Origin of the sequence: Chelativorans sp. ZYF759 (genome assembly GCF_012911015.1) — a bacterium.
Classification (GTDB): Bacteria; Pseudomonadota; Alphaproteobacteria; order Rhizobiales; family Rhizobiaceae; genus ZYF759.
On the sequence record NZ_WVVV01000006.1, the window covers coordinates 1 to 54,338 of the forward strand.

Genomic DNA, 54,338 nt, shown 5'->3' on the forward strand with positions numbered 1-54,338 from the left:
TCGATGGGGTAGCCATGGCGAGTTCCTCTCGTTGAAGGGAACTCCATGGTCGGGTCGCCCGCCGCCACCTGCTCAAAGACTACGAATACTACGCCATCTCAGGCCAAGGCGCCCCTCCCGCGAAGCGGGTTCGTGCATGAGGTCGAAAGCGGAAAGCCCGCCCCTACTCCGCAGCCGCCTTGCCCGCCGTCTCGAAGACGCGGATGCGGCGCTTGTCGAATTTGAGGCCGAGTTCGCCGCGCACGAGGCGGAGCGCCTGTTCGCCGAAAACCTCGCGGCGCCAGCCCGACAAAGCGGCGACGTCGGCTTCCTCGCCATGGGCGGCGATGCGGTCGAGATCGTCGCCCGAGGCGAGCATCTTGGCGGCCACGCCCTCCTTGTCGGCGACGAGCTTGAGCAGCACCTTGAGCAGTTCGGTGGCCGCGCCCGTGCCTTCGGGCAGTTGCACCTGGCGCGGCATCTCGGGCATGTCCTCGCGCGGGAGGTCCAGCGCCTCGTTGACGATCTCGAGGATGGAGGCGGCGGTCGCGGAGCGCTCCCAGCCCTTCGGGATGGTGCGCAGGCGCGACAGCGCCTCGGCGTCGCGCGGGGCCTGCTGGGCGATCTCGTAGACGGCGTCGTCCTTGAGCACGCGCTGGCGCGGCACGTCGCGGGCGCGCGCCTCGACCTCGCGCCAGGCGGCCAGCACCTGCAGCACGGCCAGCTCGCGCGGCTTGCGGACCCTGAGCTTCAACCGCTTCCAGGCGTCGCCGGGATCGGGCGCGTAGGTGGCGGGGGTGGTCAGGACGGACATCTCCTCCTTCAGCCAGTGGGCGCGATTCTCGCGTTCCAACTCGCCGACCAAATGTCGGTAGATGTCGATCAGATGGGTGACGTCGGCCAGCGCGTATTCGAGCTGCTTTTCGGTCAGCGGCCGGCGGCGCCAGTCGGTGAAGCGCGACGACTTGTCGATGCGCCCCCCGGTCACCTTCTGGACCAGCTGCTCGTAGGAAACGGAATCCCCAAAACCGCAGACCATGGCCGCGACCTGCGTATCGAACAGCGGCTGCGGGATCAGCCCGCCCTGGTGGTGGATGATCTCGACATCCTGGCGGGCGGCGTGGAAGACCTTGACGACGCGCTCATTGCCCATCAGCCGGTAGAAGGGGGCGAGGTCGATACCCTTGGCCAGCGGATCGACCAGCGCGGTGATGCCAGGGGCGGCCATCTGGATCAGGCACAGGATCGGCCAGAATGTCGTCTCGCGGATGAATTCGGTGTCGACGGTGACGAATTCCTGTTCCTCGAACCGTGCGACCACGGCCTCCAGTTCGTCCTGTCTGGTGATAAGATGCATCGATTTCCGAGCGTTTCGCTATCTTGAACCCTCAATTCAAGCAACGACGGGGTCGCGTCAACCGGATTCTTCCCTGTCCACCGTTGGCTTGGCGCGCTGGTCGCCGCGATACGCGAGCTTCACGAAGAAGGGAGAAGTGCGCAGAAGCGAGGCGAAGCGCCCGCGCTGGGCGTGCGGCAAGGCGGAGCGCGCCGCCATGCGCCAGACGGTTCCCGCCACGAACAGCGCATAGACGGCTGCCGAATAGACAAACAGCGCGCTCAGCCCGAAACGCTCCATCAGGAAGGAGGAGACAAGCGGCCCGACGATGGCGCCGATCGAGTAGAAGAACATCAGGGCCGCGGCCACCTTCACATAGCCGCCCTTGCCGGCGTAGTCGTTCGCATGGGCGGCGGCCAGCGAATAGATCGGCATGGCGAAGGCCGCGAAGAGGAAGATCAGGACGAAATTTGCCATGCGGTCCTGTCCGGCCAGGAATGCCAAAGCGAGCGCCAGCACCATGGAGGCCGCCGAGGTGATCAAGAGCACCCAGCGCCGGTCCCAGCGGTCCGACAGCGAGCCCAGCGGATATTGCAGCACCACGCCGCCAATGACGCCGAGGCTGATGAAGATCGCGATCTCGGTGATGGAAAGCCCGATGCCTTCCGCATAGACCGGGCCGACGAGGCGAAAGGCGCTGTTGGACAGGCCTGCCACTATGCAGCCCATGCAGGCCAAGGGCGAGAGCGCCCAGACACCCTTGAGATCGAGCGACATCTCGGCCGGCGGCGTCGGGTTGGAGCGGTCGGCCAGCGACACCGGGACCAGAGACAGGGTGATCATGATGGCCATCACGCCGAAGATGATGAACCCGCCCGGTCCGAAAAGCGGGATCATGAACTGCGAGACAGTGACCGAGACCAGATCGATGATGCGGTAGAAGGCCAGCGCCCTCGCCCGGTTTTCATTGGCGACGCCGGAATTGATCCAGCTCTCGATGGTGGTGAAGAGGCCGGCGAAGCAGAAGCCGACCAGAAAACGCATGACGATCCAGACGACCGGATCGATGAACATGACCAGCGCCAGCGTGCCGCTGGCGGCAAGGGCCGCCAGGGCTGCAAAGCAGCGTATGTGGCCCACCTCGCGCAGCATGCGGGTGATGAACAGGCACCCCAGGAAGAAGCCGGCGAAATAGGCCGTACCCATGAAGCCGATGAGGCCGGCCGAAAACCCCTCCTGCGCGCCGCGCAACGCGATCAGCGTGCCCTGCAGGCCGTTGCCGGCCAGCAGGATGCCGGCGGTGATGAGAAGCGGAAAGAGCGGGCGCAGGCTGTGCATGGGGCGGGACCGGAGAAACGACGCGACCATAGGGGCGAAAGACGTCAAACGCGATGCCGCAGCGCCCCGACGCTCTTGTGCCAGGGCAACCGGTCCACCGGCGTTGCATCGCGGCGGCGCATCGCCTATCAGACGCGCGTTTTGTCCAGGAGTTTCATGCGCGGAAGCCTCATCATCTGAAGATCGAGATCACCGAAGCCCGGCCATGTCCGGTGTTTCGCCGTTTCCGCGCGCCCGTCGCGGCGCCTGACTGAAAGTCAATCACCTTGAACAATGAACCCATCACCATCCGGGCCTATGAAGCGGCCGACAAACCGCGCCTGCTGGACATCTGGCTACGCGCTTCGCTCAAGGCGCATGATTTCCTGCCGCCTGAACTGGTGGCCGAACAAAAACGGCTGGTCGGCGAGGTCTATCTGACGAAGGCCGAGACCTTCGTGGCGACACGCGCAGGCTTGCCCGTCGGCTTCATCGGGCTGCTGGACAAGCATATTGGCGGGCTGTTCGTCGATCCCGACCGCCAAGGCGGCGGCATCGGCCAGCTGCTTGTAGCACATGCCATGAGCCTGAAAGGGGCGCTCGACCTCGAGGTCTATGCCCGCAATCAGGCCGCGCTCGGCTTCTATCGCCGCCTCGGCTTCGTGGAGACCGGGCGCCGACCGACCGACGATAACGGCCTGCCCTTCGAGCTGATCGCGCTTAGACTGGGATAAAGACGCGCCAGCAGGCGGGGGCGCTCCACCGCCCTCGCCTCAGCCGTGCGGCTGCGGCGCCCCTCTATCGATCTCTAGGCCCTGCTTCGATCCGCCGCCTCATAATGCGCGATCTGCTCGGCATGTGCCTTGAGGAATGCGGGGCGGGAAATTGCCCGACCGACATAGGCGCGACAGGCCGGATAGGCAGCAAGCCCGTCGAACCGGTCGACGAGGCGCAGGACGTCCGCCATCAGGATATCGGCCACGCAGAACGGACCCGCCAGCCATTGGCCGGTTGCCAGCACGGTTTCCAGTCGCTGGAGACGTGACTGCAGGAAGGCATCGGTGCGCGTCCACGCCGCCGATTCGCCTACGTCGCCGGAAAAATGAAACAGCGACCATGGCACGCTCGCCATCTCGACGGAGTTGAGGGCCGCGATGACCCATGCGATCGCCGCATTTCGACCTTGCGGATCATCGGGCAGCAGATTGTCGCTTCGGTGGCCCAGATGCAGAAGGATCGCGCCGCTTTCGAAGATCGACATGTCGCCATCGGTCAGCCATGGCACCTGCGCGAAAGGCTGATGTGCGAGATGATCGGCCTCGCGCGTGGCGAAAGGCGTGGTTTCCACGCGATATGGCAGGCCAGCCTCCTTAAGCGCCCAGCAGATGCGCAGATCCCGGACATAGCCACGCGGTACCTTGGGTACCCAGTCGTAAGTCGTGACAATGAGGTCGGTCATCGGGCGTCTCCATTTCTCGGATCGGCGACATAGGACGGCGGACAAACCGGCCATCCGACACCATGAGGGAAATTCTCCATCTGGCCGAGCCGTCGGCAACCCCTTAACGCACCATCGGTCGGCTGCACACCGTTTCACGCCAGACCGGTCACAATCCCTCCCAGCCTTGACAAAAACGCCCTCCCATGCGCTTTTCGCGCCCGAATCCGGGCCCGCCGCATCGCGGCGCCTGCCGCCCTTCACACCAGACACCGGACGATCATCCATGCACCGCTATCGCAGCCACAATTGCGCTCAATTGAGGAAGACGGAGGTCGGCCAGACTGTGCGGCTTTCGGGCTGGGTGCACCGCGTGCGCGACCATGGCGGGCTGCTCTTCATCGATCTGCGCGACCATTACGGCCTCACCCAGGTGGTGGCCGATCCCGACTCGCCCTGTTTCAAGATAGCCGAGACGGTGCGTGGCGAATGGGTGATCCGCGTCGACGGCGAGGTCAAGGCACGCACTCAGGAGACCGTGAACGCCAATCTGCCGACCGGCGAGATCGAGATCTTCGCGCGCGACATGGAAGTGCTGTCGGCCTCGAAGGAACTGCCGCTGCCGGTTTTCGGCGAGCCCGACTATCCCGAGGACATCAGGCTGAAATACCGCTTCCTCGACCTGCGCCGCGAGAGCCTGCACAAAAACATCGTGCAGCGCACGAAGATCATCGCCGAGATGCGCCGGCTCATGGGCGAGACCGGCTTCACCGAGTTCTCGACGCCGATCCTGACCGCCTCGTCGCCTGAAGGCGCGCGCGACTTCCTGGTGCCGTCACGGCTGCACGAGGGCAAGTTCTACGCCCTGCCCCAGGCGCCGCAGATCTACAAGCAGCTGATCATGGTGTCGGGCTTCGACCGCTATTTCCAGATCGCGCCCTGTTTCCGCGACGAGGACCCGCGCGCCGACCGGCTGCCCGGCGAATTCTACCAGCTCGATCTCGAGATGAGCTTCGTCGAGCAGGAAGACGTGCTGTCGACCATGGAGCCGGTGATGCGCGGCGTGTTCGAGGCATTCGCCGAGGGCAAGCCGGTTTCCCCGAGCTTCCGGCGCATCGCTTATGACGACGCGATCCGTCTTTACGGCTCCGACAAGCCGGATCTGCGCAACCCGATCGAGATGGCCGACGTGTCGGAGCATTTCCGCGGATCAGGATTCAAGGTCTTCGCCAACATCCTCGCCAACGATCCCGAGGCGCAGGTCTGGGCCATTCCGGCCAAGACCGGCGGCTCCCGCGCCTTCTGCGACCGCATGAACTCATGGGCGCAGGGCGAAGGCCAGCCGGGGCTGGGCTACATCTTCTGGCGAGAAATGGAGTCAGGGCCGTCATTCTCGGACGCCCACGACTCTGATCAAGGAAATCCAGACAGGATTGACGACATGATCAACGCAGTCGCGCGGGAAAATGTCGGTGGAAACGAGGGCGCAGGACCCATCGCCAAGAATATTGGTGTAGAACGCACTGAAGCCATTCGGCAGCAACTCGGTCTCGAAGCTGGCGACGCCTGCTTCTTCGCCGCCGGCAACCCGAAGAAATTCGCTTCCTTTGCCGGCGCTGCCCGTACGCGCGCGGGCGAGGAACTGAACCTCGTCGACCGCGAGCGCTTCGAGCTCTGCTGGATCGTCGACTTCCCCTTCTACGAATGGGACGAGGACGAAAAGAAGATCGAGTTCGCCCACAACCCCTTCTCCATGCCGCAGGGCGGGATGGACGGGCTGCAAGGCGACGACCCGCTGGCGCTCAAGGCGTACCAGTATGACCTCGTCTGCAATGGCTTCGAGATCGCGTCAGGCGGCATCCGCAACCATCTGCCGGACGTGATGGTCAAGGCCTTCGAGAAGGTGGGCTTCGATGCGGCGACCGTCGAGGAGCGTTTCGGCGGGCTCTACCGCGCCTTCCAGTATGGCGCGCCGCCGCATGGCGGCATGGCGGCCGGCATCGACCGCATCGTAATGCTGCTGGTCGGCGCCAAGAATTTGCGCGAGGTGACCATGTTCCCGATGAATCAGCAGGCGCAGGACCTCCTGATGAGCGCGCCGGCCGAGGCCTCGCCCCAGCAGCTGCGCGAACTGCACCTGCGCGTCGCGCCGAGCGCGAAGAAGGACTGATAACGGCTTTCGGCCGCAGTCCGATCGACGACGCCCCGCGCCGGCCAAGCCGTGCGGGGCTTCTTCTTTCAGGAAGCGCCTTCGCCCAGATCGTTCGCCAGCCGGATCGACCACAGCAGGCTTTGCGGCAGCGGGTTCCACCAGCCGGTGCGGATGCCACCGGCGCGAAGCACGCGGCTGGTCCATTCATTGCAGCCATAAAGCGCGTTGAAGCGGCCTTCGGCCTCGTAGAAGAGGTCGAACTCGCCATAGGCGGCGTGCGGGATGAGTATCGGCCGCCCCTCCCCGTCGTGCTCGAAGGTGGCGAGGGCCTCGTCGAGCATGGCGAACATGGACGCCTCGCTGACGGCGATCGGCATCACGCCCTCCATGGCAGGATCGATGTCGCCGGCCAGTTCCACGTGCATGGCCGATTCATCGATGGTGAAGGCGCGCAGCAGCGAGCCGGGGCGAAGATCCGCCCAGCTCGGCGTCTCGATGTAGAAGCTGCGGCTGCCCCAGCCCATGTGGATCCAGTGGAGCCCGGGATGGTCGGTCTCCAGACCGTCATCGGCCACGAAGCCCAGCCTTTCCATGACATCCGGATCGGCGGGAAAGGCGATGTCGGTGTGGATCGGGTTGGCCAGCACCAGGATCTCGCGCATCGGCTGGCCTTGTGGCGGGCCAGGCTCCGAGAGAAGCGGGCGCGGCACGAGTATGCCCAACGCCACCATGGCCGCCACGGTGAACAGGAAGCCGGCCAGGGCAACCGCCAAACGTCTCAACAAGCTTCCGCGCTGGCGTGCCATCGGGTTCATATAGGCAGCGCGCCGCGCCACTGAAGCCCTCTGCGTGGCGAATTGCGCCGGCTGCTCAGTGCAGGATCTGCGACAGGAAGAGTTTTGTGCGCTCGTGCTGCGGATTGTCGAAGAATTTCTCCGGCACGTTCTGCTCGACGATCTGGCCCTGGTCCATGAAGATGACGCGGTTGGCGACCTGGCGGGCAAAACCCATCTCGTGGGTGACCACGATCATGGTCATGCCTTCCTCGGCAAGGCCTACCATCGTCTCCAGCACTTCCTTGATCATCTCGGGATCAAGCGCGGAAGTCGGCTCGTCGAAGAGCATGATGCGCGGGTTCATGCAGAGCGATCGGGCAATCGCCACGCGCTGCTGCTGGCCGCCGGACAGCTGGCCCGGATATTTGAGCGCCTGCTCGGGGATCTTGACGCGCTCCAGGAAGTGCATGGCCGTCTCCTCGGCCTCCTTCTTGGGCACCTTGCGCACCCAGATCGGGGCCAGCGTGCAGTTTTCCAGGATGGTCAGATGCGGGAAGAGGTTGAAGTGCTGGAACACCATGCCGACCTCGCGCCTGACCTCGTCGATCTTCTTGAGATCGTTGGTGAGTTCGATGCCGTCAACGACGATGCGCCCCTCCTGGTGTTCTTCCAGCCGGTTGACGCAGCGGATCATGGTGGACTTGCCGGAGCCCGACGGCCCGCAGACCACGATGCGCTCGCCGCGCATGACCTTCAGATTGATGTCCTTCAGCACATGGAAATCGCCGTACCATTTGTGCATGTCGACGATCTCGATGGCGACGTCGGTGGTCGAGACCTGCATCTTGGCGCGGTTGACGGCAAGTTCTTCCGCGCTGATCTTGTTTTCGCTCATTTCGTTCCCCTTTGGCGGTTCCGCCTTGTCTTGTTCCCGGCTTCGCCCGCCCGGCCGATGGTACGGCCGGGCTAGCTTTTGTGGCCGGTATCCAGTCTTCGTTCCATGTAGATGGAATAGCGCGACATGCCGAAGCAGAAGATCCAGAACACGAAGCCCGCGAAGATCAGCCCCGACATCGGCGTCTGCGGCGAGACCCAGTTCGCGTCGGCGAAGTTCTGGCGCACGATGCCGAGCAAGTCGAACATGCCGATGATGTAGACAAGGCTCGTGTCCTTGAAGAGGCCGATGAAGGTGTTCACGATGCCCGGGATGACCAGCTTGATCGCCTGGGGCATCACGATGAGCCCCATCGACTGCCAGTAGCCGAGACCGAGCGACGAGGCGCCCTCATACTGCCCCTTCGGGATGGCCTGCAGGCCGCCGCGTATGACCTCGGCCATGTAGGCGGAGGCAAACAGTGCGACACCCACAAGCGCGCGGAGGAAGCGGTCGAAGGTGACGCCGGTCGGCATGAAGAGCGGCAGCATGACGCTCGCCATGAACAGAACCGTCACCAGCGGCACGCCGCGCACGGTCTCGATGAAGATGACGCAGATCATCTTGACGACCGGCATCTTCGATCGTCGCCCGAGCGCCAGCAGAATGCCCATCGGCAGCGAGACGGTGATGCCCACGAAGGACAGGACCATCGTGACGAGAAGGCCGCCCCACAGCGTGGTGGACACATAGGGCAGCCCGAACGCGCCGCCGACCAGAAGGAAGTAGGCGACGAGCGGGAGAACAACGAAGAAGGCGAGCGCGTTCCACAGCTTGTAGGGTACGCGCGGAACAAGCAGCGGCACCAGGAGCGCCACGAACATCACCGCCGTCAGATCGACACGCCAGCGCTCGAAGACCGGATAACGGCCATACATGAACTGCGAGAACTTGGCGTTGACGAAAGCCCAGCAGGCGCCCGACCAGCCATCGGGCTGGATGCCCCCCTGCGCCACGGTGGCGCAGACGGAGCGGTCGGGACCGGACCACACCGCGTCGATCAAGGCCCAGCGTATCACCGGCGGCAGGAAGTAGGCCACGAACAGCAGGCCCAGCAGCGTCATCACCGTGTCGAGCGGCGTGGCGAAGAGATTGACCCGGAACCAGCGCACGAAGCCGCGTTCGCGCAAGGGCGCCTCGCGCGCATTGATCATTTCCATCCGGACATAGGAAAGGTCGTGTTCCTGCATGGCCCTACCTCTCCACCAGCGCCATACGGGCGTTGTACCAGTTCATGAAGGCCGACGTCGCGAGACTGAGGCCCAGATAGATGATCATCCAGATCGCCACCACCTCGATCGCCTGCCCGGTCTGATTCATCACCGTCTGGCCGATCTGCACGAGATCGGCGTAGCCGATGAAGACGGCGAGCGAGGAGTTCTTGGTCAAGTTGAGATACTGGCTGGTCAGCGGCGGAATGATGATGCGCAGCGCCTGTGGCACCACGACGAGACGCAGCGTGAGCCCGGGCTGGAGGCCGAGCGAATAGGAGGCCTCCGTCTGCCCCTTGTTGACGCCCAATATGCCGGCTCGCACGATCTCGGCGATGAAGGAGGCGGTGTAGAAGGACAGCGCCAGATAGAGCGACAGGAATTCGGGCGCGACCTGCACGCCGCCCTGCAGATTGAAGGCGCCCAGCACCGGCACGTCGAAGGTGAGCGGCCTGCCGGCCAGGAAATAGGCCAGAAGCGGCAGGCCGACGATCAGCGCCAGCGCGGTGCGCAGCACCGGGAAGCGCTGTCCGGTCGCCATCTGGCGCCGATAGGCCTTGCGTGCCACGAACCAGCTGAGCGCGATGGCGACGACGAATGCCAGGGGGATGAGCCACGACCCCTCGCCCCAGACGGGCTTGGGCATGAAGAAGCCGCGATTGTTGAGGAAGGTTTCGAACGGCAGGTCGAGACTGTCACGCGGTCCCGGAAGCACGGACAGCACGCCGAGATACCAGAAGAAGATCACGAGCAGCGGCGGCAGGTTGCGGAAGATTTCCACATAGACCGTGCAGATCTTGGCGATCAGCCAGTTGCGCGACAGACGTCCGACGCCGATCAGAAAGCCCAGGAACGTTGCCGTGACGATGCCGATGACGGCCACCAGCAGCGTGTTGAACAGCCCCACCATAAGGGCGCGGCCGAAGGTCGAATCCGCCGAATAGTCGATCAGCGACTGGCTGACATCAAAGCCAGCGCGGCCGCCGAGGAAGCCGAAGCCTGACGAGATGTTGGCGCGGCGCAGGTTTTCGGACGTGTTGCCGACGATCCAGTAGACGAAGGCGATCAGAGCGACCGCGACCAGGACCTGGTAGATGATGCCGCGTATCCAGGGGTCGTTGATCCAGGATGCGCGCGCGGCCTTCTTGGCACGCGGCGGTTCATTACCGCGCAGGCTCGTGTCGGTCGCCATGACCACTCCTTGCCTTGGACAAGAGAGATATGTGGGAGGCGGACGAGGCCCGCCCCCCGATCACCGTCGCGCGATCAGCGCAGCGGCATGGCGTACATCAGGCCGCCATCGGTCCACAGGGCGTTGAGGCCGCGCGGCACGCCGATCGGCGCCAGATGACGGTCGAAGACCTCACCGTAATTGCCGACTTCGCGCACGATGTTGACGACCCACTCATTGTCGAGGCCAAGGCCCGCGCCGATGGAGGAATCAGCCTCCTGGCCGAGAATGCGGCGGATCTCCGGATTGTCGGAAGCCATCATCTCTTCCAGATTGTCCTGCGTGATGCCGGATTCCTCGGCCTGGACCATCGCCATCAGCGTCCAACGCACGACGTTGAACCACTCGTCGTCACCCTGGCGCACGGCGGGGCCAAGCGGCTCCTTGGAGATGATCTCGGGCAGGACGACATGGTCGTCGGGGTTGGCGAGCGTCAGGCGCAGCGCGATCAGGCCCGACTGGTCGGTCGTGTAGGCGTCGCAACGGCCCGCCTCATAGGCGGCGTTGGTCTCGTCGAAACCCTGGAAGACGACCGGGTTGTATTCCATGTTGTTGGCACGGAAATAGTCGGCCAGGTTCAGCTCGGTCGTGGTGCCGGTCTGGACGCAGATCGCGGCGCCGGACAGCTGCAGGGCGGAATTGATACCCTCCAGATTGGCCGAATTGATCATGAAGCCCTGGCCGTCATAGTAGTTCACGCCGGCGAAGTTGAAGCCGAGCGAGGTGTCGCGGCTCAGCGTCCAGGTCGTGTTGCGCGACAGCATGTCGATCTCGCCCGACTGCAGCGCGGTGAAACGCTCGGTGGCGTTGGTCGGGGTGTACTGCACCGCATCGCCATCGCCGAAGATCGCGGCAGCGACCGCGCGGCATACGTCGACGTCGAAGCCTTCGAACTCGCCATCGTCATTCGGTGCGGCAAAACCGATCAGGCCGGTATGCACGCCGCACTGGACATAACCCTTGGAGCGCACTTCCTCGAGCGTGGAGGCCGAAGCTCCCGTCGCGACGACTGCCAATGCGGCCGAGCCCAGAATTCCCTTGATGACTGTTTTCATTTCCCACTTACCCTTCTCTGGAGGCACGCAACGCACATGCGAGCCTTCTCTTTTCGTTGTTTTCAGCCGCCAACCCTCTCCCTTTCGGCGCACAGCGGGCCGGGCCGGCGAACACCCCGCAGCGCAACAAGCATCGAATTCGATAATGTAACGATGGTCAAGCAAGAAACCTGATTGACGCCTGATATGTCTATATTTGACGTTTCAGCTTTGTCGCGGCGTGAGATACCAGGCGCGTGCATGGCGCAACGCCGGCAACATTCTGCCGGGTCGCGGCGTGAAGCCGGCCTTGCGCACCGCCAGCCAGCGGGCAAGCCAGAGCGTGTAGAGAAGACCCAGCCCGAAGCCGGCCACGACATCACTCGGATAATGGGCCCCCGCCGGCACACGCGACATGGCGATGGCCAGGAACCAGGCGCTCCAGGCCGGCCACCAGCGCGGAAACCAGAGGATGAGGATCATGGCCAGCGCGCCGCAGGTGGTGGAATGGCCCGAGGGAAAACTCAGATTCGCGTATTGCGTCGAAAAGGGCTGGAACTGGAAGATGCCGCCCTCGTCGAACAGGATCGGCCGGCCGCGCCCGATGAAAAGCTTGAAGATGTTGGCCACGATGCCGGTGATCGCCACGGCCGCGAAGACGAATCCGGCCTGGGCGAAGACGAAGGCCAGCTGCGCGCGGATGCGGGGCTCGCGGAGCTTCCAGTTAAGCGCGGCCAGGACGAGCACGACCACGAGGCTCGGCACCAGATACCATTCCGATTTGCCCAGATCGGTGATGGCGTGCATCACGACATGCAGCATGCCGCGCGTCTGGCGCACGTGATTGATGGCGTAGGCATCGAGAAGGGTCAGCACCGCGGCGACGGCCAGAAAGGCCACCGCCAGGCGCGTCATGTCGCGGGTCCAGGTGGCCTCCCACGGAAAGAGGCGTGGTCCCCACGGCGCCATTACATAGGCGCGCATGGCGAGCGCGAAACGCAGCGGTGCTCTCCGCCAGGCGTGGGGCCTCTCCAACTTTCCGTCCGACCAGTCGACCATTGCCGCCCTTCGCCTGCAAGCTTGCCTCTTCATGCCGCGCTGACTAAGGCTGGCTCAGCAACGGAGCACGGACGGGCCGCTTATGAATAGAGACAGCAGGAAACACAAGGGAATCAACACGCGGTTGGCGCATTCGGGCCACGACCCGCATGGCTATTTCGGCTTCGTGAACCCGCCCGTGGTGCATGCCTCCACCGTGCTGTTTCCGAACGCGGCGACCATGGAAAGTCGCAACCAGAAATATGTGTACGGCACACGCGGCACGCCGACGAGCGACGCGCTGGCCGAGGCCATCGACGAGCTGGAAGGCTCGGCCGGCACCATCATCGTGCCGTCGGGGCTGGCGGCCGTGACCATTCCGCTGCTGGCCTTCCTGTCGGCCCGCGACCACATTCTCATCGTCGATTCGGTCTACCATCCGACGCGCCATTTCGCCGACACCATGCTGAAGCGGCTTGGGGTCGAGGTGGAGTATTACGACCCGCATGCGGGCGCAGAGATCGCGGCGCTGATAAAGGAGAACACCCGCGTCGTCTTCACCGAATCGCCCGGCTCCAACACTTTCGAGATGCAGGACATTCCGGCAATAGCCAGGGCGGCGAAGGCGCGGGGCGCCGTCGTGATGATGGACAATACCTGGGCGACGCCCATCCATTTCCGCCCACTCGAACATGGCGTCGACATCTCTATCCATGCCGCGACCAAGTATCCCGCCGGCCATTCGGACGTGCTGCTGGGCACCGTTTCGGCCAACGAGGCCGCCTGGGGGCAGCTGCACGAGACCCACATCGCCATGGGCTGCTGCGCGGCACCCGACGATGTCTACCAGGTGCTGCGCGGCCTGCGCACGATGGGGGTGCGGCTCGACCGCCACGAGGCGAACGCCCTGGAGCTGGCGCGCTGGCTGGAGGGGCAGCCGGGCGTGGCACGGGTGCTCCACCCTGCCCTGCCGGGCTTTCCGGGCCACAATCTGTGGAAGCGCGATTTTTCCGGCGCCAGCGGCATCTTCTCCATCGTGCTCGACGGCGGCGGCAGAGAGGCCGCACACGCCTTCCTCGACGCGCTGGAGATTTTCGGTCTCGGCTATTCGTGGGGCGGTTACGAGAGCCTGGCCGTGCACGTCTTTCTCGGCGACCGCACCATCGCGCCGGTGCCGCAGGAGGGCCCGGTCATGCGCCTCCAGATCGGACTGGAGGACGTGGCCGACCTCAAGGCCGACCTCGACGAGGCCCTCAAGGCGGCGCGCGCGGCAAGCTCATGACGGCTTGTGGGCAGTTTCGGCTTGCGGTCGGGCGCCGGACATTCTAGAGCCTGCCCTGGCGTCGGAGCGTAGCGCAGCCTGGTAGCGCATCTGGTTTGGGACCGGTTTGTCCTGCAACAGAATGTGGCGTCATATCAGTCGCTTGGCGGGGTATCCTGCCGCAGCCGTGGCAAATCCTGTGGGACTTTCCGCATGAGGCCTTCACCAGAAGAATCCCTTGACGAACTCGCGCGCGCGCTGGCCGCCGAGGGGCCGCTCGACGTACCCGCCTGCCGACGCTTGGCGCTGCGCGCCACGTGGGCGATCGATAGCCCCGGCGACGCCGCCTATCTGAATGAGAGCCTTTGTGCGGCCATCGACAGGCACGCCGAGGATCCTGCCGAGGCCCGCGAGCGTCTTGAGCTGCTGCGCCCGGCCATCGAGATCATGTCCGGTCGGACGTGACGATCCGCAGGTCCTTCGGTTTCGCGAAATCCCACGCCTCTTCGACGTGGCGCGCCGCTTCCCGCGGCGTCGCCACATAACCGTGGGTGATTCGGCCCTGGCGATCCATGTCGGGGCCGTGCGCATACATTGACCAGCGCCAGCCGTCCTCGCTCATCTCGTTGGCCAGATAGATGCGCCCCACATTCCGCTCGCCAACCCAGCAGCAGAAATCCTGCTCGTTGGCGAAGCCTGTGTGGCGCCAGCGATATTTCGGCTGATACTCGCTCATGGCCACGATGTAGAGCAGCACCCCAAACGAAAAAAGCACCGCCAGCCGGGCGGCTGGCGGGGCGTGTCATTCTCCGGGTTTTTTCCGCGCCCGGGTGGATTGCGGCTGCTTGAGGTGCTCGACGATCTCCTCGAGCGTCCCCTGCATGTCCGCCTGGCGCTTGTCGGACATCGCCTCGAGCGCCTTGGCGATGCGCGAGAGATAGCTGAGCCCGCGCTCCATCTGGTCGCGATCGAGCGCCAGCCCCATGGCGGTGATGTGGGCCTGGCTGTTGGCACCCGGCCGTGTGGAAAGGTAGCGGCCGACCGCCGCCAGCAGAAGCACGCCGCCATAAAGCGCGGCAATCCAGATCTCAGCCCCCAGGTTCATGTCTCTTCGCCCGCTTTCCCGCCGCATCGGAAATGGCCGCTTCCCCCATCGCGCGGATCACATTGTAGGAATCGAGCAAGAGCAGGACGGGATAGACCGCAAGGCCTGTGCTCCACGTCCCCGCCTGGAGGAAGCCGATTGATATCTGGAACCAGAAGAAACACGTCACGAAAGCACCGGCCGCCCGCATGTGAGGCGAGCGCCGCCAGGCGCCGTTGATGGCCAGCACCAGAAGCCGGCCCCCGCCGGCAACCATGCAGAAGATCGACCAGTTCTCCGGATAGGCAAGGCCCGCCAGCGGCCGATAGGAGGGTGAGGAGAAGAGCAGCGGGTTGAGGAGCAGGATGATCCCCCAGTTGAGCAGGATCAGCGAGAGCGCCCACTCCGAGGCGCGGCCGGGAAAGGTCTCCCGCAGGGATTTGGTGATGTGGGCAAAGATCATGGGCACAACTCCATACAGGCCAGGATCGGCGCCGGCCGCGCCTCGCCAGTTGCGAGCATCATCGCCAGGGCGACCAGCCCGACGCCGGCCAGGGCCGCCGCCATGATGCGCCAGGGGCTATCGTTCATGGCAATAGGCGCGCCGCGCCGCGTTGCTCGCGACGATCTCGACGCGCGTCTGCTCGGTGTCGTTGACGCTCGAGGAAATGGGCTGCCAGACCGCGCAGGCGCCGCTAGTCGTCGCGGGTCCACTCGTCTGACAGTTCGCCAGCACGAGCGCGCCGCTCAGCATCGCTGCGAGCATCGGCAGCCTTGCGGGTGCGGGAAAGTTCGCGTTCATGGGCTTCGGCCTCCTTTGCCTTGGCTGTGTCGAGGCCGGCACGCCGGCCCCGGAGAAATGCGGCGACGATTCCGGCAAGCCAGGTGGCGACCAGGGCCAGGCCTGCCGTGACGCCGCCACCGGGGATGAGGTTCAGAAGATCCATGACACGCCGGCCACGATCAGGGTCAGCAGCGCGACAATGGCGAGCCCGCACAGGATCCAGTGCCACCATCGCCAGAGCGAATCGCCCTCCGCGTTCGGCTGCGCGACCATGAACACGGCCGGAATGCCGACCTGCATCAGGAAGTCGACGATCGCCTCCTGCAGATCGCCCAGAGGCAGGCCATAGAAGGCCAGATCGGACGGGGTCAGGCCGACTCTCGACAGGATCAGCATGATGATGCCGGTCACCAGCATGGTGATCAGCTTGCGGTAGTGCGCGAGTTGCATGTGTCTTCTCCCCTTCAGGTCCGCACGCGGCGGCCGATGACGATGCCCCGGTCCTCGAACCAGTCCTTCACGCCTTCGGGCGCCCACGCGAAGAGCGGCCCACGGAAGCGCCAGACGAGGAACAGGGCGATGATGATGAGGGCGGCCGAGATGCCGAGGCCGAGCGCCCAGAGCGCCGTCTCGGTCGTCGCCTCGCCGGAGGTCGCGATCTCGCCGCCACCGCCGGCCACGCCGCCCGCCGCCCCGCCGGAGCCCGCCGCCCGATTCTGTGCGTGCAGGTCGAGCGCGCGCTTGAAGGCTGCGCGGGTGGCCGGGCCGATCTTGGCATCGACGGTGAGACCGTGGTCGCGCTGGAAGGCGCGCACCGCCTTGGCCAGGCCTTCGGCACCCGTCGTGTCGTAGCCGAGCCTGATCAGCGCATCGCGGTAGTCCTCGTGCGACGAGAGCGAGGCGGGTGCAGCGGCCGCCTTGCCGGCCGGGTAGTGGCCGTGCTCGATCATGTCCCATTCCACGTCGCGCCGGCGCACCAGACCTGGCAGCACGCGCCCGCCGCCGCGGGTCCAGCTCTTGAAGGATTGCGCGGCCTCGCGGGCACGACCGGCCAGCCAGTGGCCGACCCAGGAGGCGTTGTGGATGCGCCCGGTATTGAAGTCGAACAGGGTCGAGCCGTCGAACTCGCCCTGGCGCCGGTCGAGACCGGCGCGCTTCACCCGCGGCATGTAGTTGCGGTCGAGCGCTAGATGCAGGAGGCGCCGGCTTTCCTCACGCGTGATGGTCATGCCGGGCTTGGGATCGACCACGCCGGAGGCGCGCGTGAGGCCCACGCCGATCGTGCGCACACCGGCCGGGCAGACATAGCTGCGCAGCACTTCGCCTTCTTCGGCCACAAGCACAGCTTCGCCGGCGGCCGACAATCTGGTTATCGACATCGTTCTTCTCCGTTGATGGTCGCTTGAAGGGCCTTCAGCCCCGATCGTCCTTGCCGGCCCCGCCCTGGGGCCGCTTGATATCGAGGCTCGTGGTCGAACCGCCATTGCGGCTGGCGCGGTGCGTGACCGAGGCGATGCGATAGGTGCCATCGACGGCCGGGCGCGCGCCCGTCAGCACGAAACTTCCCTCGGCCTGCGCCTCCGGCACGAGATCGAGTTCGACGCTGCCCTCCCCACCCTCTCGCTCGGCCTCGGCCTTGCGGGCCGCGCCCGCCTCTTCCGCCTGGTCCTCGTCATGGACGGTGGAGCGCAGCACGTTGACCGATTCCGGAAGGTCGCGGTCGAGAGCGAAGGTGACCTCCCTTTCGCGGAAGGTGGCGCTTTCGCGGTCGAACCAGCGCGCCCGGGCGCTGGTGAAGACGCGGCGCCCCGTATAGGGCGCGATGTCCCACGAGATCACGTTGCGGCCCACAACGCCCTCGACCACGGGCAGCGGCTCATCATGCTCGCGCGGCGCGAGCACGGCCATGTCGCCCGCGTCGGTGGCGCGGATCTTGAAGGTGGCGGCGAGTTCGCGCGCCAGGCGCTGGCCGAGATGGAGGAAGCTTTCACCGTCGGCCGCCCAATAGCCGCGCCGGATGGCGCCCAGCCGGCCCAGCACCCGCACGCCGGCAAGCCCGGCCCTCTCGGCAGCCGTCTGGAGAAACTCCTCAAGGCTGGCATCGTCCTTGTGGAAGGCCTGCGGTTCCTTGATCCGGCCGCGGCTGTCCATGCCCTTGGCCGAGACCTGAAGCACCATGCCGCGACCGCGCGAGCCGGATGACCGAACCGTGTCCACGGTACCGAAGAAGACCTGGACGCCCTGCAGAAGCACCCGCACCTTGGCCCCATCGGGCGGCAGGAGAACCTGCCCGCCCGCATCGTCGAACCGGAGCGAACAGGTGTCGGAAGAAGTCCCGTCCTTGTCGGTCACATCGATATCCATGAGGAAGGGCGCCATCACCGAGCTCATGTCGCGCCCGTCGATGAAGACCTGCCAGTTCACTTTCCACGGCATCGGCTCACCCAAACAAACTGATTACCGGGCGCGGCGCCGGTGCCGTCTCGGCCGGAAGTGCCGGCAGGAGGACGACGGTGCCGATCGGCAGCTCCGCGCCGGCATCGGCCAGCCCGGCATTGGCGGCGAGCGCCGCCTCGACCAGCCCGCGCCCGCGCACGCCGTGCAGGCGCCACAGGATCAGGTCGAGCGTGATGCCCTCGCCTTGAACGACCATACGTTCCATGTCAGCGCTCCAGCCCGAACAGGGCCAGAAGCCCGAAAATGATCTGCTGGCCGGCGCCGGCATCCGGCTGCACCTTTTCCATGGCGATGGAATGCGAGACCACATGGCCGACGCCGGTGCGGTCGAGATGGCGGTGGCTCTCCTTGATGCTGGTGATGGCGAACCAGCCGAGCCGCTGCCCGTCGCCCCGGTGCAGGGGAAATCGCGTGCCCTGCCGGCGCATCTGGTGCGCGAATTCCAGCTCGGTCAGCCCGCCCGTCTTGAAGGGCAGCAGCTGCCCGGTGAGCGTGATGCGGTCGTCGCCCTCGCCCATGAATTCCTTGCCGGGCAGTGTGCCGATCAGCGGTTTGGAGGCGATGTCGGCGCCGGCCTGGCGCGTCACCTCGTTGACGCTGAAGGGGCGCGTGTCCAGTGTCAGCGTGCCGATCATGTAGAGCATCAGGCGGTCCCCCATTCGCTGTCGGCCTGGAGGCCGGCGATCTCGGCGCGCAGCTGCCGGTCGACCTCGCGCACGAGATCGCGCGCGATGGCGCGCGGATCGCTCACCCCCTGGATGACGATGTCGCCGAAGCTGATGGCGATGTCGCGCCCGCCCGCCGATCCCGGCCGGCCGCCCTCGCGTCGCATCATGTCGCGGCTGGCACCTGCATCGTGCACATAGCCGTCGCTGCCGGCGGTGATGATTTCGGGACCTTCCTCGCCGACCAGATAGGCGCGCCCGCGCGTGATCGGCCCGCCGGCAGCACGCGCGCCGTCCACGGCCGGACCGCCGCCGCCCAGCCAGGACGGCATGGACGGCCATCGGATGATGCCGGACAGGTCGATCGAGCCGATGGCGGCGATGATGCGGCCGGGGAGTTCGCGGAACCAGGCCAGCACCTCGTCGAACTTTGCCTTGATCCCGTCCCACATTGCCTGGATCAGGGCCGTGCCGGCCTCGTAGAGCGCGACGCCGCCAGCAGCCAGCGCGCCGGCGATGCGTCCGGGAAGATCGGCCACATATTGCAGCACCCCGCCCACGGCCTGACCGACGGCGGTGCCCCAGCCGCGCCAGTCTTCCGCGCTGGCGTCGATCGGCCCGGTCATCTCGCCGAACCAGCCGATCAGGGTCGATACCGAAGACGAGATGCCGTCGATGATGGCGCCCGCGGCCGGGAACGCCTCGCTTATGCCTTCCGCGATGCCGGCGAACATCTCGCCCAGCCCCTGCCAGTTCTGCCAGATCCAGGCGCCAGCCATGGCGATGCCGACCACAATGGCACCGATACCGGTCGAGATCAGCGCGACGCGCAGCGCGAGCATCGCCGCGCGCACGAGCCGGATCGGGTTGAGCAGGGCCAGCATGCTGGCGCCCATGGCCGACAGGGCCCCGCCATGGCCCGCGATGGCCGCGGCTGCCGTGTAGCCGACCATGGCCGTCCGCGCGCCCCTGAGCGCCGCCGTGAACGGCAGGAAGGCCAGCTGCGTTGCCCACAACGCACCCTGCAATGTGCGCATGGACAGGATCGCGGCCGAGATCGCCCCGCCCTTCATCCACAGGAAGGCGAATTGTGCCGCCACCACGGCCACCCGCAGCGCGACAAGGGCGGAAACCAGCCCGACGATCGTCGCGGTCAGCCGCGGGTTGGCCTCGGCGAAGGCGGCGATCGGCCCCAGGAGCGCGATCATCGTGCGGCCCATATCGGTCATGGCCGGCAGGAGAGCGGTGCCGATGGCGATCTGCACACCTTCGACGACCGACCAGAACTCCTTCATCATGCCGTTGAAGCCGGCCATCTGGACATTGGAGATGCGCTCGGCCGTACCGCCCGAATTGCGCAGCTCCTCGTCGAGCTCGCGCAGCGCGTCGGAGCCCTGCCCGACCAGGGCGGCCATGGCGGGGCCGGCACGCTGGCCGAAGAGCTGCATCATCAGGCCTGCGTCCTCGGCATGCGGCTCGAGCTGTTCGATGATATCGGCGAAGGGCAGGAGACGGCCACGCGCGTCGGTGAACGACAGGCCGGCTTCCTGCATGGCGGAGGCCACGCCGCTGGTCGGGTTGAGAATGCGCGTCAGCGCACCGCGCAGCGAGGTGCCGGCCATCGACCCCTGGATGCCGGCATTACCCATCAGCGAGATGGCGGCGGCCGTCTCCTCGAAGCGCACGCCGGCCGCCGATGCGATCGGGCCGGCATATTTCATGGCCTCGGCAAGCTGTGAGAGATCGGTATTGGCCGAGGTGAAGGCCTTCACCAGCACGTCGTTGACATGCGCCAGCTCGGAGACGTCCTTGCCGTAGCCGGTGAGGATGTTGGAAACGACATCCGCCGTCTGCGCCAGGTCCATCTGCGCGGCCGAAGCCAGCTGCAGCGTGCCGGGCATGGCGCCCAGGATCTCGTTGGCCTTGAAGCCGGCCATGGCGAGAAAGCCCATGGCGTCGCCCGCCTGGCTGGCGGTGAACTGGGTCGAGCGGCCGAGTTCCAATGCCTGCTGGCGCAGCTGGTCGAACTGCTCGCCACTGGCCCCCGACAGCGCGGTGACGCGGTTCATCGCGGTTTCGAAATCGGCGGCAGCACGCACCGGCGCGCCGACCGAGCGCGCCATCGCATAGGCCATGGCCGCCGCGTCGACCATGCGGCCGCGCATTTCGTCCATGCGGGCATTGTTGCGCCGCTGCGCATCCTGCAGCCGGTCGACCGTGGCGGCGATCCCGCGCGCGGGAGCCGTCACCCTGTCGATCAGCGACACGATGAGCTGGGAAGTCAGCGTGGCCATGGAAGCCTCAATTTGTGATGAAAGAACCGCCGGAGGCGGCAAGCCCGACCGGGCGTCGGGCCGCATGGCCCGCCCGCCGGAGCGCCAGCGGGCAAGGCCCGCGATGCGGCGCGTGAGGCAAAAGAACGGTCAGCGCTTGCGCCGACCGTTTTCCGCTTTCAGGACGCGGGTGAGCGAGGCGGAATAGTCGATCAGCTTGTCGACATCCCATTCCTCGATCTGGTCGAGCGGTGTATGGACGTGGCGCGCGGTGCCGACGATCAGGTCCCGCCAGCGGACGCCGCCTCCTTCGCGGCCATCCGCGACATCGCCTCCGCCGCCTCCCTCGCCTCCGCTGCCGCCAGCGCCTTCCGGCGGGCAGCCACCGCGGACTTTCCCATGAGGGGAACGATCCTCTCTCCGATCTGCTCGAGATCCTCGACGTCCAGTTCCTCGATAAGCGCGAGATCGACGCCGGCCAGCGCGGCGAAGAGCATGTAGCCAGCGCGCGTCTGGTTCTTCTCGGCTTCGGCCACAAGCGTGTCCTTGGCCTTCATGCGACGGAAGGTAAGCTCCTTCACCTCACGCCCCTCATAGGGGACGGGGAAAGCGAGCGGAACGGTAACGGAAGTGGGATTGCTCATGGCAACGAACCTTCATGATGTGTGTTGAAAACGGAACAGAATGGCCGCAAGCCAAGCCCGCGACTGCGGGCCGCCGGCCGTCCGGCGCGCCCGCGCAGGGCCAGCCGCAAAGCGGCGGTGCGGCCCGTGAGCGATATCAAGCCCCCAGCGCGCGCCTGTCGGCGGCGAAGAGGTCCTCGCCGTTGCGGCGCATGATCCGCTCCCAGAAGTCGATGTAGAAGAGCTCCTGCCCGTTCAGCGAGAACTCGAAATGCGTGACTTCCTTGAGCGCGTGGGTGCAGCCGACAAACTCTTCCGGGCTCGCCTCGTCGGGTTCCCATTCGGTGATGGACCCTTCGATGATGGCGCGGGCGGGCACGGCAATGCCGGTCTTCTTGTCGCGCACCGCGCCGGCGAAGGTCCACCGCTCGGGCATGCCCAGGCCGCGGAAGATGTCGGTGTCGAAACCCTTGATCTCCATCGCGGGTTCGATCGGCTCCACGCGCGGCAGCGTGAAGTCGACGGCCATCACGCCGCCACCCGGATTGTGGCTGGCGGTCATGAACTTGATGGCCGGGATGGTCAGTTTGGAGATCGTCGTGGCGCGCGAGGAATCGGGCTCGTTGGCCCGGCGCACGTCGACGGCGGTCAGCATGTAAAGCGGCTGCATGGCAGTGCCCTTTCAGGAGATTGAGATTGTGTCGATGAACGGCCGCCAGGCCGAGCGTTCGACCGGACGCCGCGCATCGTTGCGCGCCCGGCCGGAGGGCGGGCTGCGAAGCAGCCGAACGCCCGTGAGGCAGTGAAAAACTTCCCCTAAATCCCCCCGAGCCGCGCCACGATCTCGGAGACGAGACCTTCGACGGCCGGACGGTAGCGGCGGATTTCGTGGTCGGCGCGCTTGAAGGCCGGCGCCGGCTCGATGCCCAGATTGACCGTCAGGTGGCCGAGCCTGATCTGCTCGGGGCTGTTGCGGTCGGCGCGGAACTGGACGTCGTAGCCCAGAATGTCGTCGGCCGCCTTGCGGTCGCGCAGCATGAAGCGGATCGAATTCAGCCAGGCCTCGACGATGTCGGCCGTGATGCGACGGCCGAGGAATTCCCGCGTGATCTGCATCAGCGCGACGGTCAGATAGTCGGCACCGCGCACCTGGTGGATCTGCTTCCACAATTCGCCGGTCTCGGTGTTGTCCGTGCCGATGAAGACGAAGCCGCCATCGCCCACCGCCCCGTCGACGCCGGTCTCGCCGCGCGCCACGATCGAGACTTCCGCCTCCAGCATCTGCTGGCCTTCGGTGGAGCCGTCGAGCAGCGAGAAGGGGATCGGCCGCGACAGGCCGGCCAGGCCCTGGATCGGCCGGTTGGCGATCGGGTTGAAGGGCCGCCCGCCATGCATGGCGTCGACGCGCATGAACAGCCCGACGACGCGCGGCGCCATGGGCCTGGTGACCACCTCCGCGCCCTCGAAGACGCGGGCGGCGACGCCGATCGGCATGAGCCGCTGCGAATTCATGGTCTCGCGGGCATCGATCGCCAGCGCCGAAGAACTGTCGTCGACGTCGATCGGCGCGATGGCGAGCAGCCTTTCGCAGGCGGCGGGCAGCGCGGCGACGACAGGATTGGCGGTCTCCTCGTCGGGGCGCCAGGCGGTGCGCCCGGCGAAGATGAGCCGCGGCGTCATGTTGGCGATGGAGGGGATGGAGCCGACGCCCTGCAGCGCCTCGACGATCGCGGCCGACGTGTTGGCCAGCGCCGCCGCGGGATCCTCGTCGTCGTCTTCCGCCACGCGCAGAATGACGACATCCGCCCCGGCATTGAGCCCGGCGATCTGGCTGTTGATGCCGCGCACGGCATCGGCCAGGTAGCCGGTGCCCAGCGCCTCGACGGCATCGGGATCGGACGTGGAAATGCGCACGGGCACGCCGATCGGATAGGCCTCGGCCGAGGCGTCGGGCGAGGTTTCGATCAGAAGAGCCTTTGAAAAATCGGCCCCGAGCACGGGAACCGGCTCGTCCTCGGGCCGCGTGAAAGTCATGCCGAAAGTCGGTGCCGACATCGGGTTTCTCCTGGTGTGTTGTGAAGGGGCCTTGCCCAAGGGCCATTCGGGCTCCGGCATGACGCCGAAAACGAAAAACCCGCCAGAAGGCGGGTCGGGGAAAAGCTCGGTGGCCGGGCGCTACAGCGCGCTGGCGGCCATCCACATGTCATCGATCTGTTCGGGCGAGAGCCCGAGCGCGGCGCCGATCGTCTCGATCAGCGGATGGGTGCGCTGGTAGACGGTCGCATCCTCCCATTCGATCCTGGCCGTTTCCTTCGCGTTGCCTTCCGGCATGACGTCGATCTCGGCCGTGACCTGTGTCGAGGTGATGCCGGCGGCGAGCAGGCCGAGCCGCAGCTGGCGACGCGAGAGTTCGGGCATGGCCGCGCGCAGTTCCTCGGCAGTGGGCGGGACGTAGGGGGCGACAGGCCTGCCCTCGGCAATCCACAGATCGAGGCCGGCGCGGATCTGCGGCGCGAGGCCGAAACCGTCATCCGGCCGCGAGGCATAGTCGGCGACGTAGCGCTGGCCTTCCATGTCGGTAAGATCGGCGGCCACGATATATACGCCCGGCTCTTCGGTCTCACGGACCGCGGTGATCTCGTGCAGCTGCATCATGCCATCCTCTGGAAGAGCGACCCATTGAGGCTGCCGTCACGGCCCCGAGCACGGAAGGTGCCGCTGAGTGCCGCGCCGCCGCCACCGATGGTGTAGCGGTGTGGCGAACTGGTATCGAGCCGGATAGTCGCGCTGTCGTTACGATCGACCGCTGCACCGTGAAGGACCATCACCGGATGCCCGAGCGGGAAGTTCGTCGCATTAGTGCCCGACCCGGTGAACAGCCCGACCTCCGGCTTGGTCTCCAGAGAATCGATGGCCTGTGCGATGCGCTGTGCCGTCCAGGCGCGGACCGTAGCGGCGGTGCCGGAGCGCGCTTCACCTTCCGTGACCAGCGCCATGTTGCCGCTGTGCCAGAAGGTGCGGATCGCGTTGTTGAACCGCGCGATGAGCCCGGCCGTGGTCATCCACAGATCGCCGTTTACAGACTCGCCCGGCGCCGTGCCGTGCGGCATGCGCAACGGCGCGGCGTCCTCGGTACCGGCCGGCAGACGCAGCGGCCCGGTCATGGTGCCGCCCGCCTTGTCGAGCTTCGTATCGAGTGCGGCAGTCACATCGGCCGCCGGAGCCTTGGTGGCCAGTTCGTCAGCCACAGCATCGAGTGCAGTCGCGACGCCTGTCGCAGATGCCGCCCCGATCGCCGTGCGCGCCTCGGCCTGGTCGGCCGCCGCCATGAAGCTCTTGATCGTGGCCGAGGTCGAGAAGTTCGCCGGATTGAGATAGAAGCTCGCCGGCTGGCTGTTGAGCAGCACCGAGTTCGGCGCGACGCCCTCGACGATGATCGCGATATTGTCGAAGGCGGTCTGGATCGCCTGCTGCAACTCGCCGAGTTCGGGCGCGATATTGACCTGTATGAGATCGAGCGCGGCCTGCGTGCCCTGCGCGATCAGGTTCTCGAACGTGCCTTCCAGCTCTTCGCGCTCGACCAGGCGGGCATGGATGGAGCCGAAGACCGCGTTGAAGAGGTCCGGCGACATCTCATACCGGGAGTCGACCGTGTAGCCGTTCTCAGGCGATGGCGTCGGCAGTGTCAACGCAGTTCTCCCCGTGTTCGTCGACCAGCTTGTTGAGGAAGGCGCCCTTCATTTCGTAGACGCCGCCCGGCAGAAACCGCATCCGCCCATGCTGGACGGCGCGGCTGAGCTTGACCGAATAGGTCTTCTTTTCGTTGTAAGGCTTCGTGGCCATTGAGGTTTCCTCTTGTCGGGCGCCGGCATTATACGTTTCGGGGCGGCGATCCCCTATGCAGGAAGCGGGTAGAGCGGCTGCCATCGAAGCGTCAGGCCGAAGCCGATCAGACACAACAGCCACGCCACCCCGGCGCGAAGGTAAAGCATTGCGATGATCCGGGTTAGGCGGGCGCATGGCAGGCGCCTTGCCAGGGGTGGAACGGTCGGCTAGGGGGGCAGGGCGGCTAAAATCCGTGAGCCCTTAGGAGAGTACCCACCGATGGAAGAATGGATTGCGTCGGCTATCAGAGCCGCGAAAGAAATGGAGGCACATTCCCCCCTCGAAAAAGGCGGCGCCAACGCTGACTTCGTTAAGCAAAGCTACGAAAACCATTGGGGTGGAAGGGTTGAGAGTATCCGTGAAAAGATAGCCGGCGGCGAAACAATCGCTCACATCCTCGCCGGTATTCGCAGCCAGCCCCACCTCCTGAGAAACAATCAGGGCACCGACGCGATCACCAAGAACGCGCTGCCCGACTTCAACGAAACTACGTCGGATGGCAATCCGACGTCACGTCTCGGAGTATGCAACAGCCGGTTCGTCGCGCAGCCAAACTTCGACCCGATGACCGCCATCTACCGACATGCCTTGGATGCGGACACGATAGTTGAACTCGGCGCGGGGCCGGGGTGGAACCTGTTCAACCTCTCGACCTTTTTGGGCAAGGCCGTGCACGGAAAGCGCCTGTTTGGTCTCGAGTACTCTGATGCCGGGCTGGAAATCATCAAGCTTCTTGCCGAGCATGAAAGCCTGCCAATCGAAGCGCACTTCTTCGATTACAGAAACCCCGACCTGTCCGTGCTCCCCCCTACAGGGCGCATGTTGATCTTTTCGCATCACTCGATGGAGCAGGTTGAGGAAATATCTCCCTTGCTTCACCAAACGATAGCGGCCCGAAAAGAGCCAACGAAACTTATCCACTGCGAGCCTATCGGATGGCAGCGCTTCCCTGATCTATACAAGGCGCGCGTCCGTGAGAACGACAACCTCTTAAAGGCGATGGTCGTTCGGCGCTTCGATGACCTGCATGCACCCCATGCGGTCGCGATGTCCGCCGCCATCAACTCTTGGCGCGTCAAATATAACAGAAACGCTATGAATTGCATCAACAAGCAGGTGAACGCCAAGCGGTTCATAGTGCGAGAAGCAATCTATGACTTCACCCACATCTACAACTCCAATCCCGTTAATCCTTCGACATATTTGGAGATTGATGTCCTTCCGCCACGCGATCAACCAAAGGAAGAAAGCGCGGAACAGGAGTGACTTGTCTACCGGCATGCGCTAAGCGGTGCCGCTCTTCAGTAAATATGGTGAGGCGATGCGCACGATTATCAGGAAAATCGTTCCCTACAGTGTGAGGCAAGCCCTGTGGAGGCTGAGAAACAACAAGCAGTTGTTTGCCGGCGAACCCGTCGTGCGACTGAAGTCTACTCGCTCCGCGCCAGACAATCTGCCGGTTAAGGCGCCGAAGCCTGTCACCCCCGTCGCGAACCGACCAAGAGCCTTTTCCAATCTTATTCGCACCATGTCGATCAAGCAGTTGGACGATGCGACCGTGAAGGGCGTCTCGGATTTGGCCTCGGATGCTCTCGTTATTTGGGCCTCGTTGGAATACAGGCGTGGCAATTTGCGCCTTGCTACCGACCTCGCCGCCATGATCCCGCCCAACGCAGATGTCGATCCTAGCCATCTGCGAGCTTGCTGGGACATCCTGCGCGATATCGGCCGCTTTGACCTGGCAATTAGAGGATTCGAGACCAGAGCATCGGATATCGCTCAAAGCCCAAGTCTTCGCTCCCGGCGCGCACTTACCCTTTTTGCAGCCAAGGGGTACGAGTTCCTGTCGCGATACGTCGACCGGCACAGCCAATCCACACCTAAAGGTTATGTCGTTCTTTTCGACCTCAACCACCGCATCACATCTGGGCTCATGGTCCCCATCGGCATGGAGTTGTTCCGACAAGGGTATGATGTTTCCTCGGTCATCCCGTCAACTATGCCGATCTCCCGGCGTCCCGAGCTACACGGCATTTCTGGTGCGATCAGGACCAACGGGTCATCTCTTTCGGACGAGCCGTGGACGTCCGATCGGCTCCACAATCACTGGGTTGTCGATTGGGACCATGAAATGGTGTCCTGCGACGGGGTGAATTACTACACGTTTTTCTCAGAGCGCATCAGCAAATTGCAAGGCGTATATCGCGGCAAACTGGACACTGCCAAAGCCGTCAACCTGTTCCACTCCATGCTCCATCGAAGCGACCTTGCACTGGTCATATGCAAGCGGTTGGTGACCCTCGCTGAGACGACCGGAAAGCCAGTTCGAGTAGTCGCGATGGATACTCACTTCGCTCCCCAGGGCGTCGTGCGCCGCTGGTGCGAACAAATAGGGAAGCGATACAACATCCATATGGTGGGGTTATCCGTCGCATACGAAAACTACTTCTCCAATCTTTCAACTCTGGAGGCCCGCACCGTGGCCGTTGAGGACATGACGGCCCGACCAGATGTTAGACATCCCCTACTTGCCGGGCGGTACCGCCTTGACCAGTACCTGGCGAGCGACCCGGAAGCCGTCACAAGGCGAGACCTGGTTCTGGGGATGATTAACATGAACCGAAGCGGGACCAGCGATTCAGACGAATCCGAGCGCCAGAGGGTTCTTCAGGCGATCAGTGCCGCCAAGGAAGATGGGCGAAAGGTGTTTTGCGCCTTCGGAAAGGTTCTCATCGATTTCGCGGCCCCCGACGACCGGGGGAATGTTTTCAAGGATTTCCCCACTTGGGCAAGGGCCTTGGTGGACATGGCCGCGAAATCGAACTCGCTGCTGATTATCAAGCCCCACCCCCACGAATTGCGTAGTGAGATCGTTCAGGACGGGTGTCAGAAACTTCGAGATCTGCTGCCCGAGGTCCTGCCCGATAACGTCATTTTCCTGGGCCACTCCTCGTTTAATTCGTCGGAGCTTGCCGACCACGTTGATGGCTGCTTTCTTTGGAACGGAACGGCATATGCTGAATATCAGGTGCTGGGCTGCCCTGCTTTTGCGGAGAGCATCTGGGCGGAAAAGGACTACCCTATAGACGCTCCTGTGCTGCGGACGCTGGACGACTACACAAGAGTGTTCAGAGGAGTTTCCCCGCGAGAAATCCCGGTCCATACGGTTGAACGCGCCATCGCCTACATGCAATTTATGAAGTCGGGGTTCGTTACAATCCCATTCCATTACTTCCGACGGCCAGCGACCAACAAGCCCATCGGCCCCAACATCTTCTACGAAGACCAGATCCTTGACTTGGACCAGAATGGCGACCCACATGTAACCAAGGCCGCCAGCCGGTTCTTTGAATTTGACAAGGGCGCCGAGCCCGTTGCTTACTTGCCCGCCCCTCTCAAGATGGAAGGCCCGAAACATGAACCACCGAAACGTCGCCGTACTCGTAAGACCCGTCAATGACAACGATGGGATCAAGGCCCTGGAGATGGAGGAGCATATCCGTGCGTGCGAGGGCTCGGCCAACCGCGTTTGCAGGGAACTGTACCACCATGACGATGATGGCCCGTGGGAGGAATAGTAGCTAGCTGGAGCTTTCGTCCTGCCCGGCGCTGGTCTCCAACAGCCGATCAAGCGGGCTCATCACGATCAGATCGTCCTCGCCGGGAAGCGTCTCCACTTCAAACCCTTCGGCGCGAAGCATCATGAGCAGCCTGTTTGTCATGAGCGTTTTCCCGCTCCCCGGCTCACCCTGCACAATGATTGAAAGGTTGTTCATCAGCCTGTGATCCTTCCAAGGTTGACCCCCACCAGATAGATGCCCGGCTCGACACCATAGTCACCATTCGTCGCGCCGGGCGCGAGATAGCAAGCACCCATTGCGTAACTGCCAACGACGAGGGTCAACATCAACTGCCCTACGTCCGTCGACCAACCGGCTCCGATCTGCGCGAAGTTCGGCCAGGTTACGCCGTGATCTGTCGAGCGATGCGCACCGACGCCTGTCAGTTTTGTCCCGCTCGCCAGTCGTCCCGCTGCATCGAGGCCAGAGCGGTTGGGTTGCCGCAAACCAAGGGGAAGAGCCAAATCGTCGTTTGGCAGCCTATGTAGCTCGGGCTGCGTACCGCGTGGCGTGATGAGAGCTGGCGCGGGGAACGGTCCTACGCCGCCCGTCTTCCGGGTTTGATACAGAGGTCGATTAGCCCCCGTCTCCTCGCGCATAACACAGACATGATCGCCATTGCCCGCGATGACATAGCCAGCTTCACCGAAAGCAAGCGCAGGATTGGACCCGATGATTTCCTTGAATGTGAAGTCCCAGCCGCCATTGCTGCTTACAAACGCGGCCGTAACGAACGGTGTCGGGCTGACGCGGTAGCCGGTGATGATGATGTCGCTGCCATCCTGCACCGGACGGCCCGCCCATATCGCATAGGTCCCGTTGTCACCCCCCGCCGTGGTGACGGCAATGGTGGACTGGATTTTTGTCTCGTAGACGCCTGGGGAAAGGCATCGAGCACGGAAGATGTTCTTGCCGCCGAACACCTCGCCGGGTTCCAGGATGTCATCCAGAAAGCTCAAGGTTTGAAACCCGGCGCTGTTCTCGAAATAGACCCCCTGCTGAATGTCGATGACCTGCACATCATCGGGGTCGGAAAAATCGACATACACCTTCACCCATCTTTGCCGCTGGGATTGGGCGTGCCCGATGCCGCTCGAAAAGATGAACAGAAGGATTGCGGTTGTGCTGGAGGTGACCTTCTTGTGGATCGCACTCGGAAAGGCATTGTATTCGTTCCGCTCCAGCCGGATCGCCCTCATCCCGAGCTGCATCCACCGCTGATATTCGGGATTGTCGAGGGACTTCGGGACAGTTGAAATCCTCCCATCGACATCCATCAGGATCGTGTTTGCGTCCGAAGAGATCGCTGAAATGCTCATGGGTGGCACGTCGCAAGAATGTGAGCAAAGTAAAGCGTTCGATCAATCGCAGCGGCATTATTTGCTATGATGCACCCCTTTCGTCCAGGATGCGTCACAGCGGCTGCAATGTCGGCAGCGGGGGAAGCTTGCGCCATCTGGCCTGAAGCACCGGTTTGCGGGCTATAGACGGTCACCGTGGGCGTGGCTTCCATATCCCATTCGGGAGTAAACGATACGGCTGTTGCAACCCCAGTTCCGTTGGCGGTAAAGCGCTTCGAGCCGCTGTAGTTGACAGGCGTGCCTGGCGCTATGTCGTCATCGTAGGTCTTCCAGATGATGGAGCGCATCCGCATCTTGCTGTAGATCGGATCGCCTGGAATATAAGGGCTGACAACAGCGCCAATCTCCAACTGCACTTCTTCGATCTCGGACCAGTCATTGGCACCAGCCGTCCCCGCTGGAACGTGCTGGAAGCGAGCCGCGTTCTGCGTCATGTCGGACGGATATGTTCCCGAAAGGGTAAATGTCTGCCATGACGTGGAAGGCGTGAGGGCTGCTGAAGTAACGGCGTTGTCACCAACCGAGTAGTTCCCGTTGGTCAACGCAATGACTTGGCGCGTTAGCGCGTTGGTAGATTTCTCGCCGATAAACAGCGCCCCCGAGAAGTCAGCGCCGGTGCGGTACCGAAACGTGCGGCTGAAAGGCTTACCCGCCAGTGCAACAGCATCGTAGCGTTCCAACGGAAGAACCAAGTTGATCGCGTTGGTGCTCGTGTCGCCCGGTGTGCGGTGCACACGGAGAGCGAAATTATTGCCTCTGGACCCCTGCTGCCGGGTTACGGTGACACCGGTCGCACCGCTGGTTCGGGCGATGGTCGCTCCAGCGGCAGCAATGATCCGAGCCGCCGTGCCAGTGATAGTCGCGCCCATCGGCCAGTGTTCGAAGGCTCCCTGCCAGCAGAAGTTCCGCGTATCCCGCTCGCCTTGTGGGCCTTGTGGGCCTTGTGGGCCAGGATCGCCCTTGTCGCCCACCACTGTCGTCCACAATCCATCGCTCCAGCGGCGCATGGCATCGTCCGCTTCCCGGACATAGAGAGCGCCTTCGATTGGTGATCCACCAGCAAAGGCCGTCGCGGCGGCGTCGTCTACAAAAGCGCCAAGATAGCGAGTGCGAAATTCTTCCACCCACTCTCTCGCCGATAGCGAGCCAAGGCCGTCAGGGTTGATGCCAGTGGCCCAGGCTTTGGATTGATCTTTGTGCTCCCCGCTCTCCTGCGCGTATTCGCGGCTGGATTTCGATCCCGGCCCATCGGGCTCGGTGCCGTCGGCAAACGCCTGTGAGCGCTCGACAGCACTTGAGAGATCGGCCAGGTCGCCAAGCCAGTCTTCCAGCGTGCCTTCATAGCCCTCGTCGACCGCGAGTTCATAGGCGCTCTTGCCGGTATCGCCCTGATCGCCTTTCTCTCCCTGGGGACCCTGAATAGGACCGACATTGACGAATTCCTCGTCTGTCGCATTCCAGACCCACAGATCACCGTCGATCACATAGCCGTCGCCGATATCGCCACTGGCCGGCAGTTCGCTGACATTGGCCAGCGTGCCGAGAATGTTGACCGAACTGCCGTCGTCGCCCTTCGGGCCGATATCACCCTGGTCACCCTTGGGGCCTGGCTCGCCCTGATCGCCCTTATCCCCTTTGTCGCCTTTCGGGCCGACTTCACCGGTATCACCGACCTCGCCCTTGAGATCGACGAAATCACCCCACTCCCCGCCGCCCAGACGGAAGCGCACCGCGGTGCCCTGCCACTCGTGTTCGAACCCGTCTGCAATCTGCGCAAGCTGCTGGAGCCAGGCCTCGATCGTTTCGGCGATACCGAACACCTCGGCGCGAGCCTGCAGCACGGCCGGCAGGCTCTCCAGCACCGACAACGGGTCGTTGTCGACATAACCGCGATAGGCGTCGAAGCGGGCGTTGATCGCCTTCAGCAGCGCCTCACCGATCTTGACAGCGGCCTGAGCCTTGATCTGGTCGGTATGCAGGTTCATGGGGCAAACCTCAAAGCGCAGCCAGGAAGCAATCTTCGATGAAGGGGACCGAGACGACGTTCGACGCCGTCATGGCCGGGCGCATGCGCGCCGCTGTGGCCGGTGCCGCCAGCTCGTAGAACGACGTGTAGCGGCGCCGCTCCGGTTCGTTGGGATCGATCCAGATCTCGGTTGCGTCCGGCGTGATGACGTCCGTGCCGACCATGATGCGCGGCGTGAAGGTGTGCTCGGCCTCGTTGAACGCGTCGACCGTGAACTGCGTCACGATCGTTTCCGTCGACAGGCCGAACTCGAATTCCTCGCTTACCGCCACCATGTCGCCGCGGTGGCGGCCGAGCTTGGCGCGAAGCGAATTGTCGAGCACCACCATCGGCGCCAGGTCGACCGTTCCGATCAGCACCAGCCGCAGCTCGACCAGCGCCGGCAGGCCGACCAGCGGATGCGTGCCGATATCGGACGTCTCCTCGAGCGCCCGCCACTCAGTCTGGCCGCTCGGCCGGATTTCCCATTCCAGCATGGTGCCGCCCGGCGCCCATGCCTTCATGATGAACTCGATATCCGTCATGCCGTTCTCGAGCGTCAGCGCGTCGAAGGAGACGACCGTGCGCACGTCGCGGAACTTGGCGCCGAAGATCCTGAAGGCGAAGTCGCTCGTGCCCTCGCCCTGGGCCCACACGCCGTCGGTGGCATAGAAGCGCGTGCCGGAGGTGAACTTGTTGCCCGTCGTGGTGTGGACGGCGTGATTGCCCGTCGTCACCGTGAAGAAGGCGTACCGCTTGCCGCTCTCCAGCATGGTGATCGGCAGCGTGAACTTGTTCCAGCCGATCACCAGCGCGTTCTGCGGCACCGTCGTGTAGGCCAGGACCTCGTCGAACTTCGGCATGCCGACCGAATTGGTCTCGCACAGGAACAGGTGCACGTCGCCCGAAGCGCCGACCGTGGCGAAGTCGAGATCGATCGAGGTCACGATCATCGGCTGGGAGACGAGGAAGGTCTGGCCGTAGATCGAGCCGTTGACGCCGACTTCCTCGGTTTCATACTCCCAATAGGTCTCGGTCCATTCCTCGCGGATCACGCGGCGTATCCAGCGCCAGGACGGACCCCGCACGCTGCCGGCCGGGCGCTCGACGAGCTGGTATTCCTCGCCCTGATGGAAGAACATCTCGCCGACGCGGACATTGGCGAGCAGATCGGACCAGTAGCGCTGGTTCGTGCAGTAATGCACGGCCGTCCCGTAGCGGATCGACGTGCGCGAGACCTCTTTCAGCACCGCCGTGACGACGGTGTGCACCTGCTGCGAAATGTTGAGCGCGGCATCGCGCCCGACATTGGCGATGCGCAGCGCCTCGTCATAGGCCGGGATCATGCGGCGGTTGGCGCCGATCATGATGGCCGGGTTGTCCTCGTTGAGGACCGCCAGCTGCTGGTCTTTCTCGTTGGCATAGGCGAACCGCACGCCCTCGCGTACGCGCGCCAGCCAGCCCGCATGCGTCGTGTCCCACTGGGCGTAGGTCAGGGCGGGATCGAACACATAGGCCCGCTGCTCTTCGGGCAGCTGCAGCTGGATGCGGGCCGCGCCGATGTCGCGCTGCATCTGCCGGATGATCGTCGGCCGGGGAATTTCGCCGAGGCGCGACGTGATGTTCGCGATGTCGGTCTCGATCGATTCCGTGCGGCGGAACAGCGCATCGAGATTGACTTCGACGGAGCTGAGGCGGCCGTCGAGCTCGTACAGCGTCTTGACGCGCCAGCCCTCGCCAGGCTCGATCGATGCAATGCCCGACGACGTCAGAAGCACGAAGGCGACGACCGCGTCGGTCTCGGCGATCGCCGGCCGGAGAGCCGGCGCCGGCGTGGCGTTGCCCTGCTGGACGACGATGAAGACGCGCCGCTCGACCCGCTTCGGCGTCGAGATATTGACCGGGATGGAAGTCTCCGGATCGACCGACGTCTCGAAGTTGCGGTTCTCGTTGACCGTGATTTCCTCGCCGCGCAGGATCAGCGCCACCCAGCGCTGGTCGGACGCGACCAGGGGAATGTGGATCTGGAGATTGAGATCGACGGATTCGTCGAGCCCGAAAATCTTCTCGCGGGTGACGTAGCGACCGGCCGAAACCGTCACCTCCTGTGCCGACTTCTGCGCAACGGTGAACGCCGCCCAATGCGCGGGATAGCCGATGGCGTCGTTGACCAGGGCATCAAGTGCTGCCTGCGAGTGCGCGCCGATGGCATTGAAATCATTATGCCCGGCAATCTCGGCATCGTCGAAAAGGATACGCTTCATCTCATCCCTCTAGAGCCGCGGCCGGTCGATGAACTGGCCGAAGTGAATGGAACCGTCGAGCGGCAGGCGATCGCCGAAGCGAGCGCGCCGACGCCACGCGAAATTGACGCTGGTGAGCGTTTCGGGAGCCTTCGCCACGCTGGCTGCGATCTGTGCGCGGCGCAGCGGTTCGAGGCTGATGCTCGTCATGGCCGACAGCCCAAGCACGGCCCGGCCGATCCGAAACGGATTGACGGGCTGGGCAAGCGGAACCTTGACCAGATAGTGCGCCGTCATCGGCCGGTGGTTGATCGGCCTGACACCGATCGCCGATCGACCGATGACGAAGCGCGCGGGGTGCGCGATCAGCCAGGTGATCTCGGCGTCGACATAGGCGAGGAAGCGCCTTGCGCCCTCTCTTGTCCCCTTGAGCGCCGCCAGCTGGACAGCCTCGGCGACCATCTGGCGCTTGCGCTCCTCCGGCCAGTCGTCGAACCAGAGATCGACGCTCTCATGGGCTGCCAGGAACGGCAGGAATGCAGCCGGCGTGGTCGCCGGATCGAGGATATCGCGCAGCGGCACCGGCAGGATGTCGGTCAGCGCCTTCGCGACAGCCCTCTCGAATGCCGTCGCGTTGGACGGCAGGATCTTCGCCGCGTCGGTCACGACGCCACCTCGACCGTGATGTCGATCAAGGTCAGCACCGGAACCGTGTAGGGGTGCGCCACGATATCGGCGACCGGCTCATGATGCTGGACGTCGATCACGCTCGGCCCGAAGGATGCGCCTGCCAGAAGATCGCGCGGCACGCCGGCGCCGATCTTCATGCGGCTGTCGGCGATCAGGCGAACCCGGTCTTCCGCTTCCTTGCGCACGATCTCGGCATCGGGCCCGACCGGCACGAGGATGGTCTGGACGACCTGGAATTCGTGGCGCGTGGCCGGCAGAACCGACACGCCGACAGCTTCCGGCTTCACGTCGGGCGCCTGAACCGCGGCCTGCACGACCGCAAGTTCGGCCTGTGTCGCCGCCACACCGTTCTCGCCGATGATGACCACGTCCGTGTCGCCGATCCGCCCATGGACGGCGCGCCCGTTGACGCGCACATCGTGCAGCTTCGGCGCCGACGTCCACGCCTCATAGAGGTATCGCGAGGCGGAACCGGCCGAAGGACGATCGAACGACAGGAGGTAACGCCGCAGCAGCTGGGCATCGCCTTCCATGACCGCGGGCTCGTTGCCCGATGCCGGAACCAGCTCGAGGCGAAGAACGCCCTGCCGCGAGGCGATCTGATCCAGGTCCGACCCGCGTGCCATAGGCGCCAGCACGGACCGCACGGCGTCGTTGACACGCGCCCGGTCGAGCAGCCGAAGATAGGACCAGGCCTGCCCGACGATCGCGACCGGGTCGGTCTCCAGCCCGCCGACCTCATAGGGCGGCAGGTCGGGATTGTCCGCACGCGCTTCGTCCCATGCCGCCTGGAAGCGGTCGCGGAAAGCCGCGAACAGCGTCTCGAAGTCGAGGGCCTCGATCGCGGCCGGGAAAGGCAGGCGCGACAGGTCGATCGTGGTCGGCGCGCTCATGCGATCACCCGGGCGCGGCCCTGGCCGAAAGCGAGACCGAAGCTCATCACGCGTTCCACCCTGTCATCCCCCAGATGGCCCCTCGGCCGGTAGTCGACTTCGATTGCGAAACTCACCTGCCCGAGCCGGATGCCGTCCACCGAGCCGGTAGCCACGATCCGCCGCACGGCGAAGCGCGGTTCCCACAGATCGATCGCCGTGGCGATCAGCGTCTGGAAGGCCACGAAGAGCTGCGGCGTCACCAATCGGCCGAGAAGCTCGGCCATGCCGCCGCCGAACTCGCGGCGCATCACGCGCTCGCCCAGCCGCGTCGACAGGATCACCTCGACCGACTGGAAGGCCGAGGCCAGATTTGCGAGCGGCCGACCGGTGACCCGATCAACGCCCGCCATGATCGTCCTTAGCCGGGCGCCGGCGCCTTGCCTTGCGGGCGGGCGCGATCCGCCCGTGATCGAGGTCGTAGCGGGCCTGTGTCGGCGTCAGGGTGACGATCCGGTTGGCCGGCACCTTGGCGCCATTGACCATCGTCACGCCCTCGCGGACGCGATACTGGCGGGTTTCCATCTGGATGCTCCTATTGCGGCGGTCCGCTGGTCCCGCCGCCCGGTTTGACGTCCGTATGGACGTGATCGTCCCCGACATTCCTGTCATTGTGCCGCAGCATCGAACCGTTGATCTGCACGTCGCCGTGGATCGTCAGCACGCCATCCTTGATCGACAGCGTGACGCCGCCGAACTGCAGCACATTCTCCGCGAGGTCGGAAGACGGCGCGCCGTCCTGTCCCGAGAACCCGGCCCGAAGCAGGATGCCCTGCCGCGGGTCGCCGGTCGGGTTGATGACGCCGACGATCTGGCCCTTGGAGAGCGGCGCCCAGCTCTTGGTGGCGCCACCCGATTCCGGATGTGGATACCAGGGCGAGAGGTAGGGGCCGTCCGGCCCCTCTCCGAGCTTGAGCCGATAGCCCTTCTGCGCGTCCACTTCCTCGACCGGCCCGACCTTCAGCGAATTGCCAAAGGCCGTCTTGAGCATCTCGACATCCGCCTTGATCTCGGCGACGACGCTAGCCATTCTCGACCTCGATCCCTGCCCTGCCCTCGATATCCAGTGTCGCCAGCGTCCCTTCGGGCGCCGGTTCGCCGTCGTCGCCCACCAGGGGCGACAGGCCGAGGGCGGCAAGTTCGTCCGCCGTCATGCCCAGGTGACGCCGCACGGCGTCCCACGGCTCGTCGGAGCCCGAGATCGCACTGGCCAGAATGGCGCCCTGGACTTGCCGCACGGGGTTCGCGTGGACGGCAAGCTTGGCGATCAGCCTGGCGAGCGGCGCTTCCGGCGGCAGGACGGTCCCCTTCGCAGGGTCCTCGATCAGCTGCGCCGTCACCCTGATCTGGCGCCCGGCGAGCTTGACGCCGATATGCCCGCTCGACGTGCGCGCATGCTCGATCTTGACGTAGCTCATGACCAGGCCCCGGTAGATTTCGGCCCACTCATTGGCGGGGTCGTTGAGCGTGTCCGCGATCTCGCGCGCCACCATGTCGAGGTGGAATTCATAGGCCGGATCGGTCGCGGGCATGCCCTCGACGATGAAGGACTCGCCGGTGTTGTCGTTCGTCTCGGTCATCGCCGCCGAGATACCCATCTCGAATTCGATTTCCGTCAGCCCGTTGTCGAGCATCATGCGCAGATCGTTGCTTCCCTCGTGCACGGCACCGCTGGTGTAGACCGCGATGAACGGCTTCTCCTCGTCCGTGCGCACCGCGCCGTCCGCGCCGATGTCGAGCGCGGCAATCTGGCTGTCGAGCACATTGTCGAGGACGCGCGTCTGGCCCTTGAGCGCCTCCACGGCAGCGATCCGCAGCCCGATCCGTACCAGCGACATCAGGCTTCTCCGAGACCGGCAAACAGCCTGGTGTGATTTCTGTCGTCGACGCCCAGGACTTCGAACCAGGGCTGGCCCGGAATCGACAGCACGCGAATCTTGTCGCCGCCGCGCAGCCGGACATCCGGATATCGGGCGCGGTCGATCGCCAGGATTGCCTTTGCAGTATCGAAGCGCACGCTCCAGCGCTGCGCCATGCCACCTGTCATGTTGGTATTGGCCGAATTGCCGTAGCGAAACACCGCCTCGATATCGACGGCAGCCCGCTCCGGATCGACCTGCCCGTCCTTCAGATACGCCAGACGAACCGGGCCGGCGAATATCCGGTCGACCTGCGCGATCATGCGATCGCGCAGGACATGAAAGCGAGCCGGGAGCATGTCAGCCCCGGGCGGCTTCGAGCGCGGAGATGATCTCCGCCTTGGTCGCACGCTCGGATACCTCGACGTTGCGGCGCTTCGCCTCGTCAAGCAGTTCTGCCTTGGTGAGGCTCTCGAGCGATACATCGCCAGAAGCGGTTTCCGCGACCGGCGGATGCTGAAGCCCGACCTTCACGTACCGGCCATTGTGAAAGCCGGGGGTCGCACGGGCGCTCATGGCTACTGCGCCCGTGCGCGAAGCAGCATCTCGGGGCGGGTGCAGATGAACAGCGGATAGCTGTACATCTCGACGCGGTCCCATTCGTCGCGCCCCGACTTGTCCTCGAGCACCAGCCCGTAGTACTCGCGCCCCTTCTTGTTGACGTAGGGCTTGAACTCGCTGGCAGGTGCCCAGCCGACCTTGAAGGCGCCGCGCGCGCCAATGGGGAAGAACCGCGCCTTGGCCGTGTCGATCGCGATGGTGCTTCCGTCGTCGGTTCCGCGATAGTTGATGAAGGTGATGCCCTCGATCTCGATCGCGGAGAACCCCTCGATGTTCTCGAGCATCGCTGCACGCTCGGTGCCAAGCTTCGTTTCCTTGATCTGCGGATGATTGACCAGCAGATCGAAGAAGGTGTCGCCGACCAGAGCGCCGATGCGTGTGGAGGGTGACCAGACACCCTTCGCCGCCTTCTGCATCGCACGCTTGACGTCACGACACTTCTTGCGAACGTCCGTGGCGGCATCGTTGAGTGCGAAGTTGATCTCGGTCGGCTCGGCGATGCCCCACTCGTCATACCAGTCGAAGAGAACCGTCGTTCCGTCCGCATCGAGAACGCGGCCCTGGACGGCGCCGAAACGCTGATATTCCCAGGTCAGCTCCATGTCGTCGAGGATGTTGGCGGTTCGCTCCGTAACTTCCTCGGCGATCTCCTTGGTCTGTTCGTCGAACGGAAGAGAGAGAACACCGGCGAGTTCGATCGCGTAGATCGTGGAGCCCTTGGCAAGCCGGACGGCGTCGAACTTCCGGACCTTTGCTCCGCGAGGAATGAGTTCCTCGGGGGGCGCGCCGGTTTCCGAGGTCGGGATGAGCATCAGCGTGCCCTCCCTGCTCGCGACCGCGATCGTACGCGAGCGCGAATAGATCGGTTCAAACAGACCGAGCGATCCCAGAAGCTGGGGCTTGAAGTCGATGCGCTCCACGATTTCCTCGTGGAATTCGATCGCGCCCCAGGCGTTCTGGTTGAAGATATCGGTTACGATGGCCATGGGTAGGGTCCTTCCCTCTAGCGACCGACAATGCCGAAGTCGGCAAGCGCGGCCAGCGCGGCGGTCTTGTCATTGTCGGAGACGCCATCGGCCCACTGCAGGACGTCTGCATGAACCTCGGTGTCGCGGGCGGTGAGCGTGCGGCGCACGTCATCTTCGGAAGCATCGCATCCTTCATAGAGGATCGCGGCCGCGTTCTCGGAACCATCCTCCCCGTCCGGGTCGAAAGGCACATACTTGCCCGATGCGGTCACCCGGCTCAGAACAGCGCCCGCCTTGAGCACGCCCGACCCCGAAGCGATGATGCCGACCTCACGGGAGCGATATCCGTTCGCTTCGGAGACGATGTAGTGAGCGGTCGTGAACCGATCCTGTTCGAGAATTCTCGACATGGTCGCCTCCTTCTAGCGGCGCTTGTTGGTGCGCTCGACTGCAGCGGAAAGTACGCTGCGGTCGGCGCCGGGTTCACGGCGAGGGCCAGGCTGCGCCAGACCAGCCGCGGCGAGACGCTTGGTCTCATAGTCGGCGGCGGGCTTCTGTCCCGCTGCCGCCGCGACATTGGCCGTGACAAAGGCGGCCACGTCCTCGCCCGACATGCCCGGCGACTTCTCCGCGAGGTCGAGCGCGGCCGACATGCGGCCAGGATCGCCCTTGACGCCTTCGGCGCCGAGCGCGGTCACAAGGCGAGAGGTCGCTTCGCGCGCACCCTCGTCCTTTCCTTCCGCGCGCGAGGCGGCAACTGCCGCATCGTGCTCGGCCTGCGAAATGCCGGCATTCTTGGCGCCGCCGGCAGGCGTATCGTCTTTCGACATCGCTCCATCCTCTTGGGTTGAGCTGGCGCCTGCGCGCCGGGTTTCGTCCTCGTCGAGGACAGTATCCGCGTCCGCGAGGGTAGCCTCGCGGATCGCGGCAAGCATGCTGCTGGCCATGGTCAGGCTCTCCGGTTGACTTCGCTGATGAAGGCCTCGAAGGCCTCCTGCCCGTCCCCGATCGCGTCCACGAGGCCGAGGCGCACGGCTTCGGCCGCATCGAACGTGTCGGCTTCCGTGTCGAGAGCGGCCTTCTTCGACATGCGCCGGCCACGGCCCGCTTCCACCACCTCGGCGAATGCGCCGCGCATGGTTTCGACTTCCGCCGCCCAGCGTGCGCGCAGCCGGTCAGGAAGCGGCTCGAAGGCATTGCCCTCGACTTTGTGCTTGCCGGCATGGATGAAGGTCACCTTGATGCCTTCCTGCTCGAGATGACCGCTGAAATCGGCATGCATGATCACGACGCCGATGGAGCCGGCCCCGCCGAAGCGCGGCATGATGATCTGCCTTGCCTGGCTGGCCATCATGTAGCCGGCGGAATAGGCATGGTCGGTCAGTATCGAGATGGTCGGTTTGGCCCGTGACAGGTCGCGAATGTCCGCCGCCGTCTCGAAAGCGCCGTTCACCATACCGCCGAAGCTGTCGACCTCGAAGACGACGCCCTTGACGTCCGGATGGCGCTTCGCCCGCGATATCTGGGTGCGAAGCCCCTCATATGAGGTTTCCCCGGAACTCGACCCGATCCAGGCGCCCTTGTGAACCAGCGTGCCCTCGATCGGGATGACTGCGACATTGTCGACAATCTGGAAGGGCGCCAGACCCGCGCGGTCATAGGCGCGGCCCAGCCGGTCGCCGATCACGCCCGCCGATGGCCGGCCATTCGCGAAGGCCACATGCTCGGTCCCGCCTTCGCCATTGACGATGGTGATCGGCATGCCGGTCAGTCGGGGCCCGAGCATGCGCACCACCGTCTCGGCCTTGCCGGGATGGTAGAGATGCGGCGTGTCGAAAAGCACGCTGCAGATGCGTTCGAATGAAGCTGCCATGATCTCTAGCGGACGAACCGCATCCTTTTTGCGAATCGGACCCGCTTGCCGGTCTTGGCGGCGCACTGGCCCTCATATTGGCTGATCAGCTCGCGCAACCGCGCAAGGTTGCCGGCATGCCAGCGCACCTCGTCGTCGCCGAAACGCGTGGTTGCGACGCCGCTGCCGGTGACGATGGCAAGCTCCGCCTTCCGCAGGGCCTTGGCCACGGCGCAGGGGTCGTCGAAGTCGACCTGCACGCCATTGATCTCGACCGTATCCATCAGCCGTTCGCGCGCTCGCGGCGCGCCTCGCTGTCTTCCTCGCCGCTATCGGCGCGGCCCGGGCGGCGCTCGTAAGGCGACTGCATGCCTTCGGCGAGATAGCGCTTGTGCAGGCGAAGCCGCATGTCGAACACCTCGTCGGGATCCTTGCCGAGCTCGCCGCACTCGTCCTCGACGGTCGAGGTGCCGTTCAGCATGCGCTCGGTCGAGGCCTTGGCGCTCTTGAAATCGTCGGCCGTTGGCTTGGCCGGACCCTGCCAGAGCGCCCAGGAGAATTTGTCGCGGTTGGCCGCAAAGGCCGCGTAGCCGCCCTTGACCGGAATGCGCCCTTCCCCGACTTCCTCGTCGAACCAGTTCTCGTAGTGCGCCTGGGCGATCGGCGCCGCCAGCCGCTCGCGCCGCCGCACCACGACCGGCCAGATCGACGAATTCTCCATCCTGACGGAGGAATAGGTCGCGTTCTCGTGGTTCATCGTGAACCCGCCGAAGGAAATGCCGATCGCGCGGGCCATCTCCCGGGAGAGCTCCCGGCTGACGGGCAGGAACTCCGGCCCGGGCGTTCTGCTGGCGAGAAGCTCGAGCTTCTCGCCGGGTGCGAGTTGAGAGATGCGTGGATCGCTGCCGACCGATATCTCGCTCTCCGCCGCCCGCTCCATCTGCGCCTTGAAGAAGTCGAGATAGTCGCCCTTCAGATCTTTGTCCTCGATCGCCTCCAGCGCCTCGAAGGCTTCCGCCGACGGTTTCTCGCTGGTCAGCGCCGCAGCAAAGACGGTCTGCAGGATTGCGGTCTGGATCGTGGCGTCGACCAGCGTCTCGTGCTGGATGTGCTGCCGGAACGCGGGCGCAATGCGCGAGATACCCCGCACGTCGTCCGCATCCATCGGATCGAAGACGTGCACCACGACCTGGCGCCCGTCACGGTCATAGGCCAGATGATCGCGCTTGCGCATGATGCCCGCTTCCTTCTCCTGGAAGCGATAGGCGATCGGCCGCTGGTTCGTGTCGTGGATGACCCCCTGAAACATCCCTTCGATCTCGTTCGTGTCCTGAACGAGTTTGGTCGGCGAGACCATGCACATCTTGGTTCCGGCCACGATGCCGTAACGCTGCCGCTGAGCGCGCGGCATGTAGGACATCACGCCGATCGCTTCGCCATAGGCCATGTCCCAGCGTAGTGCGATGTCGATCATCTGCGGCACGGTGAACTTGCCGCGAAGGTCGCATTCGCGCGGGTTCCACGAATAACGCTTCCACTCGCGCTTGATCAGCCGGATCAGGTCGGCCGATTCCTTCTCCGAGTAGCCGAGCCCGACCAGGTCCGGCTGCGGATTCAGAACCAGCTCGACCCCGACCGTGTCGGCGATGACCTGGTCGGCGGCGCCGCGCAGGCGCCCCGAGTTCTGGATCAGGTCGAGAGCAATCCCTGCCGTGCGCCGCCAGACCGCCCGCACCTCGTCGCGATGGTCGCGCAGATAGGCCGGTCGCGTCGAGATGATCGACGAGCGCGTGTCGCGCAGATAGGCGCCGCGGGGCGTCGGACGCGTGGCGGGCGAGATCGCCGGCACGCTGCGCACCCTCGTCCTGACCTTGTCGCTCATATGCGCCGTTTCCACCTTTCGCGCCGCTCGCGGCGGGCATCGTCGTCTTGCTTTTTCTCGGCCGGCACCGCGGGCGCCTCGGCCGCTGCTGGCCTGGACATGAGCAGGTCGGGCTCCGCGGGCAGTTGCACGCGCGCCCGGATTTCGGCCCATTGGGCGTCCGTCATCGTCGAAAGCCCGAGCAGCTCTGCCATGGCCATGGCGTAGATCCGGCAGTCGAGGATGTGGTTGTCGGTCCGCAGCCGGACCCACTCCTCCTTGAAGCGGCCCTTGACCACGGCCGTGACGAAACTCTCGGCTGTCAGCTGGAGGAAGTATTCCTTCCCCAGAAACGTCCCGAAATGGCAGTAGCCGGGCGGATCGGTCGCCTCCCCCGCCGCGAGGCCGGGCTTGTGCAGATTGGCGAACAGCTCCGACTTCAGTCCCCATGTGCCGACCGGCCACAGCATGGCCGCGCCGAAACGCTTGCGCCTGCCCCGCTTGGTGACCGATTTCTTGGCCGGCACGCTGATCGCGGGCACGCCGCGCCCGCCCTGCCCCTTGATGGCGTAGGCGTTCGGGCGCCGGCGGCACCATTCCATCACCTGGTTCGTTCGCCCACCGTCGCCGCCGTCGACCGCGAGGGCCTCGATGCGGCGCGGATTTCCGAACACGTCGGTGAGCGGTGTCATGTAGAAGCGGTCGAGTTGCTCCCATGCTCCCATGCCGGGATGATCGGTCGGCCCCTCGAAGAACCGGACCCCGAGCGCCCAGCTCTGGCGATCCTGCCCGAACCCAACACCCTCGACCCAGATACCGTTGTGCTGGACGTCGGCGCCGGCCGTCACGATCAGCACCTCGGCCGGCACCGTCAGCTCAGCATAGGCCTCGCGCCGCTCCATGAGCCGCTCGTGGTCGGGTGCGTTGCCGCGCTCCTTGGCCGGCAGGCCGAGAACCAGGTTGCGGATGCCCTTGTCGCCGAGACCGCCCGGTTTGGCGTGGTTGATAACGTCCTCGGCGATCGCCTCGTAGCTCATCATGAGCGAATCGAAGGCATCGACATGGAAGCCGGGATGCCGGTCCGGGCCATGCGCGGTGGCGAGGAATCGCCCCTTGCGCACGCCGATGACACGCTCGGCCTCGGAGATCACATGGCCGCAGGATGGGCAGCCGTAGAAACTCTTGTGCGGGTGCGAGCGGTCCAGATGGAAGCCTTCGAACACCTGCTTGAACTCGTGCCCGCATTCGACGCAGGCGATATTCCAGAACCGCTGGTCGGATCGGCGAAAGGACCGGTCGATGCGACAGTGGCCCGGACCCTCGCCCAGTTCGTCGCCCGTGTCGATCTCCGGCGTCGACAGCTCGAAGATCTTGTAGGTCTTGGTCCGGCGAAAGGCCGTGAAGCGACCGAAGAACAGTGTCTCGGGATCATCCCCGTTGGGATGGGTCTGCCATTTGGAGACCTCGTCCTTCACGCCGAACCGTGTCGTCTTGCCCGACAGGTCCGTCGCCACGTTCGCGTTCGCCAGCATCAGGGAGCCGCCGGCAAAGCGCTTCTCGTAGATGGTCGACCCTGCCCCCGATCGGCTGAGGGCGGGGAAGATGATCTGCTTTCCCGTCGCCTTCTGCCACGCATCGATCAGCGGCTGCAGCTTCTGGCTGTTCATGTCCTGTAGGAAGTCGATCGACGGCAGGCCGTAGATCGAATTGTCCGGCGCCGTCTCGGCGATGAACAGCTGCCAGGCGAGCGCCAGGATCGAGATGCCCGTCTGCTGGCTCTTGCGCACCGTCACCAGGTTGGCCGGGTGCTCCGGATTGAGCGTGTCGGCGATCTCGCCCAGATAGGGCGCATCCTCGAGCGACCAGAACTCCCCCTTCTTTGGCCCATCGACCAGGACGATGTTCTTCGGCAGCCACGCCCGGAACGACACCGGCGGCTTCGGCCGGATCGCTTCCGCTAGCGTGCCCGCCACCACCCGCAGCGCGGCGGGATGGCCGGGATCGACGTGAATGGTCACAGCTCGTGATCCTCGACCAGATCATCCTGCTCCGCCGCCCCCGTCATGATCTCCTCGAGGCGGTTGGCGATCTCGGTGTTGAGCTCGAAACTGATCTGCCGAAGCAGGACGCGCAGCCCGTGGACACCTTCACGCCCGACCGCCAGCGCCATGTCGTCGGCCCGGTTCTGGAGCCGCGCCACCATGCTCTGGATCTCGCGGCCGCAGACGGTCATGGCCTCGCGGGTCTTGTCCGCTCGCAGGAGCTGGCCGATCTCTTCCTGGCGGCGAAGCTTCTCGCGGCCGACCTTCAGCCAGGCTTCCTGGCGAAGCGCCTCGTCGCGCGACTGGCTGCCGCCGACGGGCTTCGCCGTGGCGACGGGTTCCTCGCGCCGCGCGGCCGCTACCTTCTCCGAGCTCGAGAACTCGCCGCGGATATGGTCGTAATGAGCGAGCGAGAAGCGCACCACGCGGTCGCGGGCGTCGCGCTCGACCGGCAGGCCGTGCTGTTCGACGAAGCGGCGCACCAGCTTGGTCACCGCGGCCTTGCTCACCTTGTCGCGGGCAGCCACCTCGCCCGGCGTGACCATTACATGCTGATCGCCGGCCATCGCCTCACCAATTCCTCTGGCAACCGGGCCGAAACCCTTGTGCGGCAAGCCCCCGCGACCGCGTGACAACCCCTTTCGTCATGGCTGACAACCCTGACAACCCAACTTTCGAGCCCCTGCGACTGGCAAGATTCCGGGCCACTTTCGCACCGTCCGGCCGGGGAGCGGGGAACGGTCCCTAGCCGGTGCGGGCGGGTCGGCGGCGCGCCGCCGGGTCCGTGGTCAGCTGAAGGCGCCGCCGGTCATGCGCCTGAGTTCATGGGCCATGCGCTGCGGCAGGACCGTGCGCACCGAGGCTTCGAACTCGGCCCGGGTCTGTCCCGTCACCATCTCGGTGGGGATGAACACACCCGACTTCTGCTTGACGATCGGCGTACGCCCCGACCCCGCACGCGCGAACACATGCCCGCCCATGCCGATCGGCACGCGGGTGGGGAAGCGCCCGCCCTTGATGAAGGTGCTGGCGAAGATCTTGCGCTTGCCGAACGGCGCGGCACTGACGCCGCGCGCCGTCTCGCGAGCCGAGAAGTATTTGAGCGACACGTCGCCGCCCTTGGCCCGCATGACATAGACCATGCTGGCGGTGTTGGCCCGCGTGACGCGGACCGCCTTGACGATGGTCTTGCGCTTCAGCCCGGTCTGCTTGGTCAGAGTGCGCCGCACCTTGGTGCGCGCCATGTCGCCGGTCCGGTTGACGACGCGGGCGCCGACGGCGCGAAACCGCGCATCGCCCAGCGAGCGGAGCGCATCGGCGAAGCGGGCAATGCCCTCCCCGTTCTGCCACCCCATGACCAGCAAGGCATCGCCCCAATGAAAAACCCGCCGCGGGCTGGCCGGGCGGGTGATTTCTTTTTTACCGTGATCAGGTCTACGTCAAGTTTTCGGCGCGCGTCAAGCGGGTTCAGCTAATTTTTAGCCGCGCCGGCCAATTCCAAGAGCCGCACGCCCGCGCCCTCATGCGAAAGCCAGGGCGTCATGCGCTCATCGAACGGCGCGAAGCGATGCGCCACCAGGGCCAGCGCGAGATTGCCTTCGAGATAACGCATCGCCGCGACCCAGAGCTGCCAGTCGAGACGCGAGAGAATGTCGCCGGTCGGGTCGTCGGAAAGCTCATATTTGCGATAGGCCCCACGTACCGGGCGGCGCGAACGCGGGTGCAGCCCGTCGACCTCGATCAGGCTCCGGCGCCCGAACACGTCGGTGACCGCCTTTTCCACGAACCAGGCCGGCCTCCCGCCGCGCTCGACCATGCGCACCTTGCTGACCGGGGCCGACCAGTCGGGCCGCTTGCCCAGCACCGCCGTGCCGATGACCAGCGACATCAGCGAGGCGGCGCGCTGGCGAAACGGGCGAAGCCGGTAGCGCTCGGCCACCCGCGCCACCGCCGCCTCGGCCAGCCCGCCCGTGTCGGGCCAGTCGGCAAGGGCGGCCCAGCCCTCGGGGATGATCGCCTCGCAGCGCGCCAGCCCGGCCACCGCCTCGCCCACCGCCAGCGCATCGTCATGCGGCGCGCCCTGCTCGATGAAGAAATTCTCGTGGTCGCGCCGACCGCCATCGACCAGCGTCATCAGCTCGGCAAAGGAATTGATCCTGCCCCAGCTGGTCGCCTCCAGCATGCGCCAGGCGGAATTGGCGTTGTCGAGCCCGTCCACGCCGCCGCCTTTCGGCAGCTCGTGCACGAAAGCCCAGGATGCCAGCTCTTCAATGGTCATCGTCTTCATGATTTTTGCTCCAGCGTCCCAGTTTCGGCCCTATCGACCCAAATTCTTCGCTTCCGTCCCAATTCTTGATTTCTCCAAACCATTGAAAGAAAAACACAATTCCGAAGGAAAGGGACGGTAGGGACGCTAGGGACGATAAAACTCCGCCACACATGGAAAAGATTGCGCCTGTTTTTAAAGGCCAGCCCCTTCCCCTTTACGCGCGCACGTGCACGGGAAACCCCACAATCATCGTCCCTAGCGTCCCTAGCGTCCTAAACGTCTGTTTTCCCACACCCTTCTGGCCCGCCCTTGCGCCCCAATCCTTCGCCTACCGTCCCTCGCTGCCCTTTCTTCGTCCCCGAACGGGGCGGCGGGAGGCGGCAACGGTGGGCAGCACTCCGGCCCAGGAAGGGGGAGAAGGGTCAGCCATCGAAACCGTAATCCTCCGGACGCGGGCCGGGATCGGCGCCCGACGGCCGCACGAATTCCTCGCGCGCATGGATGCCGCGATAGAGCGTCGATCCGCTCTTGGCCTTCCAGAACATCTTCATCTGGCCGTCGGGCGATCGCCACGTCAGCCGCGTGTAGTCGGGCAGCTTGCGCGAGAAGGTCGAGCCCTTGAACTCCGGCGCGCCCTCGCGGGCGGCCCAATTGGCATAGGCGATGTGGAGATCGCCGGGCGAGGAAAAGTCTTCCTCGCGGCCGGTAACGAGGCAGGCGTTGCGCAGGAAGGCCCCGATCGGGTCGCTCTCCTCGCGATATTCGCGGGTGGCCGCCAGCACCTTTTCGGGCGGGCGCAGCCCGAAATTCAGATAGTCGAGCGCGCCCTGCACCATCCAGGCGAACACGCCCTCGGCCTCGCCGCGCAGCGTCTTGGCGAGGTTCCGGTCGACCTCCTCTTCCGGGATCTGCACTTCCCAGGGCACGAGATAGACGCGCCGCCAGATGCCGTCCGACGTGTCGTCGATGCGCGGCTTGTGGTTGCCCGACAACATGATCTTGAACTGCGGCTCGACCTCGAAGAAGTCCTGGTGCAGGCGCCGCACCGCGATCTTCTCGCCGCCCGTCAGCGTCTTGATCAGCGCATCCTTCAACTTCACGCCCATTTCCGGCTCGGAGGCAGCGACCAGCCGCGCGCCCGGCAGCCGCGCCAGGTCGGGCGTGGCCTCCGAGCCGCCGCGCCGCGTCTCGCCGGCGAAACTGTCGATCGACAGCGTGACCGCATAGTCGCCCAGGATGGCGCAGAGCAGGTCGACGAAGGTCGATTTGCCGTTGCGCCCCGCCCCGTAGAAGAAGACCAGGCACTGCTCGACGGTCAGCCCGGTCAGGCAGTAGCCGGCGAAACGCTGCAGGAAGGCGCGGATCTCAGGATCGGGCTGGACGCGCTTGAGAAAATTGTCGAAGGCGGGCGCGGCCGAGCCGGGCGAAAACGGCTGTTCGACCAGTTTGGAGATGTAATCGCCCGGCCGGTGCGGGTCGCTCGCCACGCTCCAGGTGAAGGTCGGGTCCTCAGGGTCCGATTCCTGGTTCTCGGTCCTGGCGAAGCGCAGCGTGCCCGACCGGCAATTGACGGCAAAAAGATCGCGGTTGAGATCGCCCACCATCATGGCGACATGCGGCAGCGCCTCGCGCATCATGTTGTCGAGTTTTGACGATCCGGCCGAACTCTTGGCATGGCGGTGGCGCGCCGAGCGCCGGCCATTGGCCTTCTTGCGCGCTTCCTCGCCTTCCTCGATCGCATCGTCGAGTTCCATCCAGCGGGCCATCTTGTCGGGATCCCAGTCCTTGGACGGCCGCCCCATCTTGCCCTTTTCGAGCTTCGCATTCTTGCCGGCATCGATCGCCTTCTGCTCTTCCTCCGTGGCGGTGAGCAGCATCGCCTCGTCCGAAATCAGCTCGGCCGTCTTCTGGGCAAGCGGGCGCACGACGGAGCCGTCCTCGTCCTCCTTCCAGCGGCAGCCGTCGAAACCGTGCCAGCCGATGCGCGCGACATGGATGACCTTGCGGCCGTAGCGCGCGAGAAAGCGCCGCCCATTGCCGATATCGGTCTCTGGCTCGAAGGCGCAGGCGGCAAGAAGCTCCTGGAAATCGGGCTCGGGCTCGTCGGCAGTCGGCATCGGCCGGTCGGGCGCCGACAGGCCGCCCCGCGATCCGCCCGGCAAGGGGGACGGGGCCTTGGCGCCATGGGCAAGCTCGGCCTGGCGGCGCGCATCCTCCATCATGGATGCGACTTCGGGTGGCATCCCCCCGTTTTTCCTGGTCATTCCTGGTCCGCCCCGTCACGCAAGTTCAACATTGCCGCCATCACGGCGGCATCCTCCGGCGGCCACAGCACCGGGATCAGCCTTCCCGGCCGCGCATGCCGCGCCCGCGCCCGGGCCATGGCGGACGCCGTCGCCACGCGCTCGGAATCGCCATCGGCGACCAGCACCAGCTCGTCGACATGATCGGGGATCATCATCGCGTCCGCGTCCGCGTCGTTGCCTTCCCGTCCCGGCCGCGGCACCGGCCCCTGCACGCGCACGGGGCGCACGCGCCCGTTCCGATCCTCGCGCGTCAGCTCGGGATGGGAAAAGGCGGATTTCGGGTCGGCGGGCCCGGCCATGTTGCCGAGGTCGCCGGCCGCGAAGTAGAACGTGTCGTCGCGAAACCCTTCCCAGCCGGCAAAGGCCAGCGTGTTCTCGATGCCTTCCGCCCCCAGCCAGCGCAGCGCCGACGGCCGCCCGGAAAGGCCGATGACGCCCCCCTTCTTGGTGCCGCGCATCTTCTTGGACGGCAGGATCTCGTAGAGCCCGGCCGCGATATCGATCTGCGTCGGCAGCGAGGAGCCCGCGCGCCAATCATGCCGGCCGCCCAGACGACCTTCCTTGGTCAGTCCATAGAGCAGCGGCCGATATTTCGGCGGCGCATCGAGGTCGATCCAGGTGATGTGGCAGCCGATCAGCTCGACGTGAAGCGATGCGTCGAACCTGATGAAAGGTGCGACCATCGCCGGCCCCTCGTGGATGGCGACGGGGGCACCGTGATCGTCCTGGCCATGCCAGTAGGGCAGCGACGGCGCGTAGCGAATCCACTTGTCGCCAGGTACGCCACAGGCGCGCATGGATAGATAATAGTGCACCGGATCGGCACCGATCGTGCGGCCCGCCTCGTAGATCCCGCGCGCCTTTGCCCGCTCCTTGTCGCGAAACGCGTTGCCCGCCCGCGCGCGCTTTTCCTCGTCTTGCGCCGCCTGGCGCTGGCGCTCGGCAATGCGGGCCTCGCGCGCGGCGCGCTCTTCCTCGCTCTCGCGCTCGCCGCCCTGGGGGATATCTCGGCCGAGCACGGCCGAACACGCCTCGAGGAAGCCGGCGCGGCTCTTGAGATCGAGTTCCAGGCAGTGCGCGGCCAGCCCGATCGCATCCTTGCCGCCGACATCGCAATGGCGGCAGTGCCAGGCGTTCTTGCGCGTGTTGAAGGAAAACCGGTCCTTGCCACCCGACACGGGACAGGGCTGTGGATGCTCGTCGCCGGCGGCCTTGAAGGCGAGGTCCAACAGCTTCGCCGCGGCCCCGACCGACACGGCACGCGCATCCTCGATGAATTCCTTGATCTCGTCGGTCATGCCGACACCGCCACGAGCCGATATCGGTTGTTGCTGCCGGCGCCGGCGCAGTTCTTCGGGATCGTCCAGCCATGGGAGGGCAGTTTTTTGCGCAGCCTGGCCAGCACCATGCCCAGCACATTGTTGGCGCATTCGGGACCGCCATTCGGATCGTCGAAATACAGCGTGTCGATCAGCGCCCGCCGTTCCACGCTGCGCGGGTAGATTCCGGCCAGCGCGACCACGACCCGCCGCTCCTGCGGCGACAGCGCCGCGGCGTCGAGCGCCTCGATCGGCGCAGCCTTGGCAATGGGGGAGCCGCAGCAGGGGCAGATGAAGCTCATCGCTTCACCTCGACGGCATGCGTGATGTGCCAGTTGCCGTCGGCGCGCGGTACGCATTCACTCAGGATGAAGGGGACGAGCGTGGTCTCCCAGTCGGCAAGGGCGCACCAGCCGGTGCCGTTGCCGATGGCGTTGATGTCGAAGATGCCGACCCCACGCTCGGGGTGACGGGCAGCGCCGACCCAGTGCGTCTGTCGATAGCGGGCCCGGATCGGCACCCCCGGCGCTGTCCATGGTCCTTCCCACTGGATCCGCGCCAGCCCGTATTGGGGCCAGCTTGCCCGACCCAGATCGCCCCCGCGATAGGAGAACGCGACGCCGAGACCGGCGAGGACCTGCCACATCAGCGTCGGATTGGTGTAGCGCTTGGTCTCGAAATCGCCCATGTGCGGGCGAAGCTCGTCGAGCGTGAGACCGCATATCGCGGCGATGGCACCCGGTCCGCAATTCGCTCCCCATTCATCGAAAGCACGCTCGGCATCATCGGCGGAGAACCTTGGCAGCTGGATCATTCCGCCGCCTCCCGCACACGCGCCAGGTGGCCGCAATTGGCTTTCACCAGCGCCTCGGCCAGCGGCGGGCAGACGCTGTTGCCACAGCACGAGCCCTGCACGGTTGCCGTGATCGGGCTGCCGTCCGGCCGCCGGTCGATGATGTAGCTGTCGGGGAACCCTTGCGCCCGGAACCGCTCGCGCGGCGTCAGCATGCGCATGCCGATATCGGCGATGGCGAAGGTCTCGCCGTCGATGTCGACTGTCACCAGCCCCATGCGGTCCTTCACCGTGTCGGTGTGCATCGGGTCCGTCACGACCGAACCGTCCCCGGTGCCGTAGTACTTGGTGAGGAAACCGGAGATCAGGGCGGCGTGCTGCCCGCCCGCCATGATGGTCTTGGCAGGCTTGCGCAGATCGCCTTCTCCGCCCCGCGTGTTCGAGGTGTAGGACCACGAGAGATGCGCCGCCACGACGCTCTGCTGACTGGCACCGAATGCCCCGCCCGTCGTGATTGTCGCCACCGGCTTGCGCGCATCATGGCCCACCACGCCGGTATTGTGCTGGGCGAGGAACGCGGCCACGACGCCATGGCGGTTGCCGCCCGCCGTATCGGTCGCCAGCGGCTCTTCCGGCCGCCTGCCGCGATCATGACCGCCGTCGCCTTCGCCATAGTAGGACGTCACGTGCGCCGCCACGACCGCATGCTTCGCCGCACCGGCCACTTGCGTGCCAAGCGGCTTGTCGACATCAAGTGCGCGGGGCGCCTGACCCTTCCGCTCGCCATAGCCAGTCTGCACCATGGTCGCCGCCACCACGCCGATCGGCGCCGCCCCGCCCGGCTTCTTGATGTAGCTGTTGGCCGTCACCGTCGGCGCCGGCTCGTCGAGGCCGGATCCGGTCGAGCCGGATTGGAACTTCGTCAGATGGGCCGCAATGACCGCGTTCTGGTCCTTCGGACTTGCGGTCACCGTGTGCAGCGGCGCGTCAACCGACCTGTTGCCGCCACCATGCTGGCCATAAGTGACGACCGGCACGACCACTGCATGATCGCTCCGGCTGTGAGCCGTCTGCGTCCGCACCGGCTCGTCGACTGAGTGCACGCGGGCGTCGCCGGCATGCGCCACCGGCACGATGAACGGCTTCTTCGCCTCCAGCACGTAGCGCACGATCCCGCGTGCGATGCGCTTCATCGTGGCGTCGGCCAGCGGGCGGATCGCCCTGACCCCATGCTTGTCCATGATCTCGGCCGCGCTGTCGAAGATCGAAGGGCATGGCAGTGACCAGTCGATGATCTCTGCCGCCGTCCGCCAGGGCTTCTTGCGCCCCGCGATCACGTCCGGATCGTCGGGCTTCCCGTGCGTCGGCTCCGGCCAGACGATCGGCCGCCCGTCGCGGCGCGCGATCATGAAGAAGCGTTTGCGGATGGTCGGCGCGCCATAGTCGCAGGCGCGAAGCTCGCGCCATTCCATGCGATAGCCGAGCCGCTTCAGCTGTGCCGTCCACAGCGCGAAAGTCTGGCCGCGGCGCTCGCGGCAGGGCTTGCCTTCCGCCGTCACCGGCCCCCAGTCGCGGAATTCCTCGACGTTCTCCAGCATGATGACTTCCGGCCGCACGCGCCGCGCCCACAGCACCACGACCCAGGCCAGATCGCGGATCGACCGCTTGACCGGACGACCGCCCTTGGCCTTGGAAAAATGCTTGCAGTCGGGCGAGAACCAGGCGAGCCCGACGCGCCGATGCCCCACCGCCTCCAGCGGATCGACCTGCCAGATGTTCTTCGACAGATGCAGCGTTGCGGGATGGTTGACCTCGTGCATGGCCAGCGCATCGGCATTATGGTTGATCGCGATGTCGGGTGAGCGACCGAGCGCCATCTCGATACCCGTCGAGGCCCCGCCGCCGCCCGCGAAGGAATCGACGATCAGCGCCTCGCCGGCAGAGCCCATGGGCGCAACGGTATCGAACAGGGTTTTCATGCCGCCGCCCTCACTTCCCGCATGGCGATGTCGTCGGGCGAAGCCACGCGCAGGCGGCCGGACTGGATGCCCGACAGCAGCCCCGCCATGAGGCACCGAGCGGCGGTATTGGTCGGCCAGAACGCGAGGTCGAAGAAGAT

General features: G+C 65.2%; 60 protein-coding genes (1 of these 60 running past the window's edge). 6 read left to right on the plus strand and 54 right to left on the minus strand.

The genetic code is table 11. The features are described from left to right. Window positions 1-163: 163 nt before the first annotated feature. Window positions 164-1,336 carry a ribonuclease D gene (gene rnd, locus GRZ55_RS11025; protein WP_169286984.1) on the minus strand — a complete coding sequence of 391 codons (1,173 nt, stop codon included), beginning with the start codon at window positions 1,334-1,336 and terminating at the stop codon, window positions 164-166. Window positions 1,337-1,393: 57 nt separating this feature from the next. Continuing rightward, window positions 1,394-2,653, minus strand: coding sequence for an MFS transporter (locus GRZ55_RS11030; RefSeq protein ID WP_169286985.1), 1,260 nt, complete (start codon window positions 2,651-2,653; stop codon window positions 1,394-1,396). Window positions 2,654-2,919: 266 nt separating this feature from the next. Between GRZ55_RS11030 and GRZ55_RS11035 the strand changes: the two genes are divergently transcribed. After that, window positions 2,920-3,366, plus strand: coding sequence for a GNAT family N-acetyltransferase (locus GRZ55_RS11035; protein ID WP_169286986.1), 447 nt, complete (start codon window positions 2,920-2,922; stop codon window positions 3,364-3,366). A 74-nt stretch (window positions 3,367-3,440) separates the two neighbouring features. On the opposite strand, the gene GRZ55_RS11040 is transcribed toward GRZ55_RS11035, so the two are convergent. Beyond that, on the minus strand, window positions 3,441-4,091 hold the full coding sequence (locus GRZ55_RS11040; RefSeq protein WP_169286987.1) for a glutathione S-transferase family protein: 651 nt from the start codon (window positions 4,089-4,091) through the stop codon (window positions 3,441-3,443). Window positions 4,092-4,356: 265 nt separating this feature from the next. Here GRZ55_RS11040 and aspS point away from each other — a divergent pair, with 265 nt between their 5' ends. Further along, window positions 4,357-6,240: an aspartate--tRNA ligase gene (aspS, locus tag GRZ55_RS11045; protein ID WP_169286988.1), complete on the plus strand. Its 1,884-nt coding sequence runs from the start codon at window positions 4,357-4,359 to the stop codon at window positions 6,238-6,240. 68 nt (window positions 6,241-6,308) lie between these two features. On the opposite strand, the gene GRZ55_RS11050 is transcribed toward aspS, so the two are convergent. From GRZ55_RS11050 to GRZ55_RS11075, 6 genes are all read right to left on the minus strand, one after another. After that, window positions 6,309-7,004, minus strand: a complete 696-nt coding sequence (locus GRZ55_RS11050) for a TIGR02117 family protein (protein WP_246734688.1) — start codon at window positions 7,002-7,004, stop codon at window positions 6,309-6,311. Window positions 7,005-7,092: 88 nt separating this feature from the next. Continuing rightward, the gene (locus GRZ55_RS11055; RefSeq protein WP_306785599.1) at window positions 7,093-7,893 is read right to left on the minus strand and encodes an amino acid ABC transporter ATP-binding protein; all 801 of its coding nucleotides are present in this window, start codon (window positions 7,891-7,893) and stop codon (window positions 7,093-7,095) included. Window positions 7,894-7,964: 71 nt separating this feature from the next. Next, window positions 7,965-9,122: an amino acid ABC transporter permease gene (locus tag GRZ55_RS11060; protein ID WP_169286990.1), complete on the minus strand. Its 1,158-nt coding sequence runs from the start codon at window positions 9,120-9,122 to the stop codon at window positions 7,965-7,967. Window positions 9,123-9,126: 4 nt separating this feature from the next. Next, window positions 9,127-10,335: an amino acid ABC transporter permease gene (locus GRZ55_RS11065; protein WP_169286991.1), complete on the minus strand. Its 1,209-nt coding sequence runs from the start codon at window positions 10,333-10,335 to the stop codon at window positions 9,127-9,129. A 74-nt stretch (window positions 10,336-10,409) separates the two neighbouring features. Beyond that, window positions 10,410-11,429, minus strand: a complete 1,020-nt coding sequence (locus GRZ55_RS11070; RefSeq protein ID WP_169286992.1) for an amino acid ABC transporter substrate-binding protein — start codon at window positions 11,427-11,429, stop codon at window positions 10,410-10,412. 204 nt (window positions 11,430-11,633) lie between these two features. Next, window positions 11,634-12,467 carry a phosphatase PAP2 family protein gene (locus tag GRZ55_RS11075; protein ID WP_169286993.1) on the minus strand — a complete coding sequence of 278 codons (834 nt, stop codon included), beginning with the start codon at window positions 12,465-12,467 and terminating at the stop codon, window positions 11,634-11,636. 82 nt (window positions 12,468-12,549) lie between these two features. Here GRZ55_RS11075 and GRZ55_RS11080 point away from each other — a divergent pair, with 82 nt between their 5' ends. After that, window positions 12,550-13,728 (plus strand): cystathionine beta-lyase, encoded by a 1,179-nt coding sequence (locus tag GRZ55_RS11080; RefSeq protein WP_169286994.1) that lies wholly within the window; start codon window positions 12,550-12,552, stop codon window positions 13,726-13,728. A 192-nt stretch (window positions 13,729-13,920) separates the two neighbouring features. Then, window positions 13,921-14,172, plus strand: a complete 252-nt coding sequence (locus GRZ55_RS11085; RefSeq protein ID WP_169286995.1) for a hypothetical protein — start codon at window positions 13,921-13,923, stop codon at window positions 14,170-14,172. On the opposite strand, the gene GRZ55_RS11090 is transcribed toward GRZ55_RS11085, so the two are convergent. The 17 genes from GRZ55_RS11090 to GRZ55_RS11165 all read right to left on the minus strand — a co-directional run bounded on the left by GRZ55_RS11090 (window position 14,153) and on the right by GRZ55_RS11165 (window position 25,436). After that, window positions 14,153-14,482 (minus strand): hypothetical protein, encoded by a 330-nt coding sequence (locus GRZ55_RS11090; RefSeq protein WP_169286996.1) that lies wholly within the window; start codon window positions 14,480-14,482, stop codon window positions 14,153-14,155. The genes GRZ55_RS11085 and GRZ55_RS11090 overlap by 20 nt on opposite strands. 27 nt (window positions 14,483-14,509) lie before the next feature. Continuing rightward, window positions 14,510-14,812: a hypothetical protein gene (locus GRZ55_RS11095; RefSeq protein ID WP_169286997.1), complete on the minus strand. Its 303-nt coding sequence runs from the start codon at window positions 14,810-14,812 to the stop codon at window positions 14,510-14,512. Continuing rightward, window positions 14,796-15,254, minus strand: coding sequence for a hypothetical protein (locus GRZ55_RS11100; RefSeq protein WP_169286998.1), 459 nt, complete (start codon window positions 15,252-15,254; stop codon window positions 14,796-14,798). Before GRZ55_RS11100 ends, GRZ55_RS11095 begins: the two co-directional genes overlap by 17 nt. After that, window positions 15,251-15,382: a hypothetical protein gene (locus GRZ55_RS23625; RefSeq protein ID WP_256379803.1), complete on the minus strand. Its 132-nt coding sequence runs from the start codon at window positions 15,380-15,382 to the stop codon at window positions 15,251-15,253. Before GRZ55_RS23625 ends, GRZ55_RS11100 begins: the two co-directional genes overlap by 4 nt. 104 nt (window positions 15,383-15,486) lie before the next feature. Next, window positions 15,487-15,738, minus strand: a complete 252-nt coding sequence (locus GRZ55_RS11105) for a hypothetical protein (protein WP_169286999.1) — start codon at window positions 15,736-15,738, stop codon at window positions 15,487-15,489. Continuing rightward, entirely contained in the window at window positions 15,726-16,025 is a 300-nt protein-coding gene (locus tag GRZ55_RS11110; protein ID WP_169287000.1) for a hypothetical protein, read from the minus strand. The genes GRZ55_RS11105 and GRZ55_RS11110 overlap by 13 nt, the downstream gene beginning before the upstream one ends. A gap of 14 nt (window positions 16,026-16,039) precedes the next feature. Further along, window positions 16,040-16,954 carry a peptidoglycan-binding protein gene (locus GRZ55_RS11115; RefSeq protein WP_169287001.1) on the minus strand — a complete coding sequence of 305 codons (915 nt, stop codon included), beginning with the start codon at window positions 16,952-16,954 and terminating at the stop codon, window positions 16,040-16,042. Between the two features lie 34 nt (window positions 16,955-16,988). After that, a complete protein-coding gene (locus tag GRZ55_RS11120) occupies window positions 16,989-18,011 on the minus strand; it encodes a phage late control D family protein (RefSeq protein ID WP_169287002.1) in 1,023 nt (340 codons plus the stop codon). A 4-nt stretch (window positions 18,012-18,015) separates the two neighbouring features. After that, window positions 18,016-18,237, minus strand: a complete 222-nt coding sequence (locus GRZ55_RS11125; RefSeq protein ID WP_169287003.1) for a tail protein X — start codon at window positions 18,235-18,237, stop codon at window positions 18,016-18,018. 1 nt (window position 18,238) lies between these two features. After that, the gene (locus GRZ55_RS11130; RefSeq protein WP_169287004.1) at window positions 18,239-18,676 is read right to left on the minus strand and encodes a phage tail protein; all 438 of its coding nucleotides are present in this window, start codon (window positions 18,674-18,676) and stop codon (window positions 18,239-18,241) included. Further along, complete coding sequence (locus GRZ55_RS11135) at window positions 18,676-20,991, minus strand: phage tail tape measure protein (RefSeq protein ID WP_169287005.1); 2,316 nt, start codon at window positions 20,989-20,991, stop codon at window positions 18,676-18,678. The genes GRZ55_RS11130 and GRZ55_RS11135 overlap by 1 nt, the downstream gene beginning before the upstream one ends. A gap of 260 nt (window positions 20,992-21,251) precedes the next feature. Then, the gene (locus GRZ55_RS11140; RefSeq protein ID WP_169287006.1) at window positions 21,252-21,614 is read right to left on the minus strand and encodes a phage tail assembly protein; all 363 of its coding nucleotides are present in this window, start codon (window positions 21,612-21,614) and stop codon (window positions 21,252-21,254) included. Between the two features lie 136 nt (window positions 21,615-21,750). Beyond that, the gene (locus tag GRZ55_RS11145) at window positions 21,751-22,263 is read right to left on the minus strand and encodes a phage major tail tube protein (protein WP_169287007.1); all 513 of its coding nucleotides are present in this window, start codon (window positions 22,261-22,263) and stop codon (window positions 21,751-21,753) included. A 146-nt stretch (window positions 22,264-22,409) separates the two neighbouring features. Continuing rightward, entirely contained in the window at window positions 22,410-23,648 is a 1,239-nt protein-coding gene (locus GRZ55_RS11150; RefSeq protein ID WP_169287008.1) for a phage tail protein, read from the minus strand. Window positions 23,649-23,768: 120 nt separating this feature from the next. Continuing rightward, on the minus strand, window positions 23,769-24,248 hold the full coding sequence (locus GRZ55_RS11155; protein ID WP_246734689.1) for a hypothetical protein: 480 nt from the start codon (window positions 24,246-24,248) through the stop codon (window positions 23,769-23,771). After that, window positions 24,245-25,282, minus strand: coding sequence for a hypothetical protein (locus GRZ55_RS11160; RefSeq protein WP_169287009.1), 1,038 nt, complete (start codon window positions 25,280-25,282; stop codon window positions 24,245-24,247). Before GRZ55_RS11160 ends, GRZ55_RS11155 begins: the two co-directional genes overlap by 4 nt. Next, window positions 25,257-25,436, minus strand: a complete 180-nt coding sequence (locus GRZ55_RS11165) for a hypothetical protein (RefSeq protein ID WP_169287010.1) — start codon at window positions 25,434-25,436, stop codon at window positions 25,257-25,259. Before GRZ55_RS11165 ends, GRZ55_RS11160 begins: the two co-directional genes overlap by 26 nt. 261 nt (window positions 25,437-25,697) lie before the next feature. On the opposite strand from GRZ55_RS11165, the gene GRZ55_RS11170 reads away from it, so the two are divergent. Together GRZ55_RS11170 and GRZ55_RS11175 are read left to right on the plus strand one after the other, a co-directional pair. Continuing rightward, entirely contained in the window at window positions 25,698-26,744 is a 1,047-nt protein-coding gene (locus GRZ55_RS11170) for a class I SAM-dependent methyltransferase (RefSeq protein WP_169287011.1), read from the plus strand. A 55-nt stretch (window positions 26,745-26,799) separates the two neighbouring features. Beyond that, window positions 26,800-28,938 carry a hypothetical protein gene (locus GRZ55_RS11175; protein WP_169287012.1) on the plus strand — a complete coding sequence of 713 codons (2,139 nt, stop codon included), beginning with the start codon at window positions 26,800-26,802 and terminating at the stop codon, window positions 28,936-28,938. Window positions 28,939-29,059: 121 nt separating this feature from the next. Here the strand turns inward: GRZ55_RS11175 and GRZ55_RS11180 are convergent, their stop codons facing one another. The 28 genes from GRZ55_RS11180 to GRZ55_RS11315 all read right to left on the minus strand — a co-directional run. Then, complete coding sequence (locus GRZ55_RS11180; RefSeq protein ID WP_169287013.1) at window positions 29,060-29,200, minus strand: hypothetical protein; 141 nt, start codon at window positions 29,198-29,200, stop codon at window positions 29,060-29,062. A 53-nt stretch (window positions 29,201-29,253) separates the two neighbouring features. Next, window positions 29,254-30,417 carry a hypothetical protein gene (locus GRZ55_RS11185; protein WP_169287014.1) on the minus strand — a complete coding sequence of 388 codons (1,164 nt, stop codon included), beginning with the start codon at window positions 30,415-30,417 and terminating at the stop codon, window positions 29,254-29,256. Further along, window positions 30,414-32,444: a collagen-like protein gene (locus GRZ55_RS11190; protein WP_169287015.1), complete on the minus strand. Its 2,031-nt coding sequence runs from the start codon at window positions 32,442-32,444 to the stop codon at window positions 30,414-30,416. Before GRZ55_RS11190 ends, GRZ55_RS11185 begins: the two co-directional genes overlap by 4 nt. 10 nt (window positions 32,445-32,454) lie before the next feature. Then, window positions 32,455-34,728, minus strand: a complete 2,274-nt coding sequence (locus tag GRZ55_RS11195; protein ID WP_169287016.1) for a hypothetical protein — start codon at window positions 34,726-34,728, stop codon at window positions 32,455-32,457. A gap of 9 nt (window positions 34,729-34,737) precedes the next feature. Further along, window positions 34,738-35,373: a phage tail protein I gene (locus tag GRZ55_RS11200; protein ID WP_169287017.1), complete on the minus strand. Its 636-nt coding sequence runs from the start codon at window positions 35,371-35,373 to the stop codon at window positions 34,738-34,740. Continuing rightward, the gene (locus GRZ55_RS11205) at window positions 35,370-36,290 is read right to left on the minus strand and encodes a baseplate J/gp47 family protein (protein WP_169287018.1); all 921 of its coding nucleotides are present in this window, start codon (window positions 36,288-36,290) and stop codon (window positions 35,370-35,372) included. Before GRZ55_RS11205 ends, GRZ55_RS11200 begins: the two co-directional genes overlap by 4 nt. Then, entirely contained in the window at window positions 36,287-36,682 is a 396-nt protein-coding gene (locus tag GRZ55_RS11210) for a GPW/gp25 family protein (RefSeq protein WP_169287019.1), read from the minus strand. The genes GRZ55_RS11205 and GRZ55_RS11210 overlap by 4 nt, the downstream gene beginning before the upstream one ends. Then, complete coding sequence (locus GRZ55_RS11215; RefSeq protein WP_169287020.1) at window positions 36,669-36,854, minus strand: hypothetical protein; 186 nt, start codon at window positions 36,852-36,854, stop codon at window positions 36,669-36,671. The genes GRZ55_RS11210 and GRZ55_RS11215 overlap by 14 nt, the downstream gene beginning before the upstream one ends. A gap of 10 nt (window positions 36,855-36,864) precedes the next feature. Next, window positions 36,865-37,359: a phage baseplate assembly protein V gene (locus GRZ55_RS11220; RefSeq protein ID WP_169287021.1), complete on the minus strand. Its 495-nt coding sequence runs from the start codon at window positions 37,357-37,359 to the stop codon at window positions 36,865-36,867. Continuing rightward, a complete protein-coding gene (locus GRZ55_RS11225) occupies window positions 37,352-38,167 on the minus strand; it encodes a hypothetical protein (protein ID WP_169287022.1) in 816 nt (271 codons plus the stop codon). The genes GRZ55_RS11220 and GRZ55_RS11225 overlap by 8 nt, the downstream gene beginning before the upstream one ends. After that, complete coding sequence (locus GRZ55_RS11230; RefSeq protein ID WP_169287023.1) at window positions 38,167-38,547, minus strand: hypothetical protein; 381 nt, start codon at window positions 38,545-38,547, stop codon at window positions 38,167-38,169. Before GRZ55_RS11230 ends, GRZ55_RS11225 begins: the two co-directional genes overlap by 1 nt. A gap of 1 nt (window position 38,548) precedes the next feature. Beyond that, window positions 38,549-38,764, minus strand: coding sequence for a hypothetical protein (locus GRZ55_RS11235; RefSeq protein WP_169287024.1), 216 nt, complete (start codon window positions 38,762-38,764; stop codon window positions 38,549-38,551). Window positions 38,765-38,766: 2 nt separating this feature from the next. Further along, window positions 38,767-39,795: a major capsid protein gene (locus tag GRZ55_RS11240; RefSeq protein ID WP_169287025.1), complete on the minus strand. Its 1,029-nt coding sequence runs from the start codon at window positions 39,793-39,795 to the stop codon at window positions 38,767-38,769. 17 nt (window positions 39,796-39,812) lie between these two features. Next, complete coding sequence (locus tag GRZ55_RS11245; RefSeq protein ID WP_169287026.1) at window positions 39,813-40,187, minus strand: head decoration protein; 375 nt, start codon at window positions 40,185-40,187, stop codon at window positions 39,813-39,815. 12 nt (window positions 40,188-40,199) lie between these two features. After that, entirely contained in the window at window positions 40,200-40,724 is a 525-nt protein-coding gene (locus GRZ55_RS11250) for a hypothetical protein (RefSeq protein ID WP_169287027.1), read from the minus strand. Window positions 40,725-40,726: 2 nt separating this feature from the next. Further along, window positions 40,727-41,650, minus strand: coding sequence for a S49 family peptidase (locus GRZ55_RS11255; RefSeq protein ID WP_169287028.1), 924 nt, complete (start codon window positions 41,648-41,650; stop codon window positions 40,727-40,729). A 5-nt stretch (window positions 41,651-41,655) separates the two neighbouring features. Then, window positions 41,656-41,913: a hypothetical protein gene (locus GRZ55_RS11260; protein ID WP_169287029.1), complete on the minus strand. Its 258-nt coding sequence runs from the start codon at window positions 41,911-41,913 to the stop codon at window positions 41,656-41,658. Next, window positions 41,913-43,511, minus strand: coding sequence for a phage portal protein (locus GRZ55_RS11265; protein WP_169287030.1), 1,599 nt, complete (start codon window positions 43,509-43,511; stop codon window positions 41,913-41,915). The genes GRZ55_RS11260 and GRZ55_RS11265 overlap by 1 nt, the downstream gene beginning before the upstream one ends. Beyond that, window positions 43,508-45,508: a terminase gpA endonuclease subunit gene (locus tag GRZ55_RS11270; protein ID WP_368856609.1), complete on the minus strand. Its 2,001-nt coding sequence runs from the start codon at window positions 45,506-45,508 to the stop codon at window positions 43,508-43,510. Before GRZ55_RS11270 ends, GRZ55_RS11265 begins: the two co-directional genes overlap by 4 nt. After that, entirely contained in the window at window positions 45,505-46,098 is a 594-nt protein-coding gene (locus GRZ55_RS11275; protein ID WP_169287031.1) for a hypothetical protein, read from the minus strand. The genes GRZ55_RS11270 and GRZ55_RS11275 overlap by 4 nt, the downstream gene beginning before the upstream one ends. A 222-nt stretch (window positions 46,099-46,320) precedes the next feature. Then, on the minus strand, window positions 46,321-46,887 hold the full coding sequence (locus tag GRZ55_RS11280) for a hypothetical protein (RefSeq protein WP_169287311.1): 567 nt from the start codon (window positions 46,885-46,887) through the stop codon (window positions 46,321-46,323). Window positions 46,888-47,003: 116 nt separating this feature from the next. After that, complete coding sequence (locus GRZ55_RS11285) at window positions 47,004-47,819, minus strand: hypothetical protein (RefSeq protein ID WP_169287032.1); 816 nt, start codon at window positions 47,817-47,819, stop codon at window positions 47,004-47,006. A 404-nt stretch (window positions 47,820-48,223) separates the two neighbouring features. After that, on the minus strand, window positions 48,224-50,044 hold the full coding sequence (locus tag GRZ55_RS11290) for a phage/plasmid primase, P4 family (protein WP_246734691.1): 1,821 nt from the start codon (window positions 50,042-50,044) through the stop codon (window positions 48,224-48,226). A 17-nt stretch (window positions 50,045-50,061) separates the two neighbouring features. Continuing rightward, entirely contained in the window at window positions 50,062-51,405 is a 1,344-nt protein-coding gene (locus tag GRZ55_RS11295; RefSeq protein ID WP_169287033.1) for a primase-helicase zinc-binding domain-containing protein, read from the minus strand. Then, window positions 51,402-51,728, minus strand: coding sequence for a helix-turn-helix domain-containing protein (locus GRZ55_RS11300; protein WP_169287034.1), 327 nt, complete (start codon window positions 51,726-51,728; stop codon window positions 51,402-51,404). The genes GRZ55_RS11295 and GRZ55_RS11300 overlap by 4 nt, the downstream gene beginning before the upstream one ends. After that, the gene (locus GRZ55_RS11305; RefSeq protein WP_169287035.1) at window positions 51,725-52,240 is read right to left on the minus strand and encodes a hypothetical protein; all 516 of its coding nucleotides are present in this window, start codon (window positions 52,238-52,240) and stop codon (window positions 51,725-51,727) included. Before GRZ55_RS11305 ends, GRZ55_RS11300 begins: the two co-directional genes overlap by 4 nt. Continuing rightward, window positions 52,237-54,198 (minus strand): DNA cytosine methyltransferase, encoded by a 1,962-nt coding sequence (locus GRZ55_RS11310; RefSeq protein ID WP_246734693.1) that lies wholly within the window; start codon window positions 54,196-54,198, stop codon window positions 52,237-52,239. The genes GRZ55_RS11305 and GRZ55_RS11310 overlap by 4 nt, the downstream gene beginning before the upstream one ends. Then, a protein-coding gene (locus GRZ55_RS11315; RefSeq protein ID WP_169287036.1) for a hypothetical protein crosses the window boundary here: on the minus strand, window positions 54,195-54,338 show its end. It continues 162 nt past the right edge of the window; only the last 144 of its 306 coding nucleotides appear in the window; the start codon falls outside the window, past its right edge — the gene reads right to left on this strand; it ends in the stop codon at window positions 54,195-54,197. The genes GRZ55_RS11310 and GRZ55_RS11315 overlap by 4 nt, the downstream gene beginning before the upstream one ends.

Bases quoted from the DNA above. Each gene is read 5' to 3' on its own strand.
- GRZ55_RS11055 (WP_306785599.1), bottom strand. From the start codon at position 7,893: ATGAGCGAAAACAAGATCAGCGCGGAAGAACTTGCCGTCAACCGCGCC.
- GRZ55_RS11105 (WP_169286999.1), bottom strand. From the start codon at position 15,738: ATGGATCTTCTGAACCTCATCCCCGGTGGCGGCGTCACGGCAGGCCTG.
- GRZ55_RS11030 (WP_169286985.1), bottom strand. From the start codon at position 2,653: ATGCACAGCCTGCGCCCGCTCTTTCCGCTTCTCATCACCGCCGGCATC.
- GRZ55_RS11130 (WP_169287004.1), bottom strand. From the start codon at position 18,676: ATGCTCTACATGATCGGCACGCTGACACTGGACACGCGCCCCTTCAGC.
- GRZ55_RS11275 (WP_169287031.1), bottom strand. From the start codon at position 46,098: ATGGCCGGCGATCAGCATGTAATGGTCACGCCGGGCGAGGTGGCTGCC.
- GRZ55_RS11070 (WP_169286992.1), bottom strand. From the start codon at position 11,429: ATGAAAACAGTCATCAAGGGAATTCTGGGCTCGGCCGCATTGGCAGTC.
- GRZ55_RS11220 (WP_169287021.1), bottom strand. From the start codon at position 37,359: ATGGCTAGCGTCGTCGCCGAGATCAAGGCGGATGTCGAGATGCTCAAG.
- GRZ55_RS11310 (WP_246734693.1), bottom strand. From the start codon at position 54,198: ATGAAAACCCTGTTCGATACCGTTGCGCCCATGGGCTCTGCCGGCGAG.
- GRZ55_RS11125 (WP_169287003.1), bottom strand. From the start codon at position 18,237: ATGGAACGTATGGTCGTTCAAGGCGAGGGCATCACGCTCGACCTGATC.
- GRZ55_RS11295 (WP_169287033.1), bottom strand. From the start codon at position 51,405: ATGACCGACGAGATCAAGGAATTCATCGAGGATGCGCGTGCCGTGTCG.
- GRZ55_RS11165 (WP_169287010.1), bottom strand. From the start codon at position 25,436: ATGGCCACGAAGCCTTACAACGAAAAGAAGACCTATTCGGTCAAGCTC.
- rnd (WP_169286984.1), bottom strand. From the start codon at position 1,336: ATGCATCTTATCACCAGACAGGACGAACTGGAGGCCGTGGTCGCACGG.
- GRZ55_RS11080 (WP_169286994.1), top strand. From the start codon at position 12,550: ATGAATAGAGACAGCAGGAAACACAAGGGAATCAACACGCGGTTGGCG.
- GRZ55_RS11040 (WP_169286987.1), bottom strand. From the start codon at position 4,091: ATGACCGACCTCATTGTCACGACTTACGACTGGGTACCCAAGGTACCG.
- GRZ55_RS11100 (WP_169286998.1), bottom strand. From the start codon at position 15,254: ATGATCTTTGCCCACATCACCAAATCCCTGCGGGAGACCTTTCCCGGC.
- GRZ55_RS11195 (WP_169287016.1), bottom strand. From the start codon at position 34,728: ATGAAGCGTATCCTTTTCGACGATGCCGAGATTGCCGGGCATAATGAT.
- GRZ55_RS11065 (WP_169286991.1), bottom strand. From the start codon at position 10,335: ATGGCGACCGACACGAGCCTGCGCGGTAATGAACCGCCGCGTGCCAAG.
- GRZ55_RS23625 (WP_256379803.1), bottom strand. From the start codon at position 15,382: ATGAACGATAGCCCCTGGCGCATCATGGCGGCGGCCCTGGCCGGCGTC.
- GRZ55_RS11265 (WP_169287030.1), bottom strand. From the start codon at position 43,511: ATGAGCGACAAGGTCAGGACGAGGGTGCGCAGCGTGCCGGCGATCTCG.
- GRZ55_RS11085 (WP_169286995.1), top strand. From the start codon at position 13,921: ATGAGGCCTTCACCAGAAGAATCCCTTGACGAACTCGCGCGCGCGCTG.
- GRZ55_RS11180 (WP_169287013.1), bottom strand. From the start codon at position 29,200: ATGACAAACAGGCTGCTCATGATGCTTCGCGCCGAAGGGTTTGAAGTG.
- GRZ55_RS11110 (WP_169287000.1), bottom strand. From the start codon at position 16,025: ATGCAACTCGCGCACTACCGCAAGCTGATCACCATGCTGGTGACCGGC.
- GRZ55_RS11210 (WP_169287019.1), bottom strand. From the start codon at position 36,682: ATGGCGGGCGTTGATCGGGTCACCGGTCGGCCGCTCGCAAATCTGGCC.
- GRZ55_RS11280 (WP_169287311.1), bottom strand. From the start codon at position 46,887: ATGGGGTGGCAGAACGGGGAGGGCATTGCCCGCTTCGCCGATGCGCTC.
- GRZ55_RS11305 (WP_169287035.1), bottom strand. From the start codon at position 52,240: ATGATCCAGCTGCCAAGGTTCTCCGCCGATGATGCCGAGCGTGCTTTC.
- GRZ55_RS11175 (WP_169287012.1), top strand. From the start codon at position 26,800: ATGCGCACGATTATCAGGAAAATCGTTCCCTACAGTGTGAGGCAAGCC.
- GRZ55_RS11190 (WP_169287015.1), bottom strand. From the start codon at position 32,444: ATGAACCTGCATACCGACCAGATCAAGGCTCAGGCCGCTGTCAAGATC.
- GRZ55_RS11235 (WP_169287024.1), bottom strand. From the start codon at position 38,764: ATGAGCGCCCGTGCGACCCCCGGCTTTCACAATGGCCGGTACGTGAAG.
- GRZ55_RS11140 (WP_169287006.1), bottom strand. From the start codon at position 21,614: ATGAGCAATCCCACTTCCGTTACCGTTCCGCTCGCTTTCCCCGTCCCC.
- GRZ55_RS11255 (WP_169287028.1), bottom strand. From the start codon at position 41,650: ATGGCAGCTTCATTCGAACGCATCTGCAGCGTGCTTTTCGACACGCCG.
- GRZ55_RS11150 (WP_169287008.1), bottom strand. From the start codon at position 23,648: ATGTCGGCACCGACTTTCGGCATGACTTTCACGCGGCCCGAGGACGAG.
- GRZ55_RS11205 (WP_169287018.1), bottom strand. From the start codon at position 36,290: ATGAGCGCGCCGACCACGATCGACCTGTCGCGCCTGCCTTTCCCGGCC.
- GRZ55_RS11225 (WP_169287022.1), bottom strand. From the start codon at position 38,167: ATGTCGCTGGTACGGATCGGGCTGCGGATCGCTGCCGTGGAGGCGCTC.
- aspS (WP_169286988.1), top strand. From the start codon at position 4,357: ATGCACCGCTATCGCAGCCACAATTGCGCTCAATTGAGGAAGACGGAG.
- GRZ55_RS11095 (WP_169286997.1), bottom strand. From the start codon at position 14,812: ATGAACCTGGGGGCTGAGATCTGGATTGCCGCGCTTTATGGCGGCGTG.
- GRZ55_RS11215 (WP_169287020.1), bottom strand. From the start codon at position 36,854: ATGGAAACCCGCCAGTATCGCGTCCGCGAGGGCGTGACGATGGTCAAT.
- GRZ55_RS11155 (WP_246734689.1), bottom strand. From the start codon at position 24,248: ATGATGCAGCTGCACGAGATCACCGCGGTCCGTGAGACCGAAGAGCCG.
- GRZ55_RS11060 (WP_169286990.1), bottom strand. From the start codon at position 9,122: ATGCAGGAACACGACCTTTCCTATGTCCGGATGGAAATGATCAATGCG.
- GRZ55_RS11290 (WP_246734691.1), bottom strand. From the start codon at position 50,044: ATGCCACCCGAAGTCGCATCCATGATGGAGGATGCGCGCCGCCAGGCC.
- GRZ55_RS11135 (WP_169287005.1), bottom strand. From the start codon at position 20,991: ATGGCCACGCTGACTTCCCAGCTCATCGTGTCGCTGATCGACAGGGTG.
- GRZ55_RS11120 (WP_169287002.1), bottom strand. From the start codon at position 18,011: ATGCCGTGGAAAGTGAACTGGCAGGTCTTCATCGACGGGCGCGACATG.
- GRZ55_RS11245 (WP_169287026.1), bottom strand. From the start codon at position 40,187: ATGTCGAGAATTCTCGAACAGGATCGGTTCACGACCGCTCACTACATC.
- GRZ55_RS11260 (WP_169287029.1), bottom strand. From the start codon at position 41,913: ATGGATACGGTCGAGATCAATGGCGTGCAGGTCGACTTCGACGACCCC.
- GRZ55_RS11285 (WP_169287032.1), bottom strand. From the start codon at position 47,819: ATGAAGACGATGACCATTGAAGAGCTGGCATCCTGGGCTTTCGTGCAC.
- GRZ55_RS11230 (WP_169287023.1), bottom strand. From the start codon at position 38,547: ATGCTCCCGGCTCGCTTTCATGTCCTGCGCGATCGCATGATCGCGCAG.
- GRZ55_RS11185 (WP_169287014.1), bottom strand. From the start codon at position 30,417: ATGAGCATTTCAGCGATCTCTTCGGACGCAAACACGATCCTGATGGAT.
- GRZ55_RS11170 (WP_169287011.1), top strand. From the start codon at position 25,698: ATGGAAGAATGGATTGCGTCGGCTATCAGAGCCGCGAAAGAAATGGAG.
- GRZ55_RS11240 (WP_169287025.1), bottom strand. From the start codon at position 39,795: ATGGCCATCGTAACCGATATCTTCAACCAGAACGCCTGGGGCGCGATC.
- GRZ55_RS11145 (WP_169287007.1), bottom strand. From the start codon at position 22,263: ATGCAGCCGCTTTACATGCTGACCGCCGTCGACGTGCGCCGGGCCAAC.
- GRZ55_RS11250 (WP_169287027.1), bottom strand. From the start codon at position 40,724: ATGGCCAGCAGCATGCTTGCCGCGATCCGCGAGGCTACCCTCGCGGAC.
- GRZ55_RS11300 (WP_169287034.1), bottom strand. From the start codon at position 51,728: ATGAGCTTCATCTGCCCCTGCTGCGGCTCCCCCATTGCCAAGGCTGCG.
- GRZ55_RS11075 (WP_169286993.1), bottom strand. From the start codon at position 12,467: ATGGTCGACTGGTCGGACGGAAAGTTGGAGAGGCCCCACGCCTGGCGG.
- GRZ55_RS11115 (WP_169287001.1), bottom strand. From the start codon at position 16,954: ATGTCGATAACCAGATTGTCGGCCGCCGGCGAAGCTGTGCTTGTGGCC.